Source organism: Rhizobium sp. RU20A (assembly GCF_900155885.1).
Classification (GTDB): Bacteria; Pseudomonadota; Alphaproteobacteria; order Rhizobiales; family Rhizobiaceae; genus RU20A.
In genome coordinates this window covers 1-55,455 of record NZ_FTMB01000003.1, presented here as the reverse complement: position 1 = coordinate 55,455, position 55,455 = coordinate 1, and the positions used below count along the sequence as shown (strand labels likewise).

The following is a 55,455-nucleotide window of genomic DNA, read 5'->3' as shown; positions in this document are numbered from 1 at the left end:
ACGGTCGGCCCGCTGCCAGATCTTCACATAGACCTCCTGCAGCGCTTCTTCCGCTTCGTTCCTGTCGCGAAGGATACGCATGCAGATCGCGAAAAGTTTCGGGCTCGTTGTCTGGTAAAGCGTGGAAAAGGCTTTCCTGTCCTTCAAGGCGACGCGACCGATCAGGTCGGAAATCGTCTCGGCATCAGTCATGGATCTCACCCGTCCCGTTTGCATGGTCATGTGCAGGCCCGCGCCCTGCCGCGTCGTCTTCGCCGCGAAAGGCCGGCTGTCGGCTGTTGAAAGATCGCTCATGGCCGCGTCACTCCTCGCCAGTTCGACTTTGCAAATCGGCTGTCACTACGCCGTCACGTCGCCTGCGGATCATGTCGGGCCGGAAATGCGCCGCCGTCTGTGATTTGCAGCGCATCCGGCATTTTCTTTCGCTCCGTCATGTTCTAGAGCGGTGGGCGATCATTTGCAGGGGTACACCATGTCCGCAACCGAAAGCGAAACGCAGGCCCGTCTTCTGGCCCAGGCTCTGCCCTATATGCAGCGCTATGAAAACAAGACCATCGTCGTCAAATATGGCGGCCATGCGATGGGCAATGCCGAACTCGGCAAGGCCTTTGCCGAGGATATCGCGCTGCTCAAGCAATCGGGCGTCAACCCCATCGTCGTGCACGGTGGCGGTCCGCAGATCGGCGCCATGCTGACCAAGATGGGCATCGAATCGAAGTTCGAAGGGGGCCTGCGCGTCACCGACCAGAAGACGGTCGAGATCGTCGAGATGGTTCTGGCCGGCTCCATCAACAAGGAGATCGTCGCGCTCATCAACCAGACCGGCGAATGGGCGATCGGCCTGTGCGGCAAGGATGGCAACATGGTCTTCGCCGAAAAGGCGGAGAAGAAGGTGCGCGATCCCGACAGCAACATCGAGCGCGTGCTGGACCTCGGCTTCGTCGGCGATGTCGTCGAAGTCGACCGCACGCTTCTCGACCTGCTTGCCCGCTCCGAGATGATCCCGGTCATTGCGCCGGTGGCGCCCGGCCGCGACGGCCATACCTACAACATCAATGCCGACACCTTTGCCGGCGCCATCGCCGGTGCGCTGAACGCCACGCGCCTGCTGTTCCTCACCGACGTGCCCGGCGTGCTCGACAAGAACGGCCAGCTCATCAAGGAACTCTCCGTCGCCGAGGCCCATGCGCTGATCGCCGACGGCACGATTTCCGGCGGCATGATTCCGAAGGTCGAGACCTGCATCGAGGCCATCAAGGCCGGCGTACAGGGCGTCGTCATCCTCAACGGTAAGACTGCCCACTCGGTGCTTCTGGAAATCTTCACCGAACACGGTGCGGGCACGCTCATCGTTCCCTGAGACGGGCTGGTGCCGCGAAGAGACAAGCGAAAGGCGGCAGCGTCAGCTGGCCGCCTTTTCCTTTGCCGGATCGATGGGACGCTTCAGCGAGAGCGGGGCCTGATTGGCCTCGAAGCTCTCGACCCGCTGGTCGTAGACGGGCGAGATCGTGCCCATTATGCGGTCCCAGAAAGAAAAGTAGTTCGCGTAGTTGAAACGGAACTCGGCATGGTGCTGGTCGTGATAGGTCGTGCACAGCATGGGGGAGGGATAGCGCGCCGTCTTCGAGGCGAAATATTCAAAGCCCGCATGGCCGAAGGTGCCGTTGATCTGGTCGAAGGCGCGGTGCGCGAGCAGGATGACGGGCGGGATGGGGATGATAAAGACGACAACGGCATAGAAGCCCTGCGACAGCGCGGTGTCGACGAGGCCGATGGAATCATTGCTCCAGGCGGTTGGCGCCACGCTCTTGTGGTGGAGGGCATGGTATTTGTAGAGCGGCTTGGTGTGCAGCGCCCGGTGCGCGAAATAGAACCAGGCGTCGAAGAGCACCATGGTCAGCAGGAAGAGCGGCAGCGCCGTCCACCAGCTGAACGCCCACGGCGTGATCGTCCAACCTTGCAACTGCGCGAAAATGCCGATGGCGACGGAAAGGCAGGTGACGAGGATAGAGGCCATGCTCTGGCGGATTTCCGCCTGCCGGCGCTTTTCCCCGAACCGCCCCTTCTGGATGCGGCGCTCGGGATTGCGATCGTTCATCCATGTGATGCCGAAGCCGAGGATGAAATAGATGGCGACGGTCACGGCATAAAGCGCAGCCAGAATGCCGCCGAAAAGCATCGCGCCGTCAAGAAAACCGTTCATCATGCCGTTTCCATTCGTCCTACCGTCTCTTTCACAGCTTTTACCATGCCGCCCGGCCGCTTGCATCGCCTTTTGGCCGCGCGGTCTGTCGCATGCAGCCTATTTCCAGGCCAGCAGCAGGAGAATGCCGGAAACGATAAGCAGGCAGCCGGTCACCTCCATGCGGTTGATGCGCTCGCGAAAGATGAAGACCGAGGAGGCGAAGGTGAAGACGAGTTCGATCTGGCCGAGCGCCCGCACATAGGCCACCTGCTGCAGCGTCATGGCCGTGAACCAGCAGGCCGACCCCATGACGCCGGCAAGGCCCACGAGGCTGGAGGAGCGCCAGGAGCGCGCCACGCGGCCGATCTCGGCCCGATCCGTGATCGCCATCCAGATGAGCATGTAGACGGTCTGGAAGCCGGTGACGCAGGCGAGCGTGAAGGCGGCCTGCATGATCGGTTGATCACCCCCGAGCGACAGGGACGCCGAGCGGTAGGCAACGGCGGAAATGCCAAAGATGGCGCCGGATGCGATGCCGATCAGCGCTTCCCGACTGGTCATCGCCCTCACGAGGTTGCCGGGCGACAGCCGCTGGCGCGCCACCGAAATCAGCATGACCCCGACCACCCCGACGACGATCGCCGCCACGGCCCCCGCCGTCAGCCGCTCGCCGAGGATGATCAGGCCGAACAGGGCAGCCTGCACCGGTTCGGTCTTGGAATAGGCGGTTCCGACGGCGAAGTTGCGCAGCGAGAAGAGGTGAACGAGCAGGATCGTTGCATAGATCTGCGCGAGGCCCCCGATGATGCCCCACACCGCGAAGGTAAGGTTCGGCTGCGGCATCCGGTAGCCGACGAGGGCAGTGAGCGCCACCACGTAAAGCACCGCGACGGGAAAGCCGTAGCCGAAGCGGGCAAAGCTCGCCCCGGTCGTGCCGAGCGAGGTGCGCAGATGCTTCTGCAGGGCCGAGCGCAGGTTCTGCAGAAAGGCGGCGGCGATGGTGATGGGGATCCAGGCGTCCATGATCTCCGGCGGTATCACGCAGCCCGGCGGCGGAGAAGCGGAAAATCCGCGTGGCGGCGCGGCCCGCCGAAGAAGGCCCTTCGCGGCCGGCGCGGTCCGTGCCATAAGGCGCCATGACCGATTATCGCCGCGCCCCGACCAAAGCCGAATTTTCCCACGTCACCGACTGGGTCTTCGACCTCGACAACACGCTCTACCCGCATCACGTCGATCTCTTCTCGCAGATCGACCGCAACATGACGGCCTATGTTGCGACCCTGTTGTCCCTGTCTCCGGAAGATGCGCGCGTGCTGCAGAAGCAGTATTACCGCGATCACGGCACCACCCTTCAGGGGCTGATGCTGCATCACGGCATCGATCCCGACGACTTCCTCGAAAAGGCGCACGCCATCGACTACGGCGTGGTTCCGGCCGATCCGGAGCTCGGCGCCGTAATCAAGGCGCTGCCCGGCCGCAAGTTCATCTTCACCAATGGCAGCGTGCGCCATGCCGAAATGGCCGCCCGCGCGCTCGGCATCCTCGATCATTTCGACGACATCTTCGACATCGTCGCCGCCGGCTATACGCCGAAGCCGGCCGGCGAGACCTACGACAAGTTCATGAGCCTGCACCGCGTCGATACCCGGAACGCAGCCATGTTCGAGGACCTGCCGCGCAATCTCGTCGTTCCCCGCGCGCTCGGCATGAAGACCGTGCTGCTCGTGCCGCGCAACCTCGAATATGACGTCGCCGAAGCCTGGGAACGCGTAGACGAAACCTGCGACCAGATCGACTTCATCACCGAAAACCTGACGGAGTTTCTGTCGAACCTCCTGTGAGGGACGGATCGTGCTGTCATGGGGTGGCTGTCAGTCTTCGCACGACCTAGGCCGGGTATGATCTGGCGCGCAAGGCAGAACTGACACGGTTTCAGTACGCCGACCTGAACCACACACTCCGTCATCCTCGGCCTCCGAGCCGAGGATCCACGCCACAGCCGTGGCGAGGAAAGTGGATGCTCGGGTCAAGCCCGAGCATGACGGAGGAGAGGTGTCGCCCATCAGAGCCATCGCCTTGGCCGGGTCCACGCCGCACCCTCCAATCACGTCCCGAAAAACAAAAAGGGCGCCGGCCGAAGCCGACGCCCTTGGTCCTGGGAGGACGCTCTGTCTGATCAGGCGGCAGCCGTAGCTTGGCCCGGCAACGGCACTTCCGAGATCGTCTTCAGAACCTGGGAAGCGATCTGGTAGGGGTCGCCCTGGGAGTTCGGACGGCGGTCTTCGAGGTAGCCCTTGTAGTCGTTCTTGACGAAGGAGTGCGGAACGCGGATCGAGGCGCCACGATCGGCAACGCCGTAGGAGAACTTGTTCCACGGAGCCGTTTCGTGCTTGCCGGTCAGGCGCAGGTGGTTGTCCGGACCGTAGACGTCGATGTGGGCCTGCAGGTTCTTCTCGAACTGCGCCATCAGCGCTTCGAAATAGGCCTTGCCGCCAACTTCGCGCATGTACGTGGTCGAGAAGTTGCAGTGCATGCCCGAGCCGTTCCAGTCGGTGTCGCCGAGCGGCTTGCAGTGGAATTCGATGTCGATGCCGTACTTTTCCGTCAGGCGGAGCAGCAGGTAACGGGCCATCCAGACTTCATCGGCGGCGCGCTTTGAGCCCTTGCCGAACACCTGGAATTCCCACTGGCCCTTGGCCACTTCGGCATTGATGCCTTCGTGGTTGATGCCGGCGGCGAGGCAGAGGTCGAGGTGCTCTTCGACGATTTCGCGAGCGACGTCACCGACGTTCTTGTAGCCGACGCCGGTGTAGTACGGGCCCTGCGGGGCCGGGTAGCCGGATTCCGGGAAGCCGAGCGGGCGGCCGTCCTGGTAGAAGAAGTATTCCTGCTCGAAGCCGAACCAGGCGCCTTCGTCGTCAAGGATCGTGGCGCGGGCGTTGGACTCATGCGGCGTGACACCATCGGGCATCATGACTTCGCACATGACGAGAACGCCGTTGGTGCGGGCCGGATCCGGGTAAACGGCGACGGGCTTCAGCACGCAGTCCGACGAGCGGCCTTCGGCCTGCATGGTGGAGGAACCGTCAAAGCCCCAGAGCGGCAGCTGCTCGAGCGTGGGGAAGGCATCGAATTCCTTGATCTGCGTCTTGCCACGAAGGTTCGGCGTCGGCTTGTAGCCGTCAAGCCAGATGTACTCGAGCTTATATTTGGTCATTTCAACTCTCTCTTTAAGTTACCCGTCGAGGTGAAAGCGGGCCCGTCGAAGCGGATCTGCCGGGCAGTCCAAGCCGGTCTGGGCTTTCGCAGAAGGAAATGCATATCGCGTGCCAGATTGGCGGGGTAGAACCGAAAGGCAGGCATGGCCAGCAGGTGATTCGTCGGCAGGCGGGCCGACCTTTTGCGACAGGGCTGTGAAAACAGGAACAGAATCCGTCAGATAGGTCAGGGGCCCTGACCTTTCCGCATCATCCGCAGTTAGCCGCTTTTTTTGGCGCTGCGACAAAATCGCACGAAAAAGCTGCAGCTCGGCGGAACGCATGTCGAGGGCTTTGCATTTTCCCACCAAGGACCTGCGCGCTATTGCTTAAAAATTGAGCTTGCACTGCCTAAAATTTGCGTTTTCGGCCTGCAGCTCGAAAAATGGGCGATAAATGCAAAAAAAGTAATCATACAGAACAATTTATGTGCAATTTGGCGCCCGTTCCGTTATGATCACGGTCAAAGGTCATCGAAAGGAGTTCTGTCATGTTGGCCACCCCGCATCGCGATAGCGCAGAGATCATTGCATTCCCGACGGGTGGACGGCGCGGCTTCCTTCGGCAGACGCAGGTGAGCAACGAGATCAAGCTCTCTGACAATATTTGCGCCGAAGCGCTGGATAGCTGCTGGTATCACAGCGACGCCATCCGCACCGCCGCTCCTTCGTCCACGGATCCCTGGCGCCAGTAGGCGTCCTCCCGATCCACGATACAAGCGCCCCCGCCGGCCTGGTGTCTGCGAGGGCGTTTTCGTTTTGATGTCTGCCCGATTTCAGAAACACAGCCGTTACATCTGCCGCAATGCTGTGGCGAAAAACTGATTTATTTCAGTTGCTTGCATTACAAAACTGTAACTGGTCTCCTTCACCTTTTTCCCTATTGTCATACTCAGGGACCAGAGAGAAAGGACCAGCCCACATGACAATCCGATCCATCGCAACGGCCGGCATTGCCGTCGCCCTTCTCGCGACTGCCATCGCGCCGGCTTTTGCCGCCAAGGATAACGCCGGCCATGAGCGCCGTGATCCGCAGCAGCGCCTTCAGGCCATGATGACGCGGCTTGATACCAACAAGGACGGCAAGATCACGCTTGCCGAAATCCAGGCTGATGCGACGAAGCGCTTCGCCGCGGCCGACAAGGACGGCAATGGCGAGATCAGCCGGCAGGAAATGCAGGGCGTGCGCAAGGCGATGAAGGAAGCGCGCCAGGCGCTGCGCGAAGAACGGCGCGAAAAGGGGCCGAAAAATGAGGAGGCCCGCGCCGAGATGCGCGAAAAGGTGCGTCAGGCGCGCCTCGCCATGGTGCCGGGCATGGGCAAGGGAGCCTTCAAGCGCGCCGATGTCGATGGCAACGGCAGCCTCAGCCGCCCGGAGATCGACGCCCTCGTCAGCGAACGGTTCAAGCGCATGGACAAAAATGGTGACGGCGTGATCGACGCAGCCGACTTCACCCGCAAGATCTGATCGAACGATCGGCTTTGAAAGACACTCGGCCCGGATGGCTTGTGCTGTCCGGGCCGATCTGCGTTTCGGATCTGCTGCCTCAGCGCCGGCCGGAGGCCAGTGGAATGCCATCCACCAGCGGATCGACCTTGGCATAGAAGCGCGAAATGATGTCCCAGGCCTCATCGGCCGTTTCGACGAAGTGCACGAGATCGAGATCGTTCGGCGCAATCGTGCCGAAATCGGCAAGCGCCTGGAAATCGATGATCTTGCGCCAGAAGGCCTCGCCGAAGAGGATCAGCGGCACCAGCGCCATGCGCCCGGTCTGCATCAGCGTGATCGTCTCGAAAAGCTCATCCATCGTGCCGAAGCCGCCCGGAAACACGGTCACGGCCTTGGCGCGCACCAGGAAGTGCATCTTGCGGATCGCAAAATAATGGAAATTGAAGGAGAGGTCCGGCGTCACGTACGGGTTCGGCGCCTGTTCGTGCGGCAGCACGATGTTGAGCCCGATCGAAGGCGCGCCGACATCGGCCGCGCCGCGATTGCCCGCCTCCATGACACCCGGTCCGCCGCCCGTCACGACCACGAATTCGCGGTGGCCAGAGAGGGCCGAATGCTCCGAGCAGAGCCGCGCGAATTTGCGCGCCTCGTCATAATAGATGGAAGCCGCCGTCAGATTGGCGCGCTGCGTTTCGTTCTTCGCCGCCCAGGCATCGCCGCCGGGTTCGGGAATGCGCGCGCCGCCGAAGAGAACGACGGTGGACTTGATGCCGTGTTCGGCCAGCATCATTTCCGGTTTCAGCAGTTCGAGCTGCAGGCGGATCGGCCGCAGTTCCTCCCGGCAGAGGAAATCCTCGTCCGTATAGGCAAGCCGGTAGGTGGGCGACATCGTCTGCGGCGTTTCCGGCACCGCGCGGGCCCGGTGCTTGTCCTGCTGGCTGTCGGCCAGTGCGTCCCAGACGCCGTCCTTGCGGCGAAGGTTTGCCTTCTTCATGCGTGCCATGTCATCTCTTCCAGGTGTTTCCTCGTGCGTCCTTCATGACGCTTGGGGTGCCATCTAGCACTTTGGGACGGGGCTTCGAACGCCGCACCGTTCACGGTTGCGACATTTGCTGGGCCCCGCCGGGGCGCGCGCCGCAAGCATGGGGCGCACAATCTTTCGCGGGTCGCGGCTGGGCCCTCCTTCGCCGCTGCCCGAAAAGCACTTCATCTTTTCGGGTGCATGTTCTAGAGGGGTTTGACCATTTGATCAGACTATCCGTCGAAGCTTAAGGAATTCCGATGACCGCCCATGACGCCGCCACCCTGTCGCGCATCGTTGAAGACGCCTTCGAGGCCCGCGATACCATCTCCACCAGCACCCGCGGCGAAGTCCGCGATGCCGTCGAGGAAGCGCTGAACCTGCTCGACAGCGGCAAGGCCCGCGTGGCCGAGCGCGGCGAAGACGGCACCTGGACGGTGAACCAGTGGCTGAAGAAGGCCGTGCTGCTCTCCTTCCGCCTCAACCCCATGGAAATCGTGCGCGGCGGGCCGGGCGAATCGGTCTGGTGGGACAAGGTGCCCTCCAAGTTCGAAGGCTGGAGCGTCAATGAATTCGAACGCGCCGGCTTCCGCGCCGTACCGAATTGCGTTGTGCGCCGCTCCGCCTATATCGCGCCGAATGCGATCCTGATGCCCTCCTTCGTCAACCTCGGCGCCTATGTCGGCGAGGGCACCATGGTCGATACCTGGGCAACGGTCGGTTCCTGCGCCCAGATCGGCAAGCATGTGCACCTGTCCGGCGGCGTCGGCATTGGCGGCGTGCTGGAGCCCATGCAGGCCGGCCCGACGATCATTGAGGACAATTGCTTCATCGGCGCCCGTTCCGAAGTCGTTGAAGGCTGCATCGTGCGTGAAGGCTCGGTGCTCGGCATGGGCGTCTTCATCGGCAAGTCCACCAAGATCGTCAACCGCGCCACCGGCGAGATCACCTACGGCGAAGTGCCGCCCTATTCGGTCGTGGTTGCCGGCTCGCTGCCGTCCGGCGCCACCATGCCGAACGGCCAGCCCGCCCCGAACCTTTATTGCGCCGTCATCGTGAAGACGGTGGACGAAAAGACCCGCTCCAAGACCGGCATCAACGAACTGCTGCGGGACTGATCCTCATGCAGGCGGGCCACTTGTCTCCCGGCATGGGCTGGCTGCTCTTCAGCCCGTCCGGCCGGCTCGGGCGGCTCGCCTTTTTCCTCGCCTGGCTCTTCTGGCTGGCCGTCGCGGGCGTGCCGGCCGCGCAGATCGTCGCCCATCGCACCGAGGTGGTGACGCCCATGCTCTGGAGCCTCGTTTTCATTCTGGTGGCCGCCGTCTCCGTCGTCTCTCTGGTCATGCTGGCCATCAAGCGGCTGCATGACCTCAACCAGCCGGCACCGCTGGCGATCTGCCTCTTCATTCCCGCCCTCAGCCTCTTCGCCTTCGCGGCGCTGTGCCTGCTGCCCGGTACGGCGGGTGCCAACGATTACGGCCCTGCCGTAAACCAGCCGAAAACCCGCCCCTTTCACACCGGCCGCGACACCGAAGCGCCGTGACAGGCGAGGGCCGATGCTCTAGAAAAGCGGGGCCAGAAGGAATGCCCATGTCCACCACGTCGCCCTCCGATTTTTCCGCCGCCGTCTCCACCGATCCCGTCGCCAATCTCGCAAGCCTCATCCGCTGCCCGTCCGTGACACCGGCCGAAGGCGGCGCGCTCGTCGCGCTTGCCGCCATGCTGGCCCCGCTTGGCTTTGCGGTCGACCGCGTCACCATGACGGAAGAGGGCACGCCCGATATCGAGAATCTCTATGCTCGGCTCGGCACCGATGGTCCGCACCTGATGTTCGCCGGCCATACCGATGTCGTGCCGGTCGGCGATGCCGATAGCTGGACGCATCCGCCCTTCGCGGCCGAGATTGCCGGCGGCGAAATGTATGGCCGCGGCGCGGTGGATATGAAGGGTGGCATTGCCTGCTTCGTTGCCGCCGTCGCGCGCATCAAGGCCCGCAAGGGCGCGTTTCCCGGCTCCATCTCCTTCCTCATCACCGGCGACGAGGAAGGACCGGCGGTCAACGGCACGGTCAAGCTCCTCGAATGGGCCGCCGCCCGCGGCGAGCGCTGGGACGCTTGCCTTGTCGGCGAGCCGACCAATCCGAATGAACTCGGCGACATGATCAAGATCGGCCGGCGCGGCTCGGTGTCCGGCACCGTCACCGTGCATGGCGTCCAGGGCCATGCCGCCTATCCGCATCTGGCCGACAACCCGGTTCGTGGTATCCTGACGCTGGCCGAAGCGCTGATGAACCCGCCCTTTGATGCCGGCACGGCGGAGTTTCCGGCCTCCAATCTCGAGGTGACCTCGATCGACGTCGGCAATCCCGCCGTCAACGTCATTCCGGCCAAAGCAAGGGCGAGCTTCAACATCCGCTTCAACGACCGCTGGACGGTCGAAAGCCTGATGGCCGAGATCGAGGCGCGGCTGGCGCGGGCGGCAGAGGCCTCGCCGCTACGCGAGGGACGCCCCCCCGTGCGCTACACGCTCGCCTGGCGGGAGCGTCCAAGCCATGTGTTCCTGACGCGCAACAACGGCCTGATCGGCTCCCTGTCGGCCGCGGTCGAGGCGACGGTCGGCCGGGCGCCGAAGCTCTCCACAACCGGCGGCACCTCGGATGCGCGTTTCATCAAGGATTACTGCCCCGTGGTGGAATTCGGCCTCGTCGGCCAGACCATGCACATGGTGGACGAGCGCGTGCCCGTCGCTGATCTGGAAACGCTGACCCGCATCTACGAGGCCTTCATCGAACGGTGGTTTGACGATGCCGGGATTTGAGGAAGTTTCGGTCTATCTACGCGGCATCCACGCGCTGGTCATGGGACGGCGCGACGGTCTCGCCTGGCTCGACATCAGCGCCGCCGGCGTCTGGCGCTCTTTTTCCGCCATCGTCTGGAGCCTTCCGGCATTGGCCATCGGTTGGGCGTCCTTCCGGCTGTCCTACCTCTCCGGCTTTCCGGCCGGCACGTCGGTCGGCGCAAGCTTTTTCGTCAAGCTGCTGATCGTTGACATCCTGTCCTGGATCGGACCGCTCGTCATCATCGCCATCCTGTCGCGCCCGCTCGGCTTCTCCGACATGATCGCCCCGCTGATCGTCGCCTCGAACTGGTTTTCGCTGCCGGCGCTCTATCTCGGTGCCGTGCCGATCGCGCTCAATCTCATCGCGCCGCAGATGGCGGGCTTTGCCAGCTTCCTGATGCTGGTCGTGCTCTTCGGCTCAATTTTCGCGCTGTTTCGCATCGTGCGCAGCATCTGCGGCGAGCAGACTCTGCTTGCCGTCGCCCTGACGACGCTGTTCATCCTGCCCGCCGTCATCATCGCGCAGTTTCTGCAGCACGCGTTCGGACTCGGCTGAGCAAGGTCAGTCGAGGTCCGTGTCCTCTGAAGCAGGCGCCGTTCCCGCTTCGGGATAATCCACCTGCATGAAATAGAGCCCGTCCGGCGGGGCCACGGGGCCGCAGGCCTTGCGGTCGGCGGCCTCCAGCGCGCGCTGCACGTCGTCGGGCGTCCAGCGCCCTTCGCCCACCAGCTTCAACGTGCCGGCCAGCGAGCGGATCTGGTTGTGCAGAAAGCTCTGCGCGCTGGCGCGAATATGAATCTCCTCACCCGCTGCGCTGACGGTCAGCACATCCAGCGTGCGCACCGGGCTTGCCGCTTGACAATGGGCCGAGCGGAACGTCGTGAAATCGTGCCGCCCCACCAGCCGGTCCGCCGCCGCCTGCATGGCGGCAACGTCGAGCGATTTCGCCACCCACCAGACGCGGTTCGCTTCCAGCGCCGGCTGCCCGCGCCGGCTGAGGATGCGGTAGAGATAGTGGCGGCGGATCGCGGAAAAGCGGGCGTCGAAACTGTCCGGCACCGCTTCGGCATCGAGAATGGAAACGGCATCGCCGGCAAGGCGCAGATGCGCATTCAGCGCATTGGCCAGCTTGAAGGCTGACCACGGTTTGACGAGATCGACATGGGCCACCTGGCCGCGCGCATGCACGCCGCTATCTGTGCGGCCCGCCCCGCGGATCGACACGATCTCGCCGGACGCGGCCTTGACGGCAGCCTCGATGGCGCCCTGCACGGAGCGGCCATTGTCCTGCCGCTGCCAGCCGACGAAGCGCGTGCCGTCATATTCGACGATCAGCTTGAAACGCGCCATCAGCCGGCCGACCGCGCGATTTTCGTGCCAACGGGAAGCGCAGTGCCGCGCAGGAAGTCTTCCGCCGCCAGCGCCTTGCCGCCGGCCCTTTGCAGCCGCGTCAGGCGCACCGCACCGGTGCCGCAGGCAATGTCGAGCTTCTCGGAGAGGACGGTGCCGGGCGTACCGTTGCCGTCACCCAGTGTCGAGCCCAGCACCTTGATGCGCTCCGCCTTGCCGTTGATCGATACTTCGAACCAGGCGCCGGGGAAGGGGGCGAGCCCGCGAATGTGGTTGTGCACGGTCTCAGCCGGCTGGCTGAAATCGATCTCGGTTTCGGCCTTGGAAATCTTCTGGGCGTAGAGAATACCCTCTTCGGCCTGCGGGGTCAGCGGCAGGTCGTTGGCGTCGAGCCGCCCCATCGCTTCGCGCATCAGCCGGCCGCCCACCTGCATCATCTTGTCGTGTAGCTCGCCGCCCGTCATATCAGGGCCGATGGCAACGCGCTCGGACAGCGCCACCGGGCCGGTATCGAGCCCCTTGTCCATCTTCATGACCATCATGCCCGTCTCGGCATCGCCCGCCATGATGGCGCGCTGCAGCGGCGCCGCGCCGCGCCAGCGCGGCAAGAGCGAGGCATGTCCATTGTAGCAGCCAAGCGCCGTGCCCGTCAGGATCGCTTCCGGCAGCAGCAGGCCATAGGCCACGACGACGGCCACATCCGCCTGAAAGGCGCGGAACGTGGCGCGGTCTTCCTCGGCGCGGAAATTGAGCGGGGTCAGAACGGGGATGCCGAAGAGCTCGGCCGCCTGATGCACGGGGGACTTCACCGTCTCCAGCCCCCGCCGCCCGGCCGGGCGCGGCGGCTGCGAGTAGCAGGCAACGATCTCGTGCCCGGCTTCCTTCAGCGCCGCCAGCGTCGGCACTGAAAAGGCGGGCGTTCCCATGAAGATGATCTTGAGCGGCATCGGCTATCCCGTGTTTGCCCCGTTCAAACCCCTTCCGCCCCCAAGATCAAGCCTTTTTTCTCCCGCCGGAAGGCGCTGGGGCTCATGCCGGTGCCCTTCAGGAATTCGCGGTTGAAGTTCGACTTGGTCATGAAGCCCGCCTCGAAAGCCACTTGCGTCACCGCCATCTCGGTCTCGGCAAGGAGCCGCTGCGCGTGCCGCACGCGCAGCCCGTTCACATAGCCGGAGACGGAGACGCCATAGACGCGGTTGATGGCCTGCGAGACCGCGCGGGCCGGCCGCTTCAGGCGTCGGGCAAGCCGCATCAAATTGAGATCCACGTCGCGGTAAAGCTCCGTCTCGCGCATCAGCTGTTCCACCTCGGCGGCGATGGCCGTGTCCTCGCTGCTGGCATCGCTGCTCGCCTGCTCCGGCGTCTCATCCTCCGGCTCCGCCAGTGCCGCGTCCGTCCGCTCCGGCCCGCCGGGATCGGCAAAGGCGGCGGCGAGCGAGAAGAGCGCAAGGCCGATCGTCGTGCCCGTGGAGACGACAAGTCCGCTATAGCGCCCGCCCGATATGTCGAAATCGATATTGATGACGATGTCCGACAGCGCCGAAGCCACCAGCGTCCAGCCGGTGACGGTCATGGCGAGGTGCGAGGGCCCGACGCCGTCGAGGCGGGCAGTCGCCAGCCTGTCCGGCCCCCCGCGGGCCAGAAGCAGGACAGCCGCGCCATAGGCGGCAAAATCGACGATGATCAGCAGCCCCACGCCATCGCGCCAGAAAAACAGCAGGAGAATGACGGCAACCGGAAAGCCAAGATGCGGCCAGTCGGACAGGTCCGGTCGCCCGCGACCATTCGCCAACCCGCGAAAGGCGATAAAAGCGAGCGGCGGGACTGAGGTGCCGATGACGGCCATCAGCGGCAGCAGCTCCGTCATGCCGTAGCCCCAGCGCGCGCCGACCAATAGCGATTGCAGGCCATAGACGCCGTAGAGCAGCAGGAAGGCGGTCGCATCGTCGCCTCGTTCGCTCGCCCCGCGCACCAGCCGCACGGCAAAGACGAAGAGCAGGACGACGATGACAAAGGGAAGGGGGATCATCAGCACGCAGCAGGTCTTTCATCCGATAACAGGCGCGTTCTGACCTTTATCGCGATCCGGCGCGACCTGAAACACGTTCGAGGTCGCCGGTTTTGCGCTGCGGCTGGAAAAGAAAGCGGTGTTCAACCGAGCCCGAAAGGCCCTTTCATGACCGACCATCTGCCCCAGCCGCATACGCCACCCCGCCCGTCCGTCCTGCGCCGCCTCATGAAGCGCAAGGCTGTCACCATTCCCGCCGGCATCGTGCTGGCGATCATTCTGCTCGATGCCGGCAGTCAGCTCATCACCCGAAAGACGCTCGCCGCCGGCCCGCTCGACACCGCCGCCGTCGAGCGCATTGCCGTTACGGGCGCCGCCAGCCGCATCACCATCACCGCAGACCCGTCAAAGCCCTTCGAGGCGCGCCTGACGGGCGAGCGCTCCGGCTGGGGCGCTGCCTGGCGTTCGGCCTGGTTCGCCCATGACTGCACGCCTGGCGCCGCCCTCGCCATCAAGGCCGGCACGCTGGAGGTCGATACCGGCCGCGTGCCCTACGATTTCGGCCTCGATGATTGCACGCTGACGCTTTCGGCCAATGTGCGCCCGCAGGCCGCGGTAATGATCGACCAGAAGGCCGCCGCCATCACGCTCGCGGGTAACTTCTCCAGCCTCGACATCCGCTCGGATGCCGGTGATGTTCGCGTCGATGGCCACGCCGACCTCGTCTCGCTCTCCGGTGCCGCGCTGCGCGCCCGTATTGTCTTCGACAGGGTTCGCAACACAGAAACGATCCGGCTGATCGGCGCGATGATGGAGGCCGGCCTCACCTTCCCGCCGGGCACTGCCATCGCCTACCTCGTGGAAGCGACCGCCTCCTACATCGACAGCAAACTGCCCAACACCCCCGGCGCCAAGCCATCCGTCGAAATCCGTGGCGACATGGTTCACGCGACGATCCGGTAACGGGGGAGGTCGGGGAAACGTGCGAAACTCGCCCTCCAATCCAGCCAGGTCGAGGGATGGCGCATCCCGTGGACAACGGTGACGATTTCTACCCCGTAGTCGGTCGGCTCGTAAAAGGCGACATAGCGCCCTTCAACGATCATGCGGGCCTTGGGGTCGATCTCCGGCCGTCCGGCCCCCATCGCGGGGTGGCGGGCGGCCAGATCGAATTTGTCGAAAAGTCGCATCACAAGCGCGTCGGCAGCCGCCTCGTTCTCCTCAGCGATCCGAAGCCAGATCTCGCGCATCTGTCGTCCGGCGCGCGGAGAAAGGCGATAGCCAGCCACGTCTCGTCCGCAGCTCGGATTTTAGCTCATTCAGGAATTCGGCCGCATCGATTTCCCGAGGTTCGCCGCTCGCCTTGCCCGCTTCGTATTCCCGCTTGAGGAACGCCGTCTCACGGGCGCGGGCTTCCTCGCGCTGTTCCAGCAGGCGTAGACTGTCGCGCACCACCTCGCTGGCGTTCTCATAGCGCCCGCTTGCGACCAGGTCGCGCACCAACCCTTCGAAATGCTCTCCGATCGTATACCTGGATGGCATGGCAGCACCTCTCGCTGGCTTGATCCTATCAGTTTTTGAAAGGACAGCCAATTAAGCGGATCGCCTTCCAGGTCGCTCGAAGCGCTCAGATCGCCTTGGCGCCGCGGGTCTTGGAGGCCTTGGTGAACTTGCGGATCACCATGTCGCGCTTCAGCTTCGAGATGTGGTCGATGAAGAGCGTGCCGTTGAGGTGGTCGATCTCGTGCTGCAGGCAGGTGGCGAGCAGGCCGTCGGCATCGATGGTCTGCATCTTGCCGTCGCGATCGACGAATTCGACGGTCAGCGTGGCGGGGCGCTCGACCTCGGCATAGTAATCCGGGATCGACAGGCAGCCCTCTTCGTAGACCGAGCGCTCGTCGGAGGATTTCAGGATCGTCGGGTTGATCACTACCAGCGGCTGCTTGTCTTCGCCGTCCTTGGAGACGTCGACGACCAGCATACGGCGCGGCACGCCGATCTGGATCGCGGCGAGGCCGATGCCGGGCGCATCATACATGGTCTCCAGCATGTCGTCCGCCAGCCGGCGCACCGTGTCGTCCACGGTCGCGATGGGTTCGGAGACCTGCTTGAGAAGGGGATCGGGAATGATGATGATCGGCTTGATGGTCATGGCGCTCTGATAGCCGATCTTTTTTGCGGATGGAATTCGCTTCGCGTCAAAAATTCGCCGTCAAATGGCCATGCGGCAACGCTTCCGAAACAATGTTCCTGTTTTGATCTGGTTCCTGTTTGCGAATCTGCTAGGCTTTGCCGATGGAACAATCCCTTTCCCTTCATGCGCCTGTTCTCGTCGTCGGCGGCCAGACGCTGAGCCTTGGTCTTCTGCTTGCCGGAGGCCTGGCCCTTCTTGTGGTCATTCTCCTCGTCTGGCGGCTGGTGCACCGTGATTCCGGTGCCGAGGATGAGCGGCTGGCCGTGCTGCTCTCGACGCAGGCGGAGATGCAGGGACGCATCGCGGCGCTTGCCGATGTCTTCGGCACGCGGCAGGCGGAGATGAACCGCAGCATCGGCGAGCGGCTGGATGGCATGAGCGACCGGATCGGCGCGACGCTCGGCGAGCAGACCCGCGCCACCCACGACAATCTGCGCCGCCTGCAGGAGCGGCTGGCGGTGATCGATACGGCGCAGGCCAATATCCAGACGCTGGCAAAGGACATGGCGGGCTTGCAGGCCATCCTTTCCAACAAGCAGACGCGCGGCGCCTTCGGGCAGGCGCGCATGGAAGCGATCGTCGCCGACGGGCTGCCGACCGGGGCCTATGCCTTCCAGGCGACGCTGGCGAATGGCGCGCGGCCGGACTGCACGATCCGCATGCCGAACGGCCAGCCGCCGCTCGTCATCGACGCGAAGTTTCCGCTGGAGGCCTGGAACAGTTTTCGCGCGGCGACCGACCCGGAAGCTGCCCGCATTGCCGCCCAGCGCTTTCGCCGCGACATGGAGGTGCATATTCGTGATATCGCCCAGAAATACCTGCTGCCGGGCGAAACGCAGGATACCGCCTTCCTCTTCGTGCCCTCGGAGGCGATCTTCGCCGATATCCACGAGCGGTTCGAACAGGTGGTGGAACGCGCCCAGCACCAGCGCATCGTCATCGTCTCGCCCTCGCTGTTGATGCTGTCGATCCAGTTGATCCAGTCCATCCTGCGCGACCAGCGGCTTCGGGAAGAGGCGCATCTGATCCAGGGCGAGGTGCGTCACCTGATGGCGGATCTTGCGCGCCTCGACGAGCGCGTCCAGAAGCTGCGCGGTCACTTCGCCCTGACGCAGCGCGACGTTGAGGAGATCGTCACCTCCACCGAAAAGCTGAAACGGCGCGGCGACCGGATCGAGGCGCTGGAGCTGGCCGTGGAAACGCCGCCGGCAAAACCGGCCGCCGACCCGGCGCTGCCCGTCGAAGGCCGGCTCGGTGCGCTGAGGTTGAGGGTGGTTGACGAGGACTGAGGCTCTCGGGCAGTGTCCGGCCGATTGCACGGGGGAGGCGATCGACCGGGCCGGCCGCTGTTTGGCACGCCTGTCAGAGATCGGCATCCCTCCGCGCCAAACACCAATGGCAGGAACCGCCCCATGATCACCGTTTTCGGCTCCATCAACATGGACCTCATCGCCACAACCGAGCGCCTGCCGAAGCCGGGCGAGACGGTTGCGGGGTCCGGCTTTTCCACCGCCGCCGGCGGCAAGGGTGCCAATCAGGCGCTGGCCGCCCGTCGCGCCGGCGCTGCGGTGCGCATGGCCGGTGCCGTCGGCTCCGACAGCTTTGCCGAGCCGGCGCTGGCGCTGATGCGCGAGGCCGGTGCCGATCTCTCCGCCGTGAAGACCGCCGATCTGCCGACCGGCACGGCCCATATCCTCGTCGGCGGTGACGGCGAAAACGTCATCGTCGTGGTCGCCAGCGCGAACGGCACGGTCAGCGCCGACGATGCCCGTGCCGCCGTTGCCGCCATGGCACCCGGCGATACGCTGATGCTACAACTGGAGATCCCGGCGGCGAGCGTCGAAGCGGCGATTGCCGCCGCGCGCGACAAGGGCGTACGCTCCGTCATCAACATCGCGCCGCTGACCCCGGAGGCCGCCCGCCTCGGCCGCCTCGCCGATATCGTCGTCGCCAACGAGACGGAATTCGAACGCCTCGCCGGCGTCGAAGGCATGGACGGCGAACGCCGCGAGGCGGAGATGCTGAAGCTGCATGGCGAGACCGGCCAGACGCTTATCGTCACACTCGGCGCCGACGGCGTCATCGCCATCCGGGACGGGATCGTCAGCCGGGCAAAGGGTCTCGTGATCGAGCCCGTCGATACGGTCGGCGCCGGCGACACTTTCTGCGGCTATCTCGCCGCTTCGCTGGATGCCGGCATGGCGTTCGAAGCGGCCCTGCGCCGCGCCGCCGTCGCCGGATCGCTCGCCTGCCTGAAGCCCGGCGCGCAGCCGGCCATCCCGTGGGCGGCAGAGGTTGCCGATCGCGCCTGAGGGCGCGACCGGCCGGCGCTCTATCAGCCGATTGTCATCAGGCTGGCATTACCGCCGGCTGCTGCCGTGTTGACGCTGATCGAGACTTCTTCCAGCAGGAAGTGCAGGCAATAGGCGTCGGGATTGCGCAGCAGCGCCTCACTGGTGGCCGCCTGCACAAGCGTCAGCGGTCCCGGCAGCGCGGCGATTGCTTTTGCAGCCGCCCGCACCCGTTCGCCATCCCCCTCGATCAGCGCACCGGCAAAGGGTGCGGCCTTGGCCCAGTCGCCTTCCACGCTGATGCGCGCGGCAAGCGCCGGCGGCAGGCCGTCGAGCGCGCCGGTAAGCTCGGCCGGCAGGTCGACGACAGCCGTGTTGCCGGTGGCGATGACGGCCGAAAGCTGGCGATAAAGCCCGACCTTGGTCTCCGGCTTCAGGAGAATGCGGCCGCGCGGATGCAGGTGGTAGCTGTTGGTTTCGCCAACCGGGCCCGGCAGATCCAGTGCCAGGCCGAGTGCGGAGATGGAGCCGTCGTCGCGCGCCGTTTCGGCCGAGGTATAGGCGCCGCGCCCTTCCAGCCAGCGGGCCAGCGGCTCGACGCCGGGATCCGTGTGGTGTGAGGCGGCCGGCGGCTCGATCGGGGCGCCCGAGATCAGGCGGCCGAGATAGAGCGGCCCGCCCGCCTTGGGACCGGTGCCGGAAAGCCCACGACCGCCAAAGGGCTGCACGCCGACGACCGCGCCGATGATGTTGCGGTTGATGTAGAGATTGCCGACCTTGGCGCGGGCCATCACATGCTCGATCGTTTCGTCGAGGCGCGTGTGCAGCCCGCCCGTAAGGCCGTAGCCGGTGGCGTTGATGTCGTCGATCAGCCGGTCCATGTCCTCGCGCCGGTAGCGCAGCACGTGCAGAACGGGGCCGAAGACCTCGCGCTCGAGGTCGCGCAGGCTGTCGATCTCGATGATGGTCGGCGCGACGAAGGTGCCATGGGCGGCGTCCGTGCCGGGCGCGATCTGCTCCACCTTGCGGCCGCGATCCCGCATGGCCTCCACGTGGCGCTCGATGATGCCCTTGGCCTCGGCCGTAATGACGGGGCCGATATCGGTGGAGAGCTTGTCGGTCGCGCCGATCGAAAGCTCCTTCAGCGCGCCCTTCAGCATGGTCAGCACGCGCTCGGCCACATCCTCCTGCAGGCACAGCACGCGCAGCGCCGAGCAGCGTTGGCCGGCGCTGTCGAAGGCGGATGCGATGACGTCGCCCACCACCTGTTCGGCAAGGGCCGAGGAATCGACGATCATGGCGTTCTGGCCACCGGTCTCGGCAATCAGCGGCAGCGGCTTGCCATCGGCCGAGAGCCGGTCGGCGAGCTGCGCCTGGATGAGGCGCGCGACTTCGGTCGAGCCGGTGAACATGACGCCCGCCGTCTCCGGCGCGCCGACCAGCGCCGCGCCGATCCGCCCGTCGCCCGGCACATATTGCAGCGCGCTCAAGGGTATGCCTGCCGCATGCAGCAGGGCGACCGCTTCCGCAGCGATCAACGGCGTTTCCTCGGCGGGTTTGGCGAGCACGGGATTGCCGGCAACGAGCGCTGCCGCCACCTGCCCGGTAAAGATCGCGAGCGGGAAGTTCCACGGGCTGATGCAGACGACGGGGCCGATCGGCGCATGGTTTGCCGTCAGCGTCCGCCGGGCCTGGACGGCGTAATAGCGCAGGAAATCGACGGCCTCGCGCACCTCGGCAATGGCGTTCGCGGCCGATTTGCCGGCCTCGCGCATGATGAGGCCCATCAGACTGCCGATCTTCGCCTCCATGGCGTCGGCGGCACGCTCCAGCATGGCAGCGCGGTCGGCGACCGTCACGGATGCCCATCCGGCCGCGTGGGCGGCGGCATCCGTGACGGCGCGGGCCGCCTCGGCCTCACCCGCTTCGCTGACGGAGCCAACCACGTCGCGAAGATCACCGGGATTGAGGACAGGGCGGCTGGAACCGGCCTCAGCTCCGCTCGCAAGCAGAGGGGCGGCAGCGTGGCGGCGCTCGGCCGAGGCCGCAAGCGTTTGCGCCAGCTGACCGATCACGTTTTCGTTCGAAAGATCGAGGCCGGCCGAATTCTTGCGCTCCTCGCCGAAGAGGGCATCCGGCTGGGCGATCTTGCGGTGTTTGACGCCAACGACCGGCATGGAGGCGACGATCTCGACCGGATCGGCGATCAACTCGTCGATCGAGACTTTGGGATCGGCGATGCGGTTGACGAAGGAGGAATTCGCGCCGTTTTCGAGAAGGCGGCGAACGAGGTAGGCCAGCAGCGTCTCATGGGTGCCGACGGGCGCATAGATGCGGCAGGGACGGTCGAGCTTGTCGGCACCGACCACCTCGTCATAGAGCGGCTCGCCCATGCCGTGCAGGCACTGGAACTCGTACTGGCCAACGGTGAAATCCGGTCCCGCCATTGCATGGATGGTGGCGAGCGTCTGGGCATTGTGGGTGGCAAACTGCGGGAAGACGACGTCGCGGGCGGCCAGAAGCTTGCGGGCGCAGGCGAGATAGGAGACATCAGTATAGATCTTGCGCGTGAAGACCGGGAAGCCGTCGAGGCCTTCCACCTGCGCGCGCTTGATCTCCGCATCCCAATAGGCGCCCTTGACGAGGCGCACCATGATCCGGTGGCCTGAGCGGCGGGCGAGATCAATGACGAAATCGAGAACGAAGGGGCAGCGCTTGCCATAGGCCTGCACCACGAAGCCGAGACCGTTCCAGCCCGCAAGATCGGGATCGAGGCGCAGCGCTTCGAGAAGGTCGAGCGAGATTTCGAGACGATCGGCTTCCTCCGCATCGATGTTGAGGCCGATGTCGTAGCCCTTGGCGATGACGCAGAGCGTCTTCACACGCGGCAGCAGTTCGCCCATCACGCGAGCGGCCTGCGCCCGGCTGTAGCGCGGATGCAGCGCCGAAAGCTTGATGGAAATGCCGGGGCCGTTGTAGATGCCGCGCCCGGCGGCCGCCTTGCCGATCGCGTGGATCGCCTGCTCGTAATCGGCGTAATAACGGGTTGCGTCGGCGGCCGTCGTCGCCGCTTCGCCCAGCATGTCGTAGGAGTAGCGGAAGCCGCGTTCTTCCAGCGGACGGGCGCGCTTCAGCGCTTCGCCGATCGTCTCGCCGGTCACGAACTGCTCGCCCATCATGCGCATGGCCATGTCGACCCCGCGGCGGATGACCGGCTCGCCGGCCCGCGCGATGAGGCGGGTGAGCGCCGCCGAAAGGCTGCGGTCGTTGACGGTGGCGGTCAGCTTGCCCGTGACGACGAGGCCCCAGGTGGCGGCGTTGACGAAGAGCGAGCGATCGCCGCCCACATGCGAGCGCCAGTCGCCATCGGAGATCTTGTCGCGGATCAGCGCATCGCGCGTCGCCGTGTCGGGAATGCGCAGCAGCGCTTCGGCCAGGCACATCAGCGCGACACCCTCCTGGCTGGAGAGCGAATACTCATGCACGAGACCTTCGACGCCCGCACCCTTGTGCTTGGCGCGCAGCGCCGTGATCAGCGTGCGGGCAGTCTCGGCAGCCTTGGCGCGCGTTTCGTCCGGCAGGCGTGCGGCCTCCACCAGCGGCGGCAGGCATTCCGTTTCCGGCCGGCGATAGGCGGCGGTGATGGCGGCGCGCAGCGACGTCGGCTGGCTGAGAGGCGGGGCAAACGCCGCGAAGGGTCGCGGGCCGGCGGCGGCAAGCGCTTCTGCGGGGAAATCGGCGGACGGGTTGGAAAGGCTGCTCATGAACGATCCCCCAAAGGGCCCTTAGGGCGGGCCTGCTGTCATGGGCGGATCATAGAAAAGGACGTGCCGAATCTCCATCCGGGGAATTCGGGGATTTGCCGTGATCTGTACGGATCAAAAGCAGGAAAACCGAGATTGATGCGGAAATGCGATCACGCGGCCGGATCATCCAAGATATCGTCCGGCTTCGGCAGGGTTTCCCGCGCCATCAGGCATTCGGGATCTCCCGGCATGCAGGTGCGGCAGACGATCGGGCGGATCTCGTAGATCGTGCAGGCCACGTGCTTGCCGATCTCGCCCGAGAGCGCCGCGCAGCGATTGTCCGGACAGCGCATGCCGCCAAGGTCCTCGGCGACGAGCGCCTCGGGAATGCGGTCGAGTTCCTCGTCCGTCTCCAGCGAGAAGCGGGGCCAGTCCTCGGAATAGGCGCAGCACGCCCCGCAGCTCTGGCAGTCGAAGGTGGCGGGGTCCTCGGCCGTCAGGAGATTGCTCACGCGACCACCGCATTGCGGCTGGCGACCTCGTAGTCCTCGGTATGGACCAGCACGCCATCGGCGGTGACGAGCGCGATGCCGTAGGCCGCGGGCTCGTCGACGGACAGCGAGGTGTCGTCCGTGTTGAAGGGCATGGGCTGCTGGTGCATGGGGCTCTTGAAGACCGAGAAGGGCACGCCGCGGCAGGAGCCGCTGATGGTGCGGTGCACGTGCCCTGCAAAGATGTGCCGCACCGTCGCGCCGTGCTTCCGGATCCGGGCGTAGAATTCCTCCTCGTTGGTCAGGCGTATGGCGTCCATGCCGGAAAAACCCGTCGCATGCGGCGGGTGATGCATGAAGAGCAGGGCCGGACGACCGCCGGTGTCGGCGAGAACGCCGTCCAGCCAGTCGAGCCGCTTTGCGCAGAGCAGGCCGGCGTGGCTCGCGGGATACTCGTAGGGCGGCGCAAACAGCGTATCGAGCACCACGAGCCGGCAGTCCGGCAGGTCCACCACCTGTTGGACGAAGCCGTTCGGGTCGGTCGGCGCATCGCTGAAGGTTTCGAGGAAGACCTCGCGGCGATCGTGATTGCCGATGGCGATGGCGACAGGCGGGATGACGGTGTCGATGAGCGTCTTCAGCCGGCGATAGGATGCCGCGTCCCCATGATGGGTGAGGTCGCCGGTGATGACGACGTGGTCGGCATCGGCGTGAAAGGCGTTCACATGGTCGATGCCGGTCTTCAGGCGCTGGAAGGGATCGAGCCCGATGATGCTGCCACCTTCCGGCAGCATGTGAAGGTCGGTGAAAATGATGATCTTGCTCATGGTGCCCGGCATGGTCCTGTCCGTCCCGTTCCTGTGTCTTGTCCGCCGCGCCGCGTCAGTCCGTGAGGTCGAAGAGCACCGTACCGTAGCCGACCGGTTCGCCCTCCGCCACGCGCGCCCGCGCCAGCGTGCCGCCCGTCCCGGCCGTGATCGCATGCACGAGGCCGAGCGCCTCGACATAGCCGACGATCTCGCCCGCCTTTATGACACGCGGCAGGGATGGCGCTGGCGCCGTCGCCGGATGGGCGAGCCGGAAGAAGCCGACATGCGGCGAAGTGATGGTCCGCGAGCCATCGACGACGGGCGTTTGCGCGGCGCTGGACGCAGCCGGGGAAGAGGTCCCGGTCGCGGTCGCCACGGCCGGCGCCGCGCCGGGCGCCATCCGAAGCGAGAGCGATGCGCCGCCGAGATCGTAGTCGAGCGTGGCAATGCCGTGGCGCTGCATCAGATCGGCAAGACGGGCGATGGTGTCGGGTTCAATGCGCATCGCGGCCTCAGGCGGAGAGGGAGAGCGTGAAGATTACGGTTCCAGGCTCGACCGGGGCGCCATCCTCGACATGGATCGTGCGCACCACGCCGTCCACCTCGGCCTCCACCGGGTTCATCATCTTCATCGCCTCGATGATCGCGAGCTTGCCGCCTTCCGCGATCCGGCTGCCGACCTCCACGAAGGGCGCTTCGCCGGGCAGCGGCGCGCGGTAGAAAGTACCGGAGAGGCCAGCGCGCACCACATGCTCCGGCCCGGCCGCCGGGGCGGGGGGAGAGACGTGCGTCGCAGCCGTGACAGGCGCGGCAACGGTCTGCGGCTGGTTCACCGCAGGTGTGACGGCGGGCGTGGCGGCGAGAAGGCTCGCGCCCTTGGACAGCCGGATGCGGCTGCCATCCTCGGAAAGCTCCAGCTCGTGCACGGCGGAGGCTTCCAGAAGCCGCATCAGCTGTTCGATGAGGGTGATGTCGATCGCCATGTCCGGGTCCTTGATGCCTACGCCTTGATGCGGAAACCGCGGATGGCGATGCCGGCCGCTTCCAGACCCTCGCGCACGCCGCGCGCTATGGCAACGGCTTCCGCCGTGTCGCTGTGCACGCAGATGGAATCGATCGGGGTTTGCAGGCTGCGGCCGGTGATCGTCTCGATCGCGCCGGTCTTCACCATGCGCACCACGCGCTCCGCTGCCTTGGCCGCATCATGGATCACCGCCCCCTCCAGCCGGCGATCGACGAGAAAGCCTTCATCCGTATAGGCGCGGTCGGCAAAGATCTCCGACGCCGTCGTCAGCCCCATCTCGCCCGCCTGCCGCTGTTGGTGGCCGAGCGCGATGACGAGGCAGATGAGGGAGGGATCGACGGCCTTGATGGCGCGGTTCACGGCCATCGCAACCTCCGCATTCTGCTGGGTGAGATTGCCGAGCGCGCCATGCGCCTTCACATGGGTGATGCGGTGGCCGGCATAGGTCGCCATCGCCTGCGCCGCGCCGATCTGGTAGGCGACGAGCCGCTCGATCTCGGCCGGCGTGTGGGGAATGTTGCGCCGACCGAAGCCCCAGAGATCGGCAAAGCCCGGATGGGCCCCGACATCGACGCCGCGCTCGCGGGCGAGCGTGAAAGTCGCCGCCATAACGTCCGGATCGCCACCATGGAAACCGCAGGCGATGTTGGCGGAGCTGACGATGGAGAGCATGGCGGCATCGTCGCCCATGCGATAGGCGCCGAAGGCCTCGCCCATGTCCGAATTGAGATCGACGCTGAGCCCTGTGCTGTCGGTCATAGTGATCCTCTCTCGCCTGCGCCGAACGCCTCTTGTCGCTGCCATGATAAATGCGCTAGAGCGCCGTGCGTCCTTTCGGACGCGCAAGGGACGCTCTATCTCATTTTATCCTTCGCATCGTGCTTTTCGAAAATCGATTCCGATTTTCGAGCCGATGCTGTAGGCACGCCGATATATCACAGACGCATGCGATGGAAAGGCAAGCCGCGTGAGCGAAATCCCGCCGAGACTGAGCATGGAAGGCGCCGGGGCGGTGCTCTTCGATGTCGCCGGCACGGTGTTTTCCGACGCCCTGCAAGCCCGCATCTGGTCGCTCGCCGCCGCCATGAAGACACTTCCCGGGGTCAGCGAAGCCGTGCCGGGCATGAACAATCTGATGATCGTCTTCGATCCGCTCGCCGTTGCGCCCGAGACGGTGGAGCGCCGCCTGCTCGACGCCTGGACCGCCGGCGATACCGCCGAGATCGCGGGACGCCTGATTGAGATCGCCGTGGACTACGGCGGTGCCGGCGGCGAGGACCTGCCGGATTTTGCCGCCCGCCTCGGCCTCGATGTCGAGGAGGTTGTGCGCCGCCACACTGCGCCCACCTATTCCGTTGCTGCCGTCGGCGCCATGCCGGGCTTCGTCTATCTTTCCGGCCTCGACCCGACCCTCACCATGCCGCGCCGGGCCTTACCGCGCATGAGCGCGCCGGTCGGCTCCGTCATGATCGGCGGCGCCCAGGCCGGCATCATGCCCGTGACGGCGCCGACCGGCTGGCATATTCTCGGTCTCACCGACACCGTGCTCTTCGATCCCGCCGCCGAGGTGCCCGTGCTCTGCCGGCCCGGCGACCGCATTCGTTTCGTCGCGCGGAGCCTGACGCGATGACAGAACGGCGCACGATCGAAATCCTATCCACCGGCGCGCTGAACAGCGTGCAGGACCACGGCCGCCCCGGCCATCTCGACGCCGGCATCGGTCGCGGCGGCACCATGGACCGCCCGGCGCTGACGATCGCCAACCGCATGCTCGGCAATGCCGACGATGCGGCCGGTATCGAGATCGCGCTCTTCCCGTTCCGCATCCGCTTCCGTGCACGGACGGCCTTTGCCGTCACCGGCGCCGATTGCGAGGTCAAGCTGGCGGGCCGCGCTCTGCCGAGCTGGTGGGCGGCGGTGGCCGAGGCCGGCGAGACGCTGACGATCGACATTCCTCGACGCGGGGCCCGTGCCCTGCTGGCGCTCGCCGGCGGCATCGATGTTCCCAAGGTGATCGGCGCCCGCGCCACCGACCTCAAAAGCCGCTTCGGCGGCCTCGACGGGCGCGGCCTGCTGCGCGGCGATACCTTGCCGCTCGGTGAAGCGCTGCCGGTCTCGCGGGCGCTGACGCAAGGCTTCGGCGTTGACCCCGTACCCCTTCGCGGCTTCTGGCCGGCCAACGGCGCGCCGCTCCGGCTGCGCGTCCTGCCCGCCGCCGAATACGAGGCTTTTGGCCCGGCCGAGCGTCAGGCGCTGGTCGAGGCCGATTGGACGGTGACAGGCAACGCCAACCGCATGGGCTATCGCCTCGCCGGCCCGGAGCTGAAACCGGCGCGTCCGCTCGAACTCTTCTCCCACGGTATCATGCCCGGCGTGGTGCAGGTGCCGCCCGGCGGCCAGCCGATCATCCAGCTTGCCGAAGCCAACACTTGCGGCGGCTATCCCAAGATCGCCACGATCATCGAAGCCGATCTCTGGCGCCTTGCGCAGGCGCCGGTCGGCACGCGTCTGCGCTTCGAGGTGGTTGCGCGCGACACGGCCATTGCGGCGCTGAAGGCCGAACGCGACGGGCTCGACCGGATCGGCCGCGCTTTGAAACTGATCTGACGGAACGGAAGGGGCAGGCTCTGCCCCGTGATGAAGGACAAGACCCATGCGGTGGAAACGGACCATCCAGCTTCTGGACGTGCATTGCGAAGGCGAAATCGGCAAGGTCGCTATCGGCGGCGTGCCGAAGATCCCCGGCAACACGATCGCCGAGCAGCTCGACTACATCAACACCAAGGACGACAGCCTGCGCCGCTTCCTCTGCCTGGAGCCGCGCGCCTCCGTTCTGGGGTCGGTCAATCTCCTGTTGCCGGCAAAGCGTCCCGAGGCCGACTGGGGTTTCGTTATCCTTCAGGCCGACCAGGCCCATGCCTCCTCCGGCTCCAACTCCATCTGCGTGACGACGGCGCTGCTCGAAAGCGGCATCGTGGAGATGACGGAACCCGAAACCATCGTCCGGCTCGATACGGCTGCCGGCGTCGTGACGGCGACGGCCACCTGCCGGGACGGGCGCTGCGAGAAGGTCAAGCTCAGCATGGTGCCCTGCTTCGTGGAGCAGCTGGATGCCGAGATCGACACGCCCGACTGGGGCCGCATCCGCTTCGACATCAGCTATGGCGGCATCTTCTATGCCCTGGTGGATGTGGCGCAGATCGGCACCACCATCGAGAAGGCCAATGCCCGCAAGCTTGTCGATGCCGGCATGATGCTGAAGGATCTGATCAACAAACAGATCCCCGTCGTCCATCCGGAAATCCCTGAGATCAGCGGCGTCGCTTACGTCATGTTCCGCGATGTCGAGCCTGATGGCACGGTGCGCACCTCCACCACCATGTGGCCCGGCCGTATCGACCGCTCGCCCTGCGGCACCGGCAACTCCGCGAACCTCGCCGTGCTGCATGCTCGCGGCAAGGCCAAGGTTGGCGACAGCTTCCTGTCGCGCTCCATCATCGGCTCGCAGTTCGAGGTGGGCCTTTCGGCCGAAACCACGGTGGCGGGCCGCCCGGCCATCATCCCTACCATCACGGGCCGCGGCTGGACCTTCGGCCTGCACCAGGTCTCGCTCGATCCCTTCGATCCGCTGGCCGAAGGCTTTGCCATGACCGACACCTGGGGGCCGGAGGCCGGTCGTATCCGGTAAGGGCGCCGGCAAGCGTCAATTCACAGCCGAGGTGCCCGCTTCGGCCGTTTCGGCCGGCAGCGGTGCGGTCAGCGCGTTGAAGCGTGCCTTGCCCTGTTCGTCGCCGCGTTCCGCTGCCTTGCGGTAGAGGTCGATGGCGGCGGGAATGTCGCGCGCAATGCCCTCGCCATGTTCCAGCATCAGGGCAAGGTTGATCATCGCATCGATACTGCCGCCGGCGATGGCGATGCGATAGTAGCGCGCCGCCTCCGCGTTGTTCTCGCCAAGCTGCACGCCCTCGTCCAGCATGGCGCCGATGTTGAAGGCGGCGATCTCGTCGCCTGCTTCCGCCGCGCGCTCGAACCAGCGCCGTGCCTCCTCACCATCGGCCGCAACGCCCGTGCCGTCGCGATAGGCAACGCCGAGATTGTAGAGCGCCAGCACGTTGCCGGCCTCAGCCGCAGAACGGTAGAGGGAGATGGCATCCGTCTCATGGCCGCGCTCGGAGAGCAGCACGCCGTAATTGACCATGGCCAGCGCATGGCCGGCATGGGCGGCCTCCTCCAGCAGCACCATCGCCTTGCCCACCTCGCCGGCCCGGTGCAGGGCACGGGCGAGCTGGAAGGTGATGCGCGGCGAGCGCTCGTGGCGATAGGCCTCGCGGCAGGCCGACAGCGCAACCCCCACCACGATATCGGATGTCTCGACCGGCTCGAACGCCATGTTGCGCGTCTTGTCATAGACGCTGCCAGCCTGCTGGTCGCACCGGGCGGCCGGCGTGAGCGCGTGATCGGCGGCCTGTGCCGGCAGGGCGAGTGCAACCAGCGCAAGCGCGGTGCCGGCAGCGGCGAGGCGAAGAAAACGGGACGGCGTGGCAAACATTTTGGGGGTGAACATCATGATCTCCTCGGTTTCCTTCGTCTTAGTTGTATCGAGGCGACGATGATGTTCCGGCGGTGACAGCCGGTCGCGTCCGGCGCACGATAGGTTGCAGACATGCAATTGGGGCTGGAATGGCCCCCGACCGGCGTGCAATGATCGGCCGCGTGCGGCACGCAGGGGACAATGGGTGCACGCGCGGACATCGGCTGCGTGGCAGCCGGGCGCCGAACACTATGGGGACAGGGACAATGTCTACACGGATCGATCTTTCCGCCGGCTGGCTGACGCGGCGTCACCTCATCGGTGGTCTGGCCTTGGGCGCGGCGGGCCTCATGACCACCTCATCGCGGGCCACCGATGTCGTGGGCAAGGCCAATGTCGTTCGCGGGCGTGTCGACCGCCGGCAGGACGCGCTGGTGGAGGGGCTGAGGCCCGGGACCAACATTCTCGACCAGGACAATGTGAAGACCGGCGTTGCAAGCTTTGCCGATCTCGAACTCGGCTCCGACACGCGCATCCTGCTCGGCCCGGAAACCGAACTCTTCATCGACACCTTCATCGCGGGGCAGGGCGGCACGCTGGAGCTCGGCACCGGCCAGATGGTCTTCGACCGTCCCGAAGGCCTGCCGAAGATCGATCTCGCGCTGCGCACCGCCTTTGGCCAGATCGGCGTGCGCGGCACGAAATTCTTCGCCGGCCCCAATCGCGGCGTCTTTGCGGTCTTCGTCGAGCACGGCCAGGTGGCGGTCACCGGAGGCGGCGTGACGAAGCTCGTGGGCGCCGGCGAGGGCGTGCAGATCGCCCGGCCGGGCGCTCAGCCCGATACGGTGGTCAAATGGGGCGCGGCCCGCGTCAAGGAAGTCTACCGCCGCGTCGGGCTGGAATAGGCGTCAGGACGCCGCAGGTGCCCGATTGGTGAATAGCGCCATCTCGCCAAATCCGCGGATCTCGTGGCGGCCGAGAGGGGTGAGCGGCCGGCCGGAGCGCGCGGCCGCGACGGGACCGATGCAGACCGAAGTGCCGAGAAATTTGTTGGCGTCCTGCAGGCGCGCGGCGAGGTTTACGGCATCGCCATGGGCGGTGTAGTCCAGCTTGCCGCCGGCGCCGACTTCCCCCAGCACCGCCATGCCCGTTTCGATGCCGATCCGCGTGCGGCCGAAACCGCGCGCCGCAAATTCCGGCCTCCGGCACATGGCCTGGGTGACGCGCTCCACCTCCGCCGCGCAGTCGAGCGCATGCTGCACGTGGTCCGGCAGGTCCTCCGGTGCATTGAACAGCGCATGGACGGCATCGCCGACGATCTTGTCCACCATGCCGCCATGACGGGCGACGATGGCCGTGACCTCGGCGAAGTAGATGTCGAGCAGCGCGATCAGTTCGCGCGGACCGTGCCGCTGCGCCAGCGTCGAAAAACCCTCGATATCCGTGAAGAAGGCCGTCACTTCCCGCTCCTCGCCCACGATCCCGCCATCGCCGGCCTCGTCCATGAAGCGGTTGACGACGGAACTCGGCAGGTATTGCGAGAATTTCGAGCGGGCCTTGGCCTCCTGCCGACGGATGCGGGCAAATTGCAGCGTACCCGTCAGAAGCAGCGGTGCGATGACGGCCAGTGACAGGCCGATCGCATCGACCAGTACGGCGCTGGTGGCATAGATGCCGGCCGCTGCGCCGGTCACGGCGAGTACGAAGCCGAAGCCGAGCCCCGCCGCCGTCAGCGGCCGCAGGCGCAGGGCCGCGAAGGCCACGGCGAGGCCGAGAATCAGCGCGCCGAGGCTTTCGGCCGGCGTCTGCCATAGTGTGCGGCGTGGCACGAAGCCCGTCAGCAGCGAATTGGCGATGTCGGCATGGATCTGAACCGACGGTTCCAGCGGCATGGAGGCGGTGGGGCGCAGCCCGCCGAGATGCGGCAGGCTGCTGCCGACGAAGACCAGCTTGCCGGCAAGCCGTCCCGCATCCGCCTCGCCGCCGAGAAGATCGCTTGCCGAGATCGTGCGCGCCGCAAGCGCTTTCGCATCGCCCGGCGCAAAGCGCAGGCTGCCGTCCGCGTCAAGATCGAACACCGTCCGGTTCAGTCGCAGCCAGAGCGGCGCCCCGCCGAGGATCGGCGTGCCGCCCGTCACTTGCCGGACTGCCTCCAGCGCCAGCGTCGGATAGGCGGCCTGACCGAGCACGGCATAGGGCTGGACGCGGCGGATGCGGGCATCCTCGTCGCCGACAAGGAACGCCGATGCTGCTGCCCGCGACCGGTCCATCAGCGGCCCGCAGGAGGTTTCGGCCCCGTCGATGAACCAGAGATCGGGCACGCTGAGCGGCTTGCGCACGGCCAGCGGCGGGATGGGGCGCGGCGCCTCGCGCACCGTTTCCGCGATCAGGAAGCCGAGCACGGTCGGCACCGCGCCGATCGCGTCGCCAAGCGCGCCATTGCTGGCATCGGGCGAGACGCAGCCGCTGCTGAAGACGAAGTCGAGCGCCACGACCTTTGGCTTTAGCGCGGCCAGCCGGCTCAAAAGCGTTGCCGTATCGGCGCGGTTCCAGTCCTGGTCCGGAAGCCCCTGAATGGCCTTGCGGTCGATGTCGACGACGACGATTTCCGGCGCGGCCGGAGGTTCGATGATGCCGAGCAGGGCGTCGGAAAATGCCTCGCGCGGCCGTTCAAGCAGGTCGCCCATTGGCGAAGCCAGGATGGCTGCAATCGCAAGGCTTGCGGCAACGCCGACAACAGCCGCCGCGCGCGGCAGGCGCCAGCGTCGCCGCGCCTTTCGTTCGCCGGGCATGGGGGAGGGGTGGGCCATTGGCCGCTAACCGGCGGCCGGCAGCGCCGGGCCTTCGACGCGGCGGGGCGTGCGTGACGCCATGGTCACGTCTCCTCCGGCTCCGCCAGCCGCAGCAGGCGGCCGATATGGCAGGAAATGACGCCGCCTTCGCTGCGGTCGATAGCGCCGGCCTCTTCCAGCGCCTGGATGGCGCGGTTCACCTTCGGGCGGCTGGCGCCGAGCACGCCGGCGATTTCCGACTGGCTGAGGGCCAGTTGCAGATTGGCGCTGGCTGGCAACTCCTCTCCGTGAATCTGCCGGAGCGTGGCGAGGAAGAAACGGGCGACGCGCGAATCGAGGTCGTAGAGCGCGATGGTCTCCATCTGCTCGGTGGTTTCGCGTAGCCGCGTGCACAGATAGCGGATCACGGCCTCGGCGATCTGCGGCCGTGCGGTGATCAGGTCGAGAAATTCCCGCTTGGTAATCACGTAGCCTTCGGTGGCGGTCGACGCGGTGGCATCCGCCGAGCGCGGCTGCCCGTCGAGGATCGCCATTTCGCCCAGAATGGTGCCGGCCTCGAGGTGGCGGAGCGACAGTTCCTTGCCCTGGCGGGTGATCAGCGACAGCTTGATGCGGCCGGAGACAACGACGATCATATAGGCGCCGTCGTCACCGCGCTGGAAGATCACCGTGCCGGCGGTCCATTTGCGATAGCTCGCCATGTCGGCGACGGCCGCGATGGTCTCCTTGTCGAAGTCTTCGAAGATCGGGAAGGACCGCCAGAACGCCGGGCTCCTGTTCACCTCACTCATGGTTCGTCCCCCGACGCCCTCTGCCCCTGCCGGTCATGCCGGCGCCCGCCAGTTTTTGCCCAGGCATCGCAGGCTTGCAACCGAAAAGACGGCTCGCCCCCGCGCATCTGCCGGATCGGCGAGACGGTACACGGGGCCGCATTTGACAGACGGCACTGATTGTTCGCATTTACTGAACGATCTGTCGCGCCTCAGCCGGCTATTGCTGCGCCGCCATTCTGGTAGGACTTGCGCATCGACAATTTCCGCCCTTTCAAGGACCCCGCCATGCAGAACATCTTCGCTCTCGCCGCCCGCGTGCTGCTCTCCATCCTCTTTATCGTCGCTGGCTACGGCAAGCTGACCGGCTTCGAAGGCACCGTCGGTTACTTCGGCAGCATCGGCCTGCCGGTTCCGACGGTCACCGCCGCTCTCGTCACCGCCCTTGAACTGCTCGGCGGCATTGCCATCCTTCTCGGCCTGTTCGCTCGCCCGGTTGCAGTCGCCCTCGCCCTGTTCTGCGTTGCGTCCGGTTTCGTTGCCCACTTCCAGCCGGCAGACCAGATGCAGATGATCAACTTCATGAAGAACCTCGGCCTTGCCGGCGGGTTCCTGATGATCACCGCCTTCGGCCCCGGCGCGTTCTCCATCGACGCCCGCCGCGCATAATGTCCTTCGCCTCCCAAGCGAAGAGGCCCGCCGATCGCTCGGCGGGCCTTTTGTATTTCCAGGCAGGGGGCAACAGCCGATCAGGGATAGATCACGCCCTTCTTGAGGATGACATTGCCGTAAAGGCGCGGCTCGCTGGTCTGGATAATCGTGTGGGCGGCGCGCACGCGGTTGTAGAAATCGGGTCCGACAAGCGGAACGACCTTCTGGTTCGGCTCGTGGCGCGCGCAGGTCTCGATGATGTCGGCATGCACGGGGTCAATGAGGTCGGGATCGCCCTTCACCGTGGCGCGAAAGATGGCCGCTGGCACGAAGTCATCGATCGGCATGACGCTGAGAACGGCGTCGAGCACGGGGATCAGCCCGTGGCCATCCAGGCGGATCAGGCGGCGGGCATGCTCCTGCCCGGGATAGTTTCCATCCACGAGGGCGATTTCGTCGCCATGGCCCATGGCGCGCAGCGTCGCCAAAAGCTCGGGGCTGAGAATGGGATTGATACCCTTGAGCATCAGACAAGCTCCTTGAAAAGAACGTTGGTGTCGAGAAGATAGCGCGAAAACAGCGGCAGGCTCGCCCCGCCAATGGCACGGGCCTGGTTGCCGACCTGCCCGGCGATGATTTCCGGCATAGCGACGCCCTGCAGGTCGAGATCGTCCAGTGCCTTGCGGGTGGCGAGCACGATGCGGTCGCAGACCCAGGCCGGGAAGCCGCCATCGATGATGGCCGCGCCGAAGTCGATGATCGAGGCCGCCGCAACGATCGCCTGCGCCAGCGCCGCGGCACAATCGTCGATCCAGCGCGTCAGCGGCGGGCCGAAATCGATCCAGCCGTCTGAGGAATACCAGAGCGGGCGCGGATCGATCCCGGCGGCCTTCAGCTCGTTTTCCAGCACGAAGACCGAGGCGATCTTCAAGAGCTGCACCGTGCGGCCATCGCGCCCCTGCACGGGCAGCGAGCCAACCGACCCCGCCGTGCCGGTTCGGCCCGAATAAAGCGCCGAATTCAGCACCACGCCGCCGCCGATGAAGGAGCCGATGAAGAAATAGATGAAATCGGGATAGTGCGCGCCGTGCCCGAAGACCAGTTCGGCCGCGCAGGCGCTCGTCGCGTCGTTCTGCACAAAGACCGGGTAGGGCAGGCGCACCTCGAGCTCCCGGCCGAGGTCGAAGCTGCGCCAACTGTCCATTTCCTTCTGCGGCGCACCGACTTCCGCCGCCCAGTTCCACAGCTCGAAGGGCACGGCAATGCCGACACCCGCGATGCGCTGGCGCTCTTCGAGCCGCATTCGCCCCTCGATCGAGGCGATGCCGTCGGTCACGAAATCCATGATCTGCTCGGGCATCGGATAGGGATAGATCCGGTGTTCCTGGAAGCGGATGGTGCCGACGAAATCCATCAGCGCCAGGGTCGCGCTGCGTCTGCCGATCTTCACTCCAAAGGCGAAGACGGCGTCCGGATTGAGCCGCATCGGTGTGGAGGGCTGGCCGACCTTGCCGCGCTTCGGCTCGCCGCGGATCAGCATGCCGTCCTGTTCAAGGGACCGCATGATCACGGAAACGGTCTGCGCCGAGAGCCCGCTGCGCCGTGCAATCTGTGCCTTGGACAACTCGCCGTGGCGCCGCACCAGAGACATCACGAGCCGCTCGTTATAGGCGCGCACACGCATCTGGTTCGAGCCGCCGCCGGTCAGCACAATGTCGGCCGACGGCGATGCCTCGGAGACGGCTTCCTCCACCATTTTATCCTCCCCCCGCCGGCGGTCCGTGTCCTTCGCCTGCGGATGCCTTGTCTTTGGGCGCCGTGCCTGCTTCTTTGGCGGCCTTGGCCCACGTTTTCCGCAGAATGGCACATCCAATTAATAATTCAATTCGATTTATTTATTGACATCGGTGTTTTTTGATGGTTCCTTTTGCCCCGGAAATGCCGGGTGGGGGCCGAGGAGATAGGGCGATCCGCAGGCAGGACCGGATGCAGCGCTTTGACAGCGCCATCCCCTTTTGTCCTTTGGGAGGATTACATGAAGAAGACTGTTGTTTCCGCCGCTATCGGCGCGCTGGCGCTTGGCGTCGCTTTCGTTTCGCCGGCTGCCGCTGCCGATGTTTCCGCCTGCCTCATCACCAAGACCGACACGAACCCCTTCTTCGTCAAGATGAAGGAAGGCGCGACCGCCAAGGCTGCCGAACTCGGCGTCACGCTGAAGTCCTACGCCGGCAAGGTCGACGGTGACAGCGAAAGCCAGGTTGCCGCCATCGAGACCTGCATCGCCGACGGTGCCAAGGGTATCCTGATCGCCGCTTCCGACACCAAGGGCATCGTTCCCTCGGTTCAGAAGGCACGCGACGCCGGGCTGCTCGTCATCGCGCTCGACACCCCCCTGGAGCCGATTTCGGCTGCCGACATGACCTTTGCTACCGACAACCTGCTCGCCGGCAAGCTGATCGGCCAGTGGGCTGCCGCAACGCTCGGCGATGCCGCAAAGGACGCCCGCGTTGCCTTCCTCGACCTGACCCCCTCGCAGCCGTCGGTTGACGTCATGCGTGACCAGGGCTTCATGATCGGCTTCGGCATCGACCCCAAGGACCCGAACAAGATCGGCGACGAGGATGATCCGCGCATCGTTGGCCACGACATCACCAACGGCAACGAAGAAGGCGGCCGCACCGCCATGGAAAACCTTCTCCAGAAGGACCCGACCATCAACGTCGTTCACACCATCAACGAACCGGCTGCTGCCGGCGCCTATGAAGCGCTGAAGGCTGTTGGCCGCGAGAAGGACGTGCTGATCGTGTCGGTCGACGGCGGTTGCCCGGGCGTGCAGAACGTTGCCGACGGCGTCATCGGTGCGACCTCGCAGCAGTATCCGCTGGCCATGGCCGCGCTCGGCGTGGAAGCCATCAAGAAGTTCGCCGACACCGGTGAAAAGCCGAAGGCGACAGACGGCAAGGACTTCTTCGACACCGGCGTTGCCCTCGTTACCGACAAGCCGGTTGCTGGCGTCGAATCGATCGACACCAAGGTCGGCAAGGAAAAGTGCTGGGGCTGATCTCCAGATTGGTTAGTCTGAAATGACGAAGGGCGGCCCCGGCCGCCCTTTGCATAACTGCCGGCCTCTTTGACAAAGCGCAGAAACCATGCGCTGCTGACGGAGCCGGTCCCGTCGCCGGCATGACGCACGGCGATGTCTCTGGCCACGAAGCCCCCGCAATGGGGATCAGTCGGGAGGAACAGCCATGAGCGAGCCGCAAGCCGCCAGTAAAAAGCCCCATCTTGAATACGAAAACGTTCTGTCGCAGAGCTCGAAGCAGGTTGCCTCCTTCGACACCCACGACAAGACACCCCTTCAGAAGTTCCAGCATTTCCTGCATTCGAGCCCGGCGGCAGTGCCGCTGATCGTGCTTCTCCTGTCGCTGCTGGTCTTCGGCATCGTGCTCGGCGGAAAGTTCTTCTCCGCCTTCACGCTCACGCTCATTCTTCAGCAGGTTGCCATCGTCGGCATCGTGGGCGCAGCCCAGACGCTGGTCATCCTGACGGCCGGTATCGATCTGTCGGTCGGTGCCATCATGGTGCTCTCCTCCGTCATCATGGGGCAGTTCACCTTCCGCTATGGTCTGCCCGCACCGGTTTCCATCGTCTGCGGCCTCGGCGTCGGCGCGCTCTGCGGCTACATCAATGGCTGGCTCGTCGCCCGCATGAAGCTGCCGCCCTTCATCGTCACGCTCGGCATGTGGCAGATCGTTCTGGCCTCCAACTTCCTCTATTCGGCCAACGAGACCATTCGCTCGCAGGACATTTCCGCCCAGGCGCCCCTGCTGCAGCTCTTCGGACAGAGCATCCGCATCGGCGGGGCAGTGCTCACCTACGGCGTCATTGCCATGGTGCTTTTGGTCGCCGTGCTCTGGTATGTGCTGAACCGCACCGCCTGGGGCCGCCACCTCTACGCCGTCGGCGACGACCCGGATGCGGCCGAACTGGCGGGTGTCAACGTCAAGACGATGCTGATCAGCGTCTACACGCTCTCCGGCCTCATCTGTGCGCTTGCGGGCTGGGTCCTCATCGGTCGTATCGGCTCGGTGTCCCCGACGGCCGGTCAGTTCGCCAACATCGAATCCATCACTGCCGTGGTGATCGGCGGCCTCTCGCTCTTCGGCGGCCGCGGCTCCATCATGGGCATGCTCTTCGGGGCGCTGATCGTCGGTGTCTTCTCGCTCGGCCTTCGCCTCATCGGCACCGACCCGCAGTGGACCTACCTGCTCATCGGCGTTCTCATCATCTCGGCCGTCGCAATCGACCAGTGGATCAGAAAGGTAGCAGGCTGATGAACCGCGAACCCATTCTCACCGCACGCAACCTGGTCAAGCGCTACGGCCGCGTGACCGCCCTCGACAATGCCGATTTCGACCTCTATCCGGGCGAAATCCTTGCCGTCATCGGCGATAACGGTGCCGGCAAGTCGAGCCTGATCAAGGCCATCTCCGGCGCTGTCCGGCCCGACGAAGGCGAGATCCGGCTGGAAGGCAAGCCGGTGCAGTTCTCCTCGCCGATCGAGGCCCGCAAGGCCGGCATCGAGACGGTCTACCAGAACCTTGCCCTTTCGCCGGCGCTCTCCATCGCCGACAACATGTTCCTGGGCCGCGAAATCCGCAAACCCGGCATCATGGGCTCGGTCTTCCGTTCGCTCGATCGCGCCGCGATGGAAAAATTCGCCCGCGACAAGCTCTCCGAGCTCGGCCTGATGACCATCCAGAACATCAACCAGGCGGTGGAAACGCTCTCGGGCGGCCAGCGTCAGGGCGTGGCCGTGGCCCGTGCCGCAGCCTTCGGCTCCAAGGTCGTCATCCTCGACGAACCGACGGCCGCCCTCGGCGTCAAGGAAAGCCGCCGCGTTCTGGAGCTCATCCTCGACGTGCGCTCGCGCGGCCTGCCGATCGTGCTCATCTCGCACAACATGCCGCATGTATTCGAAGTAGCCGACCGCATCCACATCCACCGTCTCGGCCGGCGCCTGTGCGTCATCAACCCGAAGGACTACACCATGTCCGACGCGGTGGCCTTCATGACGGGCGCCAAGGAGCCGCCGCGCGAAGCGATGGCCGCCTGAGGCATCACGGATTGGAGCCCGGGCGGCGGTGTCGCCCCGGCTCACGCTTCACCCCGGGGGATGAGGCTGCCTCTCACTCTCCGTCATGCTCGGGCTTGACCCGAGCATCCATGCGGCACACGCTGCGGACGAGGCGTGGATCCTCGGGTCAAGCCCGAGGATGACGGACGTCGGGGGTGGCGCCAGGCAGACCCTGCGCAAGGCGGGCCTTTAGCAAGCCGGGCTGCGGTGCGCCCCCCGAGATACGGCACCGCACCCGCCCAACGCACGCATTGGCGTTCACGCCGCGCGATGATAAGCGGACGAAGAAACGGCCGCGCCGCTTTCCCGCTTGGGGAAGCTGGCGCCAAGCCGCCCTCTTCGTTCTCAAGGAGCCTGACGATGTCCGACCTCGTGATCCGCCGCCCCGACGACTGGCACCTGCACCTGCGCGACGGCGCGATGCTCGAAGGCGTGATCGGCGATACGAGCCGGCACTTCGCCCGCGCCATCATCATGCCGAACCTCGTGCCGCCGGTGGTGACGACGGCCGATGCGGACGCCTATCGCGAGCGCATCGTCAAGGCCATCCCCGGCGGTGACCGCTTCGAGCCGCTGATGACGCTCTACCTCACCGAACACACCGAAGCCGATGATGTGGCGCGCGGCAAGGAAAGCGGGCTCATCACGGCGGTCAAGCTCTACCCGGCCGGTGCCACGACCAATTCGCACGGCGGCGTGCGCGATCTCGACAAGGTCATGCCGGTACTGGAGCGCATGGCGAAGATCGGTCTGCCGCTCTGCGTGCACGGCGAGGTCACGACGCCGGAGGTCGACATCTTCGACCGCGAGGCTGTCTTCATCGAGACCGTGCTTGATCCGCTGCGCCAGCGCCTGCCCGAACTCAAGGTCACGATGGAACACGTCACGACGAAGGATGGCATCGACTATATACGCTCGTCATCCGGCAACCTCGCGGGCTCGATCACGACGCATCACCTGATCATCAACCGTAACGCCATCCTCGTCGGCGGCATCAAGCCGCATTACTACTGCCTGCCGGTTGCCAAGCGCGAGAGCCATCGCCTGGCGCTGCGCGCCGCCGCGACCTCGGGCGACGCCCGCTTCTTCCTCGGCACCGATTCCGCCCCGCATGTCGATCCTCTCAAGGAATGTGCCTGCGGCTGTGCCGGCATCTACACCTCCATCAACACCATGAGCTGCCTTGCCCATGTTTTCGAGGAGGAGGGGGCACTCGACAGGCTCGAAGCCTTCGCCTCGCTGAATGGACCGGCCTGGTATGGTCTTGCGCCGAACGAGGAAACCATCCGGCTCATCAAGCGTGCCGAGCCCGTGACCTTCCCGGCCAAGATCGAAACGGGTGCCGGCCCGGTGACCGTCTTTGACCCGATGTTCCCCCTCTATTGGGATGTTGCCTGATGCGCCTTGCCGTTGAGATTCGCTCGCATGCCGTCTGGCCGTTCCCCGGCCGGGCTGATATGCGGCTTTCATCGTCAGGCCATTGAGGAGCGCGCAGATGTTTTCCAACAGCTTTCCCGAAAAATCCGTGATGGGCGACCTGCTCGGCAGCATGCTCTGGGAGATCGGCGCGGTGCATTTCCGCCCGGAAGAGCCCTATAAGCTCGCTTCCGGCCTCGCGAGCCCCGTCTATATCGACGGCCGCAAGCTGCTCTCCTATCCGCGCATCCGCTCGGCCGTCATCGATTTTGCCTGCGCCACGCTTCTGTCCGAAGTCGGTTTCGAGCAGTTCGACGCTGTCGCCGGTGGCGAGACGGCCGGCATTCCCTTTGCGGCCCTCCTGGCCGATCGGCTCGCTCTGCCGATGATCTATGTGCGCAAGAAGCCGAAGGGTCACGGCCGCAATGCGCAGATCGAAGGCCACATGCCGGAAGGCGCGCGCGTCCTCGTCATCGAGGACCTGACGACGGCGGGTGTCTCCATGTTCACGTTCATCGACGCCATCCGCGCCGCCGGCGGGCGGGTCGACCATGCCATGGCGCTGTTCTTCTATGGCCTCTTTCCCGAAGCCGAGCAGCGTTTTGCCAACAACGAGGTGACGCTCCACCACATCGCCACCTGGCGCAACGTGCTGGCCGTCGCCCGCCGCAAGGCGCTGTTCGACGATGCGACGCTGGCCTCGGTCGAAGACTTCATCAACGCCCCGCTTGCGTGGTCTAAAGCCCATGGCGGCGCATCATCCCTGCCGACGAGCTGAGAAGCTGCGGTCAACGACAAGAGTGCCGCAGCCTGCGGCAGAAAACGGAGAAAGCCATGATCCTGTGCTGTGGTGAAGCCCTGATCGACATGCTGCCGCGCGTATCGACGGCGGGAGAGGATGCTTATGCGCCCTATGCCGGCGGTGCGATCTTCAACACGGCGATAGCGCTCGGCCGCCTCGGCGTTCCCTCCGCCTTCTTCACGGGCCTCTCCGACGACATGATGGGCGACATCCTGCGCGATACGCTGAAGAAGAGCCATGTCGATTACAGCTATTGCGCCACGCTCTCGCGCCCGACCACCATCGCCTTCGTCAAGCTCGTCGATGGCCATGCGACCTATGCCTTCTATGACGAGAACACGGCCGGCCGCATGATCACGCAAGCCGAGTTGCCGGCGCTGGGTGACGATTGCGAAGCCCTGCATTTCGGCGCGATCAGCCTCATCCCCGAGCCCTGCGGCGCGACCTACGAGGCGCTGATGGCGCGTGAGCACGACAAGCGCGTCATCTCGCTCGACCCCAACATCCGCCCCGGCTTCATCAAGGACAAGGAGGCCCATCTCGGCCGCATCCGCCGCATGGCCGGCATGTCCGACATCATCAAGTTCTCGGACGAGGACCTTGCCTGGTTTGGCCTTGAGGGTGACGAGGAGACGCTCGCCCGCCACTGGCTGCACCATGGCGCCAAGCTCGTCGTCGTGACCCGCGGCGCCGATGGCGCGGCCGGCTACACGGCCACCCACAAGGTGGAAGTCGCCAGCCAGAGGGTGACGGTTGCCGATACGGTCGGCGCCGGCGATACCTTCGATGCCGGTGTCCTGGCCTCGCTGAAGCTGCAGAACCTCCTGACCAAGCAGCAGGTGGCCTCGCTGACCGAAGAGCAGATCGCCAAGGCTCTCACGCTCGGCGCGAAGGCCGCTGCTGTCACCGTGTCCCGCGCCGGCGCCAATCCGCCGTGGGCGAACGAAATCGGTCTCGCCTAAGCGTCAACGGCACGTCAATCTTGCCGTCTCCGGCATGGTTCATTCGCCTGTCATCGCAGCATGGTCAAAGGGGCCATGCGCGATCACATCACATCCGAATCGACTGCGGCCGGCGCTCTTCTGTCCGGCACGATGACAATGGAAGCTCCCGTCGAGGGGGCTCCGGTGGTTCTCGTCGTTACCGACGCCTGGCGGCCGCAGCTGAACGGCGTGGTGCAGACGCTGGAAGAGCTGGGCCGGCTGCTCGCCGATGATGGCATATCGGTCGTCTTCCTGACGCCGGAAAAGTTCACGACGGTACCGCTGCCCTCCTATCCGGAGATCCGGCTGGCGATCGCTTCCAAGCGGCAGGTTCTGGCCGAGTTCGAAGCCATCGCGCCCGATTACATCCATATCGCCACGGAAGGCCCGCTCGGCATGGCGGCGCGCCGCGTCTGCATCGACCGCGGCCTGCCCTTCACCACCGCCTATCACACGCGCTTCCCGGAATTCATCAGCGCCCGCCTGCCGATCCCGGAAAGCTGGAGCTATGCATGGCTGCGCCGTTTCCACAATTCCGGTGACGGCATGATGGTGGCGACGAAAACGCTGGCCGCCGAAATGGCCGCGCGCGGCTTCGTGCGCATCAAGCGCTGGTCGCGCGGGGTCGATACCACGCTCTTCAATCCCGCCAAGCGCCGCGATCTCGGCCTGCCGCGCCCGATCTTTCTGAATGTCGGCCGCGTGGCGGTGGAGAAGAACCTTCCCGCCTTCCTCGGCCTTGACCTACCCGGCAGCAAGGTGATCGTCGGCGACGGCCCCGATCTCCCCTCGCTGAAGCAGCGTTATCCCGACGCCCATTTCCTCGGCCGCAAGACCGGCGAGGAATTGGCAACCGTTTTTGCCTCGGCCGACGTCTTCGTCTTCCCGAGCCGCACCGATACGTTCGGCAATGTGATGCTGGAAGCGCTGTCGAGCGGTGTTCCCGTCGCCGCCTTTCCGGTGACGGCACCCCGCGATGTGCTGGGCGATGCCGGTGCGCTCTCGGAAGACCTGCGGGAAGCGGCGCTGGCCGCGCTGGAAATCTCCAGCGAGACGGCAAGAGCCCGCGCCATGACCTATAGCTGGCGTGCCTCGGCCCGCGAGTTCCTGTCGAACCTCACCCGCGTGCCGCGCGGCACCTTTGCCCAGCGCCGCCTCAGCATGCGATAGTCAAGGCGTGGCCGTCGGCACCAGCGGCTTTGGGGCGGTGTTTGCGCCTCCGGTTTTTGTCGTGCCATTCGCAGTCTGGTCCTCGGCAGTCGTGACCGCCTCCCCTTTGCGTGCGGCCATGTCGATGAAGACGAGACGGGCATTGGGGTTGTCGATTTCGTAGCCGATGACCTCGCAGCCGGTCTTGCCGCGATGCGGCGCCGGTCCCGCCAGCACGAAACCGGGCAGGGAGGCATCATAACGACCGGATACCGCATAGGGCGCCGCCGGACAGCCGCGCCGGAAGGTGTAGGCCGTGCCCTGCGCGAATTTACCCTTCTCGATGGTGCCGGCAAAGACGATGGCGCCGGGTGCGATCGTCTTTGCGATCGATGGCTTCACCACCCTGTAGGCGATCGTGCCACTGGCGTAGTCGACAACCATGACTGAGCCGTTATGGTCAAAAAGATCGTTCGCCACGGCTGCGGGCGCGGCGAGGAGAAAAAGGCTGAGGCAGGCGATGCGCTTCATGGATTGTCCGTTCGCGGGGGCGGAAGAGCCTGACGCTACCACGGCGCGCAGCCGGCGCAAATCACGAGCGAACGGAACCTGTGCAGGACCGGCCGGCCTGAGTCGGACCGGCCGGTCATGCAATCAAGCCTTGGCGGCAAGCAGCGCCTTGACGAGGCCGGCGGTCGAGGCATCGTGCCCCTCGGCGCTTTCCTTGCCTTCCACCACGGGCAGCAGGCCGGTCGCCAGTTCCTTGCCGAGCTCCACGCCCCACTGGTCGAAGGAATTGATGTTGAACAGTGCGCCTTCGACGAAGACGCGGTGTTCGTAGAGCGCAATCAGGCGTCCGAGCGCGAAGGGCGTCAGCTTGTCATAGACCATCGTTAGCGACGGGCGGTTGCCGGTGAAGACGCGGTGCGGGGCGATGAAATCGGCCTGTTTGTCGTCCATGCCCTTGGCCGTCAGCTGCGCCTTCGCCTCTTCGAAGCTGCGGCCCTTCATCAGAGCTTCCGACTGAGCGAGGCAGTTGGAGATCAGAAGATCGTGCTGGTGGCGCAGCTTCGGCTCATGGCCATTGGCCGCGATCATGAACTCGGCCGGAATGATGCTCGTGCCCTGATGGATGAGCTGGTAGAAGGCGTGCTGGCCGTTCGTGCCGGGCTCGCCCCAGACCACCGGGCCGCTCTCGCCTTCGACCGGCGTGCCGTCCACGGTCACGCCCTTGCCGTTCGATTCCATGTCGAGCTGCTGGAGATAGGCCGGGAAGCGCGACAGACGCTGATCGTAGGGCAGGATGGCGCGCGAGGGGTATCCCAGCACGTTGCGGTGATAGTAGCCGATGAGGCCGAGCAGCATCGGAAGGTTTTCGCGGAACGGTGCCGTGCGGAAGTGCTGGTCGATCGCATGGCCGCCGGCGAGGAAGTCGGCGAAATTGTCCGGACCGACGGCAATCATCAGCGGCAGGCCGATGGCCGACCAGATCGAATAACGACCGCCGACCCAGTCCCAGAAGCCGAAGGCGCGGGCCGTGTCGATGCCGAAGGCGGCGACCTTGTCGAGCGCGGTGGAGACGGCGCAGAAGTGATCCTTGACGGCAGCCTCGCCGAGCGCATCGGCAATGAAGGCGCGGGCCGACTTGGCATTGGTCATCGTCTCGATGGTCGTGAAGGTCTTGGACGCCACGATGAAGAGCGAGGTCTCCGGCGAGAGAAGTTTCAGCGTGTCGGCAATATGCGCGCCATCGACGTTGGAGACGAAATGCAGGCGCGGCCCGTCATGGTACGGGGCCAGTGCCAGCGTCGCCATGACCGGGCCAAGGTCCGAGCCGCCGATACCGATATTGACGACATCGGTGATCTTCTTGCCGGTGGCGCCCGTCAGCGCGCCGGAGCGCACCTGATCGGCGAAGGTGCCCATGGCGGCGAGCACGCCGTTGACGTCGGGCATCACATCCTTGCCGTCGACGAGAACCGGCGTGTTGGAGCGATTGCGCAGCGCCGTGTGCAGCACAGCGCGTCCCTCGGTGAAGTTGATCGGCTCGCCCGCAAACATGGCGTCACGCTTTTCCGCGACCTTGCCGGCAGCGGCGATCTCTTCGAGCGCGGCGAGCACAGCGTCGTTCACCGCGCATTTCGAATAGTCGAGAAGGAGATCGTCAAGCCGAGCGCTGAAGCGCCCGAAACGCCCGACATCGGCAGCAAAGGCCGCGCGGATGTCTGTCGCATTCGTCGTGGCGGCGGTGGCTTTCAGCTGATCGACAAGGGCTTTCATGGAGCACATCCTCTCAAGGCTTCGGATGGCGATAGCTAGTCGCTTTGGCGCCGGCAAATCAAGCCCGAAGACCGCGAGCAGAGGCTTTTCGATCAGGATATTAAATCGATTTAGGGAAGAGGGTCTTTCAGGGTCGCCCCGACCGCTTCCGGACGACCTGCATCCGACCCCTGCCGCGTCCGGGCAAGGGTCGGCTAAACGTCGTCAGCTGCGCAAATCCTTGCGCAGGATCTTGCCCACGTTGGATTTCGGCAGTTCGGTGCGGAACTCGACAAATTTCGGGCGCTTGTAATTCGTCAAGGCTTCGGCGCAGTGCGCCTTCACATCGGCTTCCGTCAGGCTCTCGTCGCGGCGGACCACGAAGAGCTTGACCGCCTCCCCGGAATGCTCGTCGGGAACCCCGATGGCGGCAGCTTCGAGAATGCCGGGATGGGTGACCGCAACTTCCTCGATCTCGTTCGGATAGACGTTGAAGCCCGAAACGAGGATCATGTCCTTCTTGCGATCGACGATCTTCGTGTAACCCGCAGGCGTCATGTAGCCGAGGTCGCCGGAGCGGAAGAAACCGTCGGGACCGATGGCGCGTGCCGTCTCGTCCGGACGCTGCCAGTAGCCGGCCATGACCTGCGGCCCGCGAATGCAGATTTCGCCGACCTCGCCGAGCGGCAGGCTGCGATCATCCTCGCCGCGAATATCGATCTCGGTAGAGGGCAGCGGAAGGCCGATGGTTCCGGTGAAGGTGTCGGAATCGAAGCGGTTGGCGGTCGCGACGGGCGAGGTTTCGGACAGACCGTAGCCTTCGGCGATCGGGCATCCCGTCATCTGTTTCCATCGTTCGGCCACCGGCCGCTGCACGGCCATGCCGCCGCCAAGTGTGAGGATGAGCCCGGAGAAATCGATCTTGGCGAAATCCGGGTTGTTCATCAGCGCATTGAAGAGCGTGTTGAGCCCCGGGAAGATGTGGAAATGCAGTTTCTGCAATTCCTTGACGAAGCCTGGAATGTCGCGCGGATTGGGAATCAAGACATTGTGCCCGCCGGTCGAGAGCCCCATCAGCGCATTCACCGTGAGGGCGAAGATGTGGTAGAGCGGCAGCGCGCAGATGAAGGTGAGGTGTTCCGGGCGCGGCTTGCGGATGAAGGCCGGCTGCAGCCACAACTCGATCTGCGCGAGGTTGGACAGAAGATTCGAGTGGGTGAGCGTCGCGCCCTTCGAAACACCGGTCGTGCCACCCGTATACTGCAGGAACGCCACGTCGCTGGCTGTCACCACGGGTCGGGTGTAGGTCCCCGCGGCGCCGCGCGACAGGACGCTGCGGAACGGCACGTGGCCCGGCAGGCTCCAGGCGGGAACCAGCTTCTTGACCTTGCGCACGACGAAATTGACCAGCACGCCCTTGAGGCCGAGCAGGTCGCCCATGCTGGCGACGACCACATGCTGCAGGCCGGTGCGCGAACGCACCTGTTCCACCGTGTGGGCGAAATTCTCCAGCACGAAGATTGCCTTGGCGCCGGAGTCGTTCAACTGGTGCTCCAGTTCGCGCGGCGTGTAGAGCGGATTGACATTTACGACTGTGCAGCCGGCGCGCAGGATACCGAAGACGGTCACGGGATTTTGCAGGATGTTGGGCATCATCACCGCCACGCGATCGCCCTTCTTCAGGCCATTGGCCTGCAGCCATGTGGCAACGGCAAGGCTCTGACGCGACAGGTCGGCATAGGTGATCGTCTTGCCCATGCACGTGAAGGCAGGGCGATCGGCAAAGCGGCCGGCCGCCTGTTCGAAGAGATCGCCGATCGAGTGGTAGGAAAGCGGCGCAATCGTTGACGGCACGCCCGGCGGATAGGAAGCCGCCCAGGGATTGTTTGCGGTGACAGGTGCGCTGTCGGTCTGTGTGTCCGGCATGTCTCTTCCTCCCGTGTTTCCTGCGGCATGTGCCGTTCGTGTCCGAAGGTTGTGGCGCTTCACGCATCCCAAGGCCGTCCGGTCACTGTCGCGTGGACATGCTCCCTCGTGTCCACCCCGAAAGTAAAGCCATATTCTGCCTTCTCCCAGTACCGAAAGCGTTATATAACTTGGACGTAAACGTCAATATCCTGCCGGGAGCGTTGCTTGTCCCGCCCTGATGCGCTGCGAACATATCGGCGACGGCGGTTTCCTGCCCAAAGGGCGTCATTTCAACGCGGCTTCACATTTCAATTGGCCCATCCCATCTCTGCTGACAAAGCAATGACATGCTTATGCCGTATGGGCGTGGGTGATACATGTGCGCCGATGGAGGCTGAAAGGCCGTCGAACGCTGCGACCGGTGCCAGCCTCGCCATTGTCGTGGCGCGCTGGTGGCGCTATGGAGTGAAACCCGGTGCGCAGGTCCTGTTCCTGCGGTGCGGTCGATGAGGAGAAGCATGTGAGCAGGCGTGATAGCGAACCAAGGGTCGTGGAGCCGCGCTTGCTTGGCCAGACATCGGCATCCCGGTCCGCGCTCGTCCTGCCGATTTCGGCGGCCCGCTGGGCGCTGTTGCTGATCATCCTGGCGGGCGTCTACTTCTTTCACGGCTTCCTCGTGCCGGTCCTTGCGGCACTGGTCATCGGTTTCGCCTCATGGCCGCTCTATCGCCGCCTTCTGGCCCTGGTGGGCGGCAGGCGCGCGGTTGCTGCAACCATCGCCATCCTCCTTGTTATCTCCTTCATCGTCGTTCCGATCTCCATCGCCGCCGCCTATGCGGTCGATGAAGTGCGGACCTGGGCGACCTGGGCGATCCGCGCCAATGCGGAGGGCGCGGATGTGCCGGCCTGGTTGCTGGCGCTTCCGGGCATCGGCACCTGGCTCGGCGAGCAGTGGGCGCGTCATGTTGGTCATCCCGGCGCCTTCGGCGAACTCGTACAACTCGTCAGCGGCTCCAATATCGGCAATATCTATCGCGGCGTCCTGGCGGTTGGTGTTTCCGCCTTCCAGTCCTTCTTGACGCTGCTCTTCATGCTGATCTCGCTGTTTTTCGTCTATCTCGACGGCGAGCGCTTTGCCGCACAGGTGGATGTTCTCGGCGAGCGCATTTTCCCCATGCGCTGGGAGCGCCTGTCGCGCGTCGTGCCGCTGACCATCTCCTCGACGGTCACGGGCATGGGCATCATCGCCATCGGCGAAGGTATCGTGCTCGGCATCGCCTACTGGCTGGCCGGCGTGCCCTCTCCCGTCACGCTCGGTATAATCACCGGCATCATGGCGATGATACCGGGCGGCGCTCCGCTGTCGTTCACGCTCGTCTCGATCTACCTCGTGGCCAGCGGATCGCCGGTCGAGGGGCTGGCCCTGTTCGTCTGGGGCTCCACGGAACTCTTCATCGTTGACAAGACACTGCGCCCCCGCCTGGTCGGCGGGCCGATCAAACTGCCGTTCCTGCCCACCTTCTTCGGTCTCGTCGGCGGTGTGAAAACGATGGGATTCCTCGGCCTCTTCGTCGGGCCTGTGTTGATGGCCCTGCTGGTTGCGATCTGGCGGGAATGGGTCCGCGAAACGGCTGCCCAGCCGGTTGTGGTCGAGACGAATATCCTTCTGCCGCAGGATCCGGTACCGTCCGAACCCGCCAAGGCCAAGGGCAAGTCCCGGGCATCCTGAGCGCCCTTGACGAGGCGTCCCGTCAGGCGGGGAAGCGCTCGGCCAGCGCCCGCGCCGTCTCCTGATCGGTGATGAGGATTGTCGCGATCCGGGCATGGAACATCGCTTCGAGCGCGCCGATTTTCGACGCGCCGCCGGCCACGCAGATCCGTTCGGGCACGGCGAGGAAATCCTCGAGCGGCATCACGAGATGACGATCGTCGAAGCTGGTGCGAATGATGCGCCCGTCAGCATCAAAGACATAGCCGGACGCAAAGCCGACGCCGCCGGCATCGAGATACTCGCGCAGCACTGCCTCATTCATCACGCCGCTGTCCTCGAGCAAGGTCTGCCCGGTGAGCGGCGTGGCGCTGAACAGGGTCTTGGTGCATTGCCGCAGCAGGGTAAAGTGCTGCTCGACGATGGGTTCCTGCATCAGCAGCGATTTCATCGTCGCATTTGACACCACGCCCGGCGCATGCAGGTTGACGCAGCGCGCATTCAGGCGGGCGGCGATGTTGGACGTGCACAGTTCCGGCGAGAAATCATAGGTCGCGATCGAGCTGCCGGTCACCTGGGCAATGGTCGCGCCCGGCATATGCGCGGGAGCCAGCGCCCGAGACATCGCCATGACGGTGCGCCCCCAGGCAACACCGATCACATCGTCATCGTGAAGCTTCTGCTCCAGAATCCGCGCCGCCAGCAGGCCGAGACGTTCGTGGACCGGCGCACCGGTGCCGCTTGCCGGCAGCACGAAGCACTCGTCGAGGCCGCAGCGTTCCTTCAGCGCCATGGAAAGATCGGCACGCTCAAGCCGCGTCGGATCAATGGTGATTGTCACGATCCCGTCGTCGCGGGCCTTTTGCAGCAAGTTGAAGACGGAGGCACGCGAAAGCCCCAGCCTTTCGGCGATCTCATCCTGCTTCAGCCCTTCCTCATAATAAAGCCAGGCCGTCCAGAGCGGCAGATCAGCCCCGAACTGCATCGGCGGCGCGCGCCGGCGCGCCGGCTTTGCCTCACTCTTGTCAACAACCATGAAGCTCCCGGATCCTCCTTGAGAAGCCTTCGTGTGACAGTTTTTATGCGGCGAGTCCAGATCGTCGAACGGGTCGCGCCTTGTCGATGACTTTTGCCACGCGCAAATGAAAGATGTCATTGACAAGGCCTGCAGCGGGAGAAAAACTGACTGCCATTGTCTGGGAGGACAATCGAACCACGCCACCTTTTTCTCGCGCATCGAACGCTGCTCGCCGAGCCGTCCGACATGCGCGAACACTTGCGTCTGCGTCGAATGACATAATGCTTGCCTGCCACGAGGAGGTGGCCGGCAGCGTCCGGGCTCCGGATGCCGGAAACCCGTGAACCGAACCAAATGGGAGGAAACACCGTGTATCTTGGTATCGATCTCGGCACGTCAGGAGTGAAGTCCATCCTGATCGACGAGGCGCAGAAGCTCGTCGGCGAACAGTCCTCCCGCCCGCTGGAGGTGTCGCGCCCCCATCGCGGCTGGTCCGAACAACATCCCGAACTGTGGTGGGAGGCAGTCTGCGAGAGCCTGGATGGTCTGGCGCGCGCGCATCCGTACGAAATGTCGGCGGTGCGTGGCATCGGGCTTTCCGGTCAGATGTACGGCGCGACGATGCTGGATGCGGCTGACCGCCCGCTTCGCCCTGCTATCCTGTGGAACGACACGCGCACCGGCCGCGAATGCGCCGAGATGGAGGCCCGCGCGCCCGATGTGCGGCGCATTGCCGGCCGTCGGCCGACGCCGGGCGTCACCGCGCCGAAGCTCGCCTGGGTGCGCGACCACGAACCATCCGTGTTTGCTGATATCGCGACCGTCTTGTTGCCGAAGGACTATGTGCGGCTCTGCCTGTCCGGCGACAAGGCCTCGGACCTTGCCGATTCCAGCGGCACCATGTGGGTGGACGTTGCCAGCCGCGACTGGTCCGAAACGCTTCTGGCCGCCACCGACATGCGCCGCGAGCAGATGCCGTCCTTGCACGAGGGAACGGCGCCGACGGGCCGGCTGCGCGCCGAGCTCGCCGCCCGCTGGGGCATGGCCGGGCAGCCGGTGATTGCCGCAGGCGGCGGAGACAATGCTTGTGGGGCCTGCGGCACGGGCGTCATTCGCGACGGAGAGGGAACCATTTCGCTTGGCACGTCCGGCGTGCTGTTCGTCGCCATGAACGAAGCGCGCCCGAGCCTCGACCACGCCATCGAAACGCTCTGCCACTCCGTCCCCGGCATGTGGCATCAGATGTCGGTGATCCTATCGGCCACCTCCTGCGTCAACTGGCTCTCCCGCCTCGTGCGCAAGCCCGCGGCTGAACTCGTGGCCGAACTCGGCCCGTCGCTCGGTGCCCCAAGCCCCGTGCTCTTCGTACCTTTCCTGGATGGCTGCTGGTCGCCCCGCGCCGATGCCGAGATTCGCGGCGCGCTGATCGGTCTCCAGCACGCCTCTGACGATCAGGTGCTGGCGCGCGCTGTCCTTCAGGGCGTCGCCTTCGCGATGAAGGAATGTGCCGACGCCTTCCGGTCCACCGGCACCCGCTTCGACAGCCTGCTCGCCATCGGCGGCGGCTCGCGTTCGGATCTGTGGCTCTCCATGCTGGCGACGTCGCTGAATGTCGAACTGAAAGTTCCCGAGGCGAGCGAACTCGGTGCCGCCTTCGGTGCGGCTCGTCTCGGCATGATCGCTGAAAGCGGCGCCGCGCCCGAGGATGTGCTGACCGCGCCACGCATCAAGCGCGTCATCCGCCCGGTAGACAATCTCGTGCCGGCCTATGCCGAGGCCTATCAGACGTGGATGTCCGTCATGCCGGAGGTGCGGCGGAGCTCGATTGCTCTCGCGAAGGACAGCGCCCAACGGCCAGGCTGACGCGCAGTTCGATAAGCATCGGAGATCAAAAAAAGGCAGCCGACCTCCGGCGGGAGTGTCGGCTGCAAGAGACCGGGGCCTCTTGATGGGAGAGGCGCATCCCCGGTCAGGGATCGGACATCGAAGGATCAGATCAGGCGGCGACCGGCGCCGTGCCGAGCTCGACGCGGTGGCGGGTCTGAAGAAGCGCAGCCGTTGCGACCACTTCCTCAGCCTGCCGCTCCGGCGACCAGCCAAGGTGATTGCCGGCAAGCCTCGCCAGCCGTTCCAGTCCGGACAGCGTGACGGCGCCTTCGAAGGGCATCAGCGTGCGTCTGAGAACGATGTCGGAGAGCCGCGTGACGCGCTCATTGGCAAGGATCCAGCCGATTTCGCCGACATGGTAGAGGCCGCGTTCGTCAACGGTGTCGCGGCCGCCCGGCGCTGCGACTGCCTGCGCGACAAGATTTGCCCGCGTGCCGTAGCGGTTGACGAGCCGTGTCGCGATGACTGTGTCGAGCCCGTTGCCGCGTGCGACATCATCCACCTGCCGAGCGCGGGCGGCCGCCTCGCGCGCATGGCCGGCGCCGCCGCCGATGGCTGCATCCAGCGTCGAGCGCGTGCGCTTCAGATTGAGCCGCGTCAGCACTTCGTCGGCGATCTGCTCGGCGCAGGCGCGATAGGTCGTCCACTTGCCGCCCACCAGCGTCAGCACGGGGAAGCGTCGCGTGCCCTCCGGCTCGAAAGTCTTCAGCGAGTGGTCCCGGCTGATCGCTCCGGTCGCGCCATCGCCGCTATAGGGCAGGGGCCGGATGCCGGCATAGGCAAAGACGATCTCCTCGCGTTTGGCCTTCGAATTCGGCAAAACCTGATCCAGAACATCGAAGAGATAGTCGATTTCCTCCTCCGAGCAGGCGACCGTATCGGGGTTCTGCGCACGGATGTCGGTCGTGCCGAGCAGGATGAGTTCGTCGTCGAGGGCATAAACGAGACAGGCGCGAAAATCACGGGTCTCGAAATAGAGCATGCCGTCGCCAAGCTGACGGGCAATATCGGGGCGACGCATGACGAGATGCGAGCCGCGCGTGCCGCCGATCAGGCGTTTGTCGATGCCGAGCCGCCCGTCGGCCTCGTCGGCCCAGGCGCCGGTGCAGTTGATGACCATCTTCGCCTTGACCGCGATTTCCTCGCCGCTGATCTCGTCGCGCAGCCGGACCGTGTCGCCCTCGTGGCCGGCGAGCGCCATATAGGGCACGGCAACGGATTTCGGGCAATCGCGCTCGGCATCGCCGACGAGCTCCAGCGCCAGCCTCTCGGGATGGGTCAGGCGCGCATCGTAATATTCGGCAATTGCCGTGACGCGCGGGGAAAGGCCGGGCATGCGGCGCGCCAGTTCCGCCCGCGAGACGATCCGGTGATCCGGCATCATCCGGTTCTTGCGCCCGAATCGGTCGAAGAAGACGAGGCCGAGCTTGACGACGAGAATACCTTTGGCGCCCGGCGTCTTCTTCAGCTTCAGGAAGCGCAGGCCCGCCGAGAAGATGCCGCCGAACCAGTTGAAGGCCGGCACCCAGACGGGCAGCGGCTTGACCAGATGCGGCGCATTGCGGATCAGGTGGTTGCGCTCGATGACGGATTCGCGCACCAGCTCGAATTCACCCGTCTCCAGATAGCGCAATCCGCCGTGAATAAGCCGCGAGGGCGCCGCCGTCGTTCCAGAGGCAAAATCGGCCTTGTCGACGAGAAGCGCCGGTACGCCCTGAAGGGCAAGATCGCGATAAAGTCCGATTCCGTTGATGCCGCCGCCGGCGATGATGATCTGAGGTTCGCCCGCCACTGCCCGCACCGCGGCGATCGCTTCGTTTCTGCTACGCATTCCCGTCTCCCAGCCAACCCGATTTCCGGCTCGTCCTATAATGGCAGATTATTACCTTTGGAAGCGAAAAAACGCAGCCATCTTTTGTATGGGATTTCAAAATCAAATAATTTCAATAGGTTATTTTTGTAAAAAACTTTCTTACAAACCTGATTGACAATTTTGCGCCGTCCAATAGCCTAGTTTCCAGAATGAAAAGCCGAGCGGGGACGCAAGCCCCGTGCGCTGGTTGAGGAGCCGGCGGAACGGTTGAGGAGGATTATCATGCGCGAACGCCTGGTCGGAGTCGATGCTGGCGGCACCATGACGAAAGTCGTGCTGTTCGATCTCGAAGGCAATGAGCTGGCCTGCGAGCGTCGGCCCAATGTCATGCTGCTGCCGCAGGATGGCTGGACGGAACGGGATGCCGACGGCATGTGGCGGGCCACATGCGAAAGCCTGAAGGCGCTGCTTGAGAAGACCGGCACGGATCCGGCCGATATCATTGCGGTCACGCCATCCGGCTACGGCGGCGGCATCTATCTCGTGGATCGCGACGGCGTTCCCGTGCGCAATGCGCTCGTGTCGACCGATACCCGCAGCATTCCGCTGATCGATGACTGGCGTCGCTCCGGTGTCGCCGCCGAAGTCCAGAGCCACATTGCCCAGCAGATCTGGCCCGGTCAGTCGCTGGCCATTATGGCCTGGTTCCAGAAGCACCAGCCGGAGGTCGCCGCCCGCACCGCCCATGTCCTGTCGTGCAAGGACTTCCTGCGTCTGCGTCTGACCGGTGACATCTCCACCGATCCGACCGATGCGGGCTGTGCCGGCATCCTCGATGTTTCCAACGGCGGCGTAGCACGCGACGCCTTCAAGGCTGCCGGCCTCGAAAACTGGCTGGAAAAGCTCGCTCCGATCGGCGGTTCCACCGAGATCGCCGGCCATGTCAGCGCCGAGGCCGCGGCTGCAACCGGGCTGAAAGCCGGCACCCCTGTCGTGCGCGGCGTCTATGATGTCGTCGGCTGTGCCCTGTCGTCCGGTGTGGCCAGCCGCGACCAGCTCGCCGCCGTCGCCGGCACCTTTTCCATCCATTCGACGCTGCATGCACGTCCGGCGCTCGATCCGCTGCCGCATATCCAGGTTCCCTATCCCTTCGGTGGCCACATCATGGCGACGACGGCAACGCCGACCTCGGCCAGCAATCTGGAATGGTTGTGCAAGACCATGCTGTCGGCCGAAGCCCAGCGGGCCCTGCTGGAAGGCCGCAGCGTCTACGATATCTGCAACGACCTCGTCGCGGCCGTTCTGCCGCGGACGAACAACATTCTCTTCTTCCCCTTCCTGTTCGACGGCCCGCGCGGCACGCCGGGTGGCTTCCTGGGGCTGAAGGCCGGCGCGCAGCTCGCCGATATCGTTCGCGCCGTCTACGAGGGCGTCGTCTTCGCCCATCGCTACGACATGGACTACCTGCTGACCGGGCCGGATGCGGCCAAGCCGAACATGATCCGTCTTGCTGGCGGCCCGTCGCGCAGCCTCGTCTGGGCGCAGATGTTCGCCGATGGCCTCGGCCTGCCCGTCGAAATCGCCAACGGCAGCGAGTTCGGTGCCAAGGGCGGCGCCATGTGCGCGGCCGTTGCCACCGGCCGTTATGCCGACATGAACGAAGCCATGGCCCGCATGGTCAAGATCGAGCAACGGCTCGAGCCCCATGCGGACCGCGCCGCCATCCTGGAGCGCAAATACCGCGCCTATCTGCGCGCCATCGATGCCGTTGCAGACGTCTGGTCTGCCAGCCAGGACGAGCCGCAGTCGATGGCGGCGGCCAGCTGAGCCGCATCGCAGCCGTGGGGAGGGGAGACAAAGCGATGCTTGAGCTACGCGGAGTACGGAAGGTTGTTGGCGGGGATGTTCATGTTCACGGGGCGGATTTGGTTCTGTTGCGTGGGAGTTTGAATGTTCTTCTGGGTCCG

Annotated in this window: 53 protein-coding genes (1 of these 53 only partly in view); 26 read left to right on the top strand and 27 right to left on the bottom strand. The window is 65.1% G+C overall.

Annotation, left to right across the window (positions count from 1 at the left end):
* On the bottom strand, window positions 1-192 hold the 5' portion of the coding sequence (locus tag F3H41_RS10750; protein WP_149738925.1) for a sigma-70 family RNA polymerase sigma factor. 351 nt of this gene lie to the left of the window's left edge; only the first 192 of its 543 coding nucleotides appear in the window; its start codon is at window positions 190-192; the stop codon falls past the left edge of the window.
* A gap of 280 nt (window positions 193-472) precedes the next feature.
* Between F3H41_RS10750 and argB the strand changes: the two genes are divergently transcribed.
* Window positions 473-1,360, top strand: a complete 888-nt coding sequence (gene argB, locus F3H41_RS10745; RefSeq protein WP_149738677.1) for an acetylglutamate kinase — start codon at window positions 473-475, stop codon at window positions 1,358-1,360.
* Window positions 1,361-1,402: 42 nt separating this feature from the next.
* Here argB and F3H41_RS10740 read toward each other — a convergent pair whose 3' ends face one another.
* On the bottom strand, window positions 1,403-2,203 hold the full coding sequence (locus F3H41_RS10740; RefSeq protein WP_244616166.1) for a sterol desaturase family protein: 801 nt from the start codon (window positions 2,201-2,203) through the stop codon (window positions 1,403-1,405).
* 99 nt (window positions 2,204-2,302) lie between these two features.
* Window positions 2,303-3,208, bottom strand: coding sequence for an EamA family transporter (locus F3H41_RS10735; protein WP_149738676.1), 906 nt, complete (start codon window positions 3,206-3,208; stop codon window positions 2,303-2,305).
* 113 nt (window positions 3,209-3,321) lie between these two features.
* Here F3H41_RS10735 and F3H41_RS10730 point away from each other — a divergent pair, with 113 nt between their 5' ends.
* Window positions 3,322-4,026, top strand: coding sequence for a pyrimidine 5'-nucleotidase (locus F3H41_RS10730; RefSeq protein ID WP_149738675.1), 705 nt, complete (start codon window positions 3,322-3,324; stop codon window positions 4,024-4,026).
* Window positions 4,027-4,361: 335 nt separating this feature from the next.
* Here the strand turns inward: F3H41_RS10730 and F3H41_RS10725 are convergent, their stop codons facing one another.
* Entirely contained in the window at window positions 4,362-5,402 is a 1,041-nt protein-coding gene (locus F3H41_RS10725; RefSeq protein WP_149738674.1) for a glutamine synthetase beta-grasp domain-containing protein, read from the bottom strand.
* A 530-nt stretch (window positions 5,403-5,932) separates the two neighbouring features.
* Between F3H41_RS10725 and F3H41_RS10720 the strand changes: the two genes are divergently transcribed.
* Together F3H41_RS10720 and F3H41_RS10715 are read left to right on the top strand one after the other, a co-directional pair.
* Window positions 5,933-6,136, top strand: a complete 204-nt coding sequence (locus F3H41_RS10720; RefSeq protein WP_149738673.1) for a DUF2735 domain-containing protein — start codon at window positions 5,933-5,935, stop codon at window positions 6,134-6,136.
* 227 nt (window positions 6,137-6,363) lie between these two features.
* Entirely contained in the window at window positions 6,364-6,909 is a 546-nt protein-coding gene (locus F3H41_RS10715) for an EF-hand domain-containing protein (RefSeq protein ID WP_188129427.1), read from the top strand.
* Between the two features lie 79 nt (window positions 6,910-6,988).
* Here F3H41_RS10715 and F3H41_RS10710 read toward each other — a convergent pair whose 3' ends face one another.
* A complete protein-coding gene (locus F3H41_RS10710; RefSeq protein ID WP_149738671.1) occupies window positions 6,989-7,894 on the bottom strand; it encodes an LOG family protein in 906 nt (301 codons plus the stop codon).
* Window positions 7,895-8,172: 278 nt separating this feature from the next.
* Between F3H41_RS10710 and dapD the strand changes: the two genes are divergently transcribed.
* The 4 genes from dapD to F3H41_RS10690 are packed head-to-tail and all read left to right on the top strand — an operon-like array spanning window position 8,173 to window position 11,306.
* Window positions 8,173-9,030: a 2,3,4,5-tetrahydropyridine-2,6-dicarboxylate N-succinyltransferase gene (dapD, locus tag F3H41_RS10705; protein WP_149738670.1), complete on the top strand. Its 858-nt coding sequence runs from the start codon at window positions 8,173-8,175 to the stop codon at window positions 9,028-9,030.
* 5 nt (window positions 9,031-9,035) lie between these two features.
* Window positions 9,036-9,455, top strand: a complete 420-nt coding sequence (locus F3H41_RS10700; protein WP_244616165.1) for a DUF805 domain-containing protein — start codon at window positions 9,036-9,038, stop codon at window positions 9,453-9,455.
* 47 nt (window positions 9,456-9,502) lie between these two features.
* Complete coding sequence (gene dapE, locus F3H41_RS10695; RefSeq protein WP_149738669.1) at window positions 9,503-10,729, top strand: succinyl-diaminopimelate desuccinylase; 1,227 nt, start codon at window positions 9,503-9,505, stop codon at window positions 10,727-10,729.
* Window positions 10,716-11,306 (top strand): hypothetical protein, encoded by a 591-nt coding sequence (locus tag F3H41_RS10690; protein ID WP_149738668.1) that lies wholly within the window; start codon window positions 10,716-10,718, stop codon window positions 11,304-11,306. Before dapE ends, F3H41_RS10690 begins: the two co-directional genes overlap by 14 nt.
* Before the next feature lie 6 nt (window positions 11,307-11,312).
* Here F3H41_RS10690 and truA read toward each other — a convergent pair whose 3' ends face one another.
* From truA to F3H41_RS10675, 3 genes are read right to left on the bottom strand one after another with little or no spacing between them, the layout of a single operon-like run.
* Window positions 11,313-12,101 (bottom strand): tRNA pseudouridine(38-40) synthase TruA, encoded by a 789-nt coding sequence (gene truA / locus F3H41_RS10685; RefSeq protein ID WP_149738667.1) that lies wholly within the window; start codon window positions 12,099-12,101, stop codon window positions 11,313-11,315.
* Complete coding sequence (fmt, locus tag F3H41_RS10680; protein WP_149738666.1) at window positions 12,101-13,048, bottom strand: methionyl-tRNA formyltransferase; 948 nt, start codon at window positions 13,046-13,048, stop codon at window positions 12,101-12,103. The genes truA and fmt overlap by 1 nt, the downstream gene beginning before the upstream one ends.
* 23 nt (window positions 13,049-13,071) lie before the next feature.
* On the bottom strand, window positions 13,072-14,130 hold the full coding sequence (locus tag F3H41_RS10675) for an AraC family transcriptional regulator (RefSeq protein WP_149738922.1): 1,059 nt from the start codon (window positions 14,128-14,130) through the stop codon (window positions 13,072-13,074).
* Window positions 14,131-14,277: 147 nt separating this feature from the next.
* Here F3H41_RS10675 and F3H41_RS10670 point away from each other — a divergent pair, with 147 nt between their 5' ends.
* Window positions 14,278-15,072 (top strand): hypothetical protein, encoded by a 795-nt coding sequence (locus tag F3H41_RS10670; RefSeq protein ID WP_149738665.1) that lies wholly within the window; start codon window positions 14,278-14,280, stop codon window positions 15,070-15,072.
* Here F3H41_RS10670 and F3H41_RS10665 read toward each other — a convergent pair.
* The 3 genes from F3H41_RS10665 to def form a co-directional block, all read right to left on the bottom strand.
* Window positions 15,054-15,398, bottom strand: a complete 345-nt coding sequence (locus F3H41_RS10665; RefSeq protein WP_149738664.1) for a type II toxin-antitoxin system RelE/ParE family toxin — start codon at window positions 15,396-15,398, stop codon at window positions 15,054-15,056. The genes F3H41_RS10670 and F3H41_RS10665 overlap by 19 nt on opposite strands.
* Entirely contained in the window at window positions 15,331-15,651 is a 321-nt protein-coding gene (locus tag F3H41_RS10660) for a type II toxin-antitoxin system ParD family antitoxin (RefSeq protein WP_149738663.1), read from the bottom strand. Before F3H41_RS10660 ends, F3H41_RS10665 begins: the two co-directional genes overlap by 68 nt.
* Before the next feature lie 85 nt (window positions 15,652-15,736).
* The gene (gene def / locus F3H41_RS10655; protein WP_149738662.1) at window positions 15,737-16,261 is read right to left on the bottom strand and encodes a peptide deformylase; all 525 of its coding nucleotides are present in this window, start codon (window positions 16,259-16,261) and stop codon (window positions 15,737-15,739) included.
* A 143-nt stretch (window positions 16,262-16,404) separates the two neighbouring features.
* Here def and rmuC point away from each other — a divergent pair, with 143 nt between their 5' ends.
* Window positions 16,405-17,592 (top strand): DNA recombination protein RmuC, encoded by a 1,188-nt coding sequence (gene rmuC, locus F3H41_RS10650; protein ID WP_149738661.1) that lies wholly within the window; start codon window positions 16,405-16,407, stop codon window positions 17,590-17,592.
* A gap of 123 nt (window positions 17,593-17,715) precedes the next feature.
* Window positions 17,716-18,615, top strand: a complete 900-nt coding sequence (locus F3H41_RS10645; RefSeq protein ID WP_149738660.1) for a ribokinase — start codon at window positions 17,716-17,718, stop codon at window positions 18,613-18,615.
* Window positions 18,616-18,638: 23 nt separating this feature from the next.
* Here the strand turns inward: F3H41_RS10645 and putA are convergent, their stop codons facing one another.
* The 6 genes from putA to F3H41_RS10615 form a co-directional block, all read right to left on the bottom strand.
* Entirely contained in the window at window positions 18,639-22,358 is a 3,720-nt protein-coding gene (gene putA, locus F3H41_RS10640) for a trifunctional transcriptional regulator/proline dehydrogenase/L-glutamate gamma-semialdehyde dehydrogenase (RefSeq protein ID WP_149738659.1), read from the bottom strand.
* Between the two features lie 152 nt (window positions 22,359-22,510).
* Window positions 22,511-22,852 (bottom strand): YkgJ family cysteine cluster protein, encoded by a 342-nt coding sequence (locus F3H41_RS10635; protein ID WP_244616164.1) that lies wholly within the window; start codon window positions 22,850-22,852, stop codon window positions 22,511-22,513.
* Entirely contained in the window at window positions 22,849-23,658 is an 810-nt protein-coding gene (locus F3H41_RS10630) for a phosphodiesterase (RefSeq protein ID WP_149738920.1), read from the bottom strand. The genes F3H41_RS10635 and F3H41_RS10630 overlap by 4 nt, the downstream gene beginning before the upstream one ends.
* A gap of 55 nt (window positions 23,659-23,713) precedes the next feature.
* Entirely contained in the window at window positions 23,714-24,145 is a 432-nt protein-coding gene (locus F3H41_RS10625; protein ID WP_149738658.1) for a hypothetical protein, read from the bottom strand.
* A gap of 7 nt (window positions 24,146-24,152) precedes the next feature.
* On the bottom strand, window positions 24,153-24,623 hold the full coding sequence (gene accB / locus F3H41_RS10620) for an acetyl-CoA carboxylase biotin carboxyl carrier protein (protein ID WP_149738657.1): 471 nt from the start codon (window positions 24,621-24,623) through the stop codon (window positions 24,153-24,155).
* Window positions 24,624-24,640: 17 nt separating this feature from the next.
* Window positions 24,641-25,423, bottom strand: coding sequence for a 5-oxoprolinase subunit PxpA (locus tag F3H41_RS10615; RefSeq protein ID WP_149738656.1), 783 nt, complete (start codon window positions 25,421-25,423; stop codon window positions 24,641-24,643).
* A 208-nt stretch (window positions 25,424-25,631) separates the two neighbouring features.
* On the opposite strand from F3H41_RS10615, the gene pxpB reads away from it, so the two are divergent.
* The 3 genes from pxpB to F3H41_RS10600 are packed head-to-tail and all read left to right on the top strand — an operon-like array spanning window position 25,632 to window position 28,352.
* A complete protein-coding gene (gene pxpB / locus F3H41_RS10610; RefSeq protein WP_244616163.1) occupies window positions 25,632-26,294 on the top strand; it encodes a 5-oxoprolinase subunit PxpB in 663 nt (220 codons plus the stop codon).
* Window positions 26,291-27,271: a biotin-dependent carboxyltransferase family protein gene (locus F3H41_RS10605; RefSeq protein ID WP_149738655.1), complete on the top strand. Its 981-nt coding sequence runs from the start codon at window positions 26,291-26,293 to the stop codon at window positions 27,269-27,271. Before pxpB ends, F3H41_RS10605 begins: the two co-directional genes overlap by 4 nt.
* A gap of 46 nt (window positions 27,272-27,317) precedes the next feature.
* Window positions 27,318-28,352 carry a proline racemase family protein gene (locus F3H41_RS10600; protein WP_149738654.1) on the top strand — a complete coding sequence of 345 codons (1,035 nt, stop codon included), beginning with the start codon at window positions 27,318-27,320 and terminating at the stop codon, window positions 28,350-28,352.
* A gap of 15 nt (window positions 28,353-28,367) precedes the next feature.
* Here the strand turns inward: F3H41_RS10600 and F3H41_RS10595 are convergent, their stop codons facing one another.
* Window positions 28,368-29,228 (bottom strand): tetratricopeptide repeat protein, encoded by an 861-nt coding sequence (locus tag F3H41_RS10595; protein ID WP_149738653.1) that lies wholly within the window; start codon window positions 29,226-29,228, stop codon window positions 28,368-28,370.
* A 233-nt stretch (window positions 29,229-29,461) separates the two neighbouring features.
* Here F3H41_RS10595 and F3H41_RS10590 point away from each other — a divergent pair, with 233 nt between their 5' ends.
* On the top strand, window positions 29,462-30,100 hold the full coding sequence (locus tag F3H41_RS10590; protein ID WP_149738652.1) for a FecR family protein: 639 nt from the start codon (window positions 29,462-29,464) through the stop codon (window positions 30,098-30,100).
* Window positions 30,101-30,103: 3 nt separating this feature from the next.
* On the opposite strand, the gene F3H41_RS10585 is transcribed toward F3H41_RS10590, so the two are convergent.
* Window positions 30,104-31,987 (bottom strand): adenylate/guanylate cyclase domain-containing protein, encoded by a 1,884-nt coding sequence (locus F3H41_RS10585; protein WP_149738918.1) that lies wholly within the window; start codon window positions 31,985-31,987, stop codon window positions 30,104-30,106.
* 83 nt (window positions 31,988-32,070) lie between these two features.
* Window positions 32,071-32,778: a Crp/Fnr family transcriptional regulator gene (locus tag F3H41_RS10580; protein WP_149738651.1), complete on the bottom strand. Its 708-nt coding sequence runs from the start codon at window positions 32,776-32,778 to the stop codon at window positions 32,071-32,073.
* A 267-nt stretch (window positions 32,779-33,045) separates the two neighbouring features.
* Between F3H41_RS10580 and F3H41_RS10575 the strand changes: the two genes are divergently transcribed.
* Window positions 33,046-33,426 carry a DoxX family protein gene (locus tag F3H41_RS10575; RefSeq protein WP_149738650.1) on the top strand — a complete coding sequence of 127 codons (381 nt, stop codon included), beginning with the start codon at window positions 33,046-33,048 and terminating at the stop codon, window positions 33,424-33,426.
* An 80-nt stretch (window positions 33,427-33,506) separates the two neighbouring features.
* Here the strand turns inward: F3H41_RS10575 and F3H41_RS10570 are convergent, their stop codons facing one another.
* Complete coding sequence (locus F3H41_RS10570) at window positions 33,507-33,935, bottom strand: RbsD/FucU family protein (protein WP_149738649.1); 429 nt, start codon at window positions 33,933-33,935, stop codon at window positions 33,507-33,509.
* Entirely contained in the window at window positions 33,935-35,164 is a 1,230-nt protein-coding gene (locus F3H41_RS10565; protein WP_149738648.1) for an ROK family transcriptional regulator, read from the bottom strand. Before F3H41_RS10565 ends, F3H41_RS10570 begins: the two co-directional genes overlap by 1 nt.
* 279 nt (window positions 35,165-35,443) lie before the next feature.
* Between F3H41_RS10565 and F3H41_RS10560 the strand changes: the two genes are divergently transcribed.
* The 7 genes from F3H41_RS10560 to F3H41_RS10530 all read left to right on the top strand — a co-directional run bounded on the left by F3H41_RS10560 (window position 35,444) and on the right by F3H41_RS10530 (window position 42,916).
* Entirely contained in the window at window positions 35,444-36,469 is a 1,026-nt protein-coding gene (locus F3H41_RS10560; protein WP_149738647.1) for a sugar ABC transporter substrate-binding protein, read from the top strand.
* A gap of 187 nt (window positions 36,470-36,656) precedes the next feature.
* Window positions 36,657-37,742, top strand: coding sequence for an ABC transporter permease (locus F3H41_RS10555; protein ID WP_149738646.1), 1,086 nt, complete (start codon window positions 36,657-36,659; stop codon window positions 37,740-37,742).
* A complete protein-coding gene (locus tag F3H41_RS10550) occupies window positions 37,742-38,524 on the top strand; it encodes an ATP-binding cassette domain-containing protein (RefSeq protein WP_149738645.1) in 783 nt (260 codons plus the stop codon). Before F3H41_RS10555 ends, F3H41_RS10550 begins: the two co-directional genes overlap by 1 nt.
* A 381-nt stretch (window positions 38,525-38,905) precedes the next feature.
* On the top strand, window positions 38,906-39,943 hold the full coding sequence (gene pyrC / locus F3H41_RS10545) for a dihydroorotase (RefSeq protein ID WP_149738644.1): 1,038 nt from the start codon (window positions 38,906-38,908) through the stop codon (window positions 39,941-39,943).
* A gap of 97 nt (window positions 39,944-40,040) precedes the next feature.
* The gene (locus F3H41_RS10540; RefSeq protein WP_149738643.1) at window positions 40,041-40,739 is read left to right on the top strand and encodes an orotate phosphoribosyltransferase; all 699 of its coding nucleotides are present in this window, start codon (window positions 40,041-40,043) and stop codon (window positions 40,737-40,739) included.
* Window positions 40,740-40,795: 56 nt separating this feature from the next.
* Window positions 40,796-41,725 carry a carbohydrate kinase gene (locus tag F3H41_RS10535; RefSeq protein ID WP_149738642.1) on the top strand — a complete coding sequence of 310 codons (930 nt, stop codon included), beginning with the start codon at window positions 40,796-40,798 and terminating at the stop codon, window positions 41,723-41,725.
* A 138-nt stretch (window positions 41,726-41,863) separates the two neighbouring features.
* The gene (locus F3H41_RS10530; protein WP_149738917.1) at window positions 41,864-42,916 is read left to right on the top strand and encodes a glycosyltransferase family 1 protein; all 1,053 of its coding nucleotides are present in this window, start codon (window positions 41,864-41,866) and stop codon (window positions 42,914-42,916) included.
* Here F3H41_RS10530 and F3H41_RS10525 read toward each other — a convergent pair whose 3' ends face one another.
* The 3 genes from F3H41_RS10525 to F3H41_RS10515 all read right to left on the bottom strand — a co-directional run bounded on the left by F3H41_RS10525 (window position 42,917) and on the right by F3H41_RS10515 (window position 47,080).
* Window positions 42,917-43,426: a hypothetical protein gene (locus F3H41_RS10525; protein WP_149738641.1), complete on the bottom strand. Its 510-nt coding sequence runs from the start codon at window positions 43,424-43,426 to the stop codon at window positions 42,917-42,919.
* 123 nt (window positions 43,427-43,549) lie between these two features.
* Entirely contained in the window at window positions 43,550-45,175 is a 1,626-nt protein-coding gene (pgi, locus tag F3H41_RS10520; protein ID WP_149738640.1) for a glucose-6-phosphate isomerase, read from the bottom strand.
* Window positions 45,176-45,379: 204 nt separating this feature from the next.
* Complete coding sequence (locus F3H41_RS10515) at window positions 45,380-47,080, bottom strand: long-chain fatty acid--CoA ligase (RefSeq protein WP_149738639.1); 1,701 nt, start codon at window positions 47,078-47,080, stop codon at window positions 45,380-45,382.
* 502 nt (window positions 47,081-47,582) lie between these two features.
* Here F3H41_RS10515 and F3H41_RS10510 point away from each other — a divergent pair.
* Window positions 47,583-48,791: an AI-2E family transporter gene (locus F3H41_RS10510; RefSeq protein WP_149738638.1), complete on the top strand. Its 1,209-nt coding sequence runs from the start codon at window positions 47,583-47,585 to the stop codon at window positions 48,789-48,791.
* A 22-nt stretch (window positions 48,792-48,813) separates the two neighbouring features.
* On the opposite strand, the gene F3H41_RS10505 is transcribed toward F3H41_RS10510, so the two are convergent.
* Window positions 48,814-50,046 (bottom strand): sugar-binding transcriptional regulator, encoded by a 1,233-nt coding sequence (locus F3H41_RS10505; RefSeq protein ID WP_149738637.1) that lies wholly within the window; start codon window positions 50,044-50,046, stop codon window positions 48,814-48,816.
* A gap of 111 nt (window positions 50,047-50,157) precedes the next feature.
* On the opposite strand from F3H41_RS10505, the gene xylB reads away from it, so the two are divergent.
* Complete coding sequence (gene xylB, locus F3H41_RS10500) at window positions 50,158-51,651, top strand: xylulokinase (RefSeq protein WP_149738636.1); 1,494 nt, start codon at window positions 50,158-50,160, stop codon at window positions 51,649-51,651.
* A gap of 133 nt (window positions 51,652-51,784) precedes the next feature.
* Here xylB and F3H41_RS10495 read toward each other — a convergent pair whose 3' ends face one another.
* Complete coding sequence (locus tag F3H41_RS10495) at window positions 51,785-53,506, bottom strand: glycerol-3-phosphate dehydrogenase/oxidase (RefSeq protein WP_149738635.1); 1,722 nt, start codon at window positions 53,504-53,506, stop codon at window positions 51,785-51,787.
* A gap of 264 nt (window positions 53,507-53,770) precedes the next feature.
* Between F3H41_RS10495 and F3H41_RS10490 the strand changes: the two genes are divergently transcribed.
* Window positions 53,771-55,315 carry an FGGY-family carbohydrate kinase gene (locus F3H41_RS10490; RefSeq protein ID WP_149738634.1) on the top strand — a complete coding sequence of 515 codons (1,545 nt, stop codon included), beginning with the start codon at window positions 53,771-53,773 and terminating at the stop codon, window positions 55,313-55,315.
* Window positions 55,316-55,455: the final 140 nt, after the last annotated feature.

Excerpts from the sequence above, each read along its gene's own strand:
- argB (WP_149738677.1), top strand. The coding sequence starts at position 473 with ATGTCCGCAACCGAAAGCGAAACGCAGGCCCGTCTTCTGGCCCAGGCT.
- F3H41_RS10740 (WP_244616166.1), bottom strand. The coding sequence starts at position 2,203 with ATGAACGGTTTTCTTGACGGCGCGATGCTTTTCGGCGGCATTCTGGCT.
- F3H41_RS10735 (WP_149738676.1), bottom strand. The coding sequence starts at position 3,208 with ATGGACGCCTGGATCCCCATCACCATCGCCGCCGCCTTTCTGCAGAAC.
- F3H41_RS10730 (WP_149738675.1), top strand. The coding sequence starts at position 3,322 with ATGACCGATTATCGCCGCGCCCCGACCAAAGCCGAATTTTCCCACGTC.
- F3H41_RS10725 (WP_149738674.1), bottom strand. The coding sequence starts at position 5,402 with ATGACCAAATATAAGCTCGAGTACATCTGGCTTGACGGCTACAAGCCG.
- F3H41_RS10720 (WP_149738673.1), top strand. The coding sequence starts at position 5,933 with ATGTTGGCCACCCCGCATCGCGATAGCGCAGAGATCATTGCATTCCCG.
- F3H41_RS10715 (WP_188129427.1), top strand. The coding sequence starts at position 6,364 with ATGACAATCCGATCCATCGCAACGGCCGGCATTGCCGTCGCCCTTCTC.
- F3H41_RS10710 (WP_149738671.1), bottom strand. The coding sequence starts at position 7,894 with ATGGCACGCATGAAGAAGGCAAACCTTCGCCGCAAGGACGGCGTCTGG.
- dapD (WP_149738670.1), top strand. The coding sequence starts at position 8,173 with ATGACCGCCCATGACGCCGCCACCCTGTCGCGCATCGTTGAAGACGCC.
- F3H41_RS10700 (WP_244616165.1), top strand. The coding sequence starts at position 9,036 with ATGCAGGCGGGCCACTTGTCTCCCGGCATGGGCTGGCTGCTCTTCAGC.
- dapE (WP_149738669.1), top strand. The coding sequence starts at position 9,503 with ATGTCCACCACGTCGCCCTCCGATTTTTCCGCCGCCGTCTCCACCGAT.
- F3H41_RS10690 (WP_149738668.1), top strand. The coding sequence starts at position 10,716 with ATGCCGGGATTTGAGGAAGTTTCGGTCTATCTACGCGGCATCCACGCG.
- truA (WP_149738667.1), bottom strand. The coding sequence starts at position 12,101 with ATGGCGCGTTTCAAGCTGATCGTCGAATATGACGGCACGCGCTTCGTC.
- fmt (WP_149738666.1), bottom strand. The coding sequence starts at position 13,048 with ATGCCGCTCAAGATCATCTTCATGGGAACGCCCGCCTTTTCAGTGCCG.
- F3H41_RS10675 (WP_149738922.1), bottom strand. The coding sequence starts at position 14,130 with ATGATCCCCCTTCCCTTTGTCATCGTCGTCCTGCTCTTCGTCTTTGCC.
- F3H41_RS10670 (WP_149738665.1), top strand. The coding sequence starts at position 14,278 with ATGACCGACCATCTGCCCCAGCCGCATACGCCACCCCGCCCGTCCGTC.
- F3H41_RS10660 (WP_149738663.1), bottom strand. The coding sequence starts at position 15,651 with ATGCCATCCAGGTATACGATCGGAGAGCATTTCGAAGGGTTGGTGCGC.
- def (WP_149738662.1), bottom strand. The coding sequence starts at position 16,261 with ATGACCATCAAGCCGATCATCATCATTCCCGATCCCCTTCTCAAGCAG.
- rmuC (WP_149738661.1), top strand. The coding sequence starts at position 16,405 with ATGGAACAATCCCTTTCCCTTCATGCGCCTGTTCTCGTCGTCGGCGGC.
- F3H41_RS10645 (WP_149738660.1), top strand. The coding sequence starts at position 17,716 with ATGATCACCGTTTTCGGCTCCATCAACATGGACCTCATCGCCACAACC.
- putA (WP_149738659.1), bottom strand. The coding sequence starts at position 22,358 with ATGAGCAGCCTTTCCAACCCGTCCGCCGATTTCCCCGCAGAAGCGCTT.
- F3H41_RS10630 (WP_149738920.1), bottom strand. The coding sequence starts at position 23,658 with ATGAGCAAGATCATCATTTTCACCGACCTTCACATGCTGCCGGAAGGT.
- F3H41_RS10625 (WP_149738658.1), bottom strand. The coding sequence starts at position 24,145 with ATGCGCATTGAACCCGACACCATCGCCCGTCTTGCCGATCTGATGCAG.
- accB (WP_149738657.1), bottom strand. The coding sequence starts at position 24,623 with ATGGCGATCGACATCACCCTCATCGAACAGCTGATGCGGCTTCTGGAA.
- F3H41_RS10615 (WP_149738656.1), bottom strand. The coding sequence starts at position 25,423 with ATGACCGACAGCACAGGGCTCAGCGTCGATCTCAATTCGGACATGGGC.
- F3H41_RS10605 (WP_149738655.1), top strand. The coding sequence starts at position 26,291 with ATGACAGAACGGCGCACGATCGAAATCCTATCCACCGGCGCGCTGAAC.
- F3H41_RS10600 (WP_149738654.1), top strand. The coding sequence starts at position 27,318 with ATGCGGTGGAAACGGACCATCCAGCTTCTGGACGTGCATTGCGAAGGC.
- F3H41_RS10595 (WP_149738653.1), bottom strand. The coding sequence starts at position 29,228 with ATGTTCACCCCCAAAATGTTTGCCACGCCGTCCCGTTTTCTTCGCCTC.
- F3H41_RS10590 (WP_149738652.1), top strand. The coding sequence starts at position 29,462 with ATGTCTACACGGATCGATCTTTCCGCCGGCTGGCTGACGCGGCGTCAC.
- F3H41_RS10585 (WP_149738918.1), bottom strand. The coding sequence starts at position 31,987 with ATGCCCGGCGAACGAAAGGCGCGGCGACGCTGGCGCCTGCCGCGCGCG.
- F3H41_RS10580 (WP_149738651.1), bottom strand. The coding sequence starts at position 32,778 with ATGAGTGAGGTGAACAGGAGCCCGGCGTTCTGGCGGTCCTTCCCGATC.
- F3H41_RS10575 (WP_149738650.1), top strand. The coding sequence starts at position 33,046 with ATGCAGAACATCTTCGCTCTCGCCGCCCGCGTGCTGCTCTCCATCCTC.
- F3H41_RS10570 (WP_149738649.1), bottom strand. The coding sequence starts at position 33,935 with ATGCTCAAGGGTATCAATCCCATTCTCAGCCCCGAGCTTTTGGCGACG.
- F3H41_RS10565 (WP_149738648.1), bottom strand. The coding sequence starts at position 35,164 with ATGGTGGAGGAAGCCGTCTCCGAGGCATCGCCGTCGGCCGACATTGTG.
- F3H41_RS10560 (WP_149738647.1), top strand. The coding sequence starts at position 35,444 with ATGAAGAAGACTGTTGTTTCCGCCGCTATCGGCGCGCTGGCGCTTGGC.
- F3H41_RS10555 (WP_149738646.1), top strand. The coding sequence starts at position 36,657 with ATGAGCGAGCCGCAAGCCGCCAGTAAAAAGCCCCATCTTGAATACGAA.
- F3H41_RS10550 (WP_149738645.1), top strand. The coding sequence starts at position 37,742 with ATGAACCGCGAACCCATTCTCACCGCACGCAACCTGGTCAAGCGCTAC.
- pyrC (WP_149738644.1), top strand. The coding sequence starts at position 38,906 with ATGTCCGACCTCGTGATCCGCCGCCCCGACGACTGGCACCTGCACCTG.
- F3H41_RS10540 (WP_149738643.1), top strand. The coding sequence starts at position 40,041 with ATGTTTTCCAACAGCTTTCCCGAAAAATCCGTGATGGGCGACCTGCTC.
- F3H41_RS10535 (WP_149738642.1), top strand. The coding sequence starts at position 40,796 with ATGATCCTGTGCTGTGGTGAAGCCCTGATCGACATGCTGCCGCGCGTA.
- F3H41_RS10530 (WP_149738917.1), top strand. The coding sequence starts at position 41,864 with ATGGAAGCTCCCGTCGAGGGGGCTCCGGTGGTTCTCGTCGTTACCGAC.
- F3H41_RS10525 (WP_149738641.1), bottom strand. The coding sequence starts at position 43,426 with ATGAAGCGCATCGCCTGCCTCAGCCTTTTTCTCCTCGCCGCGCCCGCA.
- pgi (WP_149738640.1), bottom strand. The coding sequence starts at position 45,175 with ATGAAAGCCCTTGTCGATCAGCTGAAAGCCACCGCCGCCACGACGAAT.
- F3H41_RS10515 (WP_149738639.1), bottom strand. The coding sequence starts at position 47,080 with ATGCCGGACACACAGACCGACAGCGCACCTGTCACCGCAAACAATCCC.
- F3H41_RS10495 (WP_149738635.1), bottom strand. The coding sequence starts at position 53,506 with ATGCGTAGCAGAAACGAAGCGATCGCCGCGGTGCGGGCAGTGGCGGGC.
- F3H41_RS10490 (WP_149738634.1), top strand. The coding sequence starts at position 53,771 with ATGCGCGAACGCCTGGTCGGAGTCGATGCTGGCGGCACCATGACGAAA.